35 protein-coding genes are annotated in these 42210 nt (G+C 58.3%); 19 read left to right on the plus strand and 16 right to left on the minus strand.

The window, feature by feature from the left end; genetic code table 11:
• The first annotated feature begins 235 nt into the window (after positions 1-235).
• Positions 236-649, plus strand: a complete 414-nt coding sequence (locus Ga0074115_RS17275) for a helix-turn-helix domain-containing protein (RefSeq protein ID WP_408642717.1) — start codon at positions 236-238, stop codon at positions 647-649.
• 256 nt (positions 650-905) lie between these two features.
• Here Ga0074115_RS17275 and Ga0074115_RS12550 read toward each other — a convergent pair whose 3' ends face one another.
• Positions 906-1358, minus strand: a complete 453-nt coding sequence (locus tag Ga0074115_RS12550; protein WP_005964364.1) for a bacteriohemerythrin — start codon at positions 1356-1358, stop codon at positions 906-908.
• Between the two features lie 502 nt (positions 1359-1860).
• On the opposite strand from Ga0074115_RS12550, the gene Ga0074115_RS12555 reads away from it, so the two are divergent.
• Both Ga0074115_RS12555 and Ga0074115_RS16340 read left to right on the plus strand, forming a co-directional pair.
• Positions 1861-2466, plus strand: coding sequence for an NUDIX domain-containing protein (locus Ga0074115_RS12555; RefSeq protein ID WP_057955928.1), 606 nt, complete (start codon positions 1861-1863; stop codon positions 2464-2466).
• Between the two features lie 171 nt (positions 2467-2637).
• Positions 2638-2775, plus strand: a complete 138-nt coding sequence (locus Ga0074115_RS16340) for a hypothetical protein (RefSeq protein WP_157292774.1) — start codon at positions 2638-2640, stop codon at positions 2773-2775.
• Here the strand turns inward: Ga0074115_RS16340 and Ga0074115_RS12560 are convergent.
• The 9 genes from Ga0074115_RS12560 to Ga0074115_RS12600 all read right to left on the minus strand — a co-directional run bounded on the left by Ga0074115_RS12560 (position 2772) and on the right by Ga0074115_RS12600 (position 11451).
• On the minus strand, positions 2772-3506 hold the full coding sequence (locus Ga0074115_RS12560) for a hypothetical protein (RefSeq protein WP_057955926.1): 735 nt from the start codon (positions 3504-3506) through the stop codon (positions 2772-2774). The genes Ga0074115_RS16340 and Ga0074115_RS12560 overlap by 4 nt on opposite strands.
• A gap of 53 nt (positions 3507-3559) precedes the next feature.
• The gene (locus Ga0074115_RS12565) at positions 3560-4096 is read right to left on the minus strand and encodes a DUF7931 domain-containing protein (protein ID WP_057955925.1); all 537 of its coding nucleotides are present in this window, start codon (positions 4094-4096) and stop codon (positions 3560-3562) included.
• Between the two features lie 12 nt (positions 4097-4108).
• Complete coding sequence (locus Ga0074115_RS12570; RefSeq protein ID WP_006474104.1) at positions 4109-4546, minus strand: GNAT family N-acetyltransferase; 438 nt, start codon at positions 4544-4546, stop codon at positions 4109-4111.
• Positions 4539-5711 carry a cupin domain-containing protein gene (locus Ga0074115_RS12575; protein WP_057955924.1) on the minus strand — a complete coding sequence of 391 codons (1173 nt, stop codon included), beginning with the start codon at positions 5709-5711 and terminating at the stop codon, positions 4539-4541. The genes Ga0074115_RS12570 and Ga0074115_RS12575 overlap by 8 nt, the downstream gene beginning before the upstream one ends.
• A gap of 325 nt (positions 5712-6036) precedes the next feature.
• A complete protein-coding gene (gene purB, locus Ga0074115_RS12580) occupies positions 6037-7404 on the minus strand; it encodes an adenylosuccinate lyase (protein WP_060528581.1) in 1368 nt (455 codons plus the stop codon).
• A 322-nt stretch (positions 7405-7726) separates the two neighbouring features.
• Positions 7727-8563, minus strand: a complete 837-nt coding sequence (locus Ga0074115_RS12585; protein ID WP_057955922.1) for a squalene/phytoene synthase family protein — start codon at positions 8561-8563, stop codon at positions 7727-7729.
• Positions 8551-9204: an HAD family hydrolase gene (locus tag Ga0074115_RS12590; protein ID WP_057955921.1), complete on the minus strand. Its 654-nt coding sequence runs from the start codon at positions 9202-9204 to the stop codon at positions 8551-8553. Before Ga0074115_RS12590 ends, Ga0074115_RS12585 begins: the two co-directional genes overlap by 13 nt.
• A complete protein-coding gene (gene ubiG, locus Ga0074115_RS12595) occupies positions 9201-9914 on the minus strand; it encodes a bifunctional 2-polyprenyl-6-hydroxyphenol methylase/3-demethylubiquinol 3-O-methyltransferase UbiG (RefSeq protein ID WP_057955920.1) in 714 nt (237 codons plus the stop codon). The genes Ga0074115_RS12590 and ubiG overlap by 4 nt, the downstream gene beginning before the upstream one ends.
• 217 nt (positions 9915-10131) lie before the next feature.
• Positions 10132-11451 carry a TRZ/ATZ family hydrolase gene (locus Ga0074115_RS12600; RefSeq protein WP_057955919.1) on the minus strand — a complete coding sequence of 440 codons (1320 nt, stop codon included), beginning with the start codon at positions 11449-11451 and terminating at the stop codon, positions 10132-10134.
• A 65-nt stretch (positions 11452-11516) separates the two neighbouring features.
• Between Ga0074115_RS12600 and mtnA the strand changes: the two genes are divergently transcribed.
• From mtnA to Ga0074115_RS12655, 11 genes are all read left to right on the plus strand, one after another.
• A complete protein-coding gene (mtnA, locus tag Ga0074115_RS12605; RefSeq protein ID WP_057955927.1) occupies positions 11517-12581 on the plus strand; it encodes an S-methyl-5-thioribose-1-phosphate isomerase in 1065 nt (354 codons plus the stop codon).
• 130 nt (positions 12582-12711) lie between these two features.
• The gene (gene gyrA, locus Ga0074115_RS12610) at positions 12712-15297 is read left to right on the plus strand and encodes a DNA gyrase subunit A (RefSeq protein WP_057955918.1); all 2586 of its coding nucleotides are present in this window, start codon (positions 12712-12714) and stop codon (positions 15295-15297) included.
• A gap of 98 nt (positions 15298-15395) precedes the next feature.
• A complete protein-coding gene (gene serC, locus Ga0074115_RS12615) occupies positions 15396-16478 on the plus strand; it encodes a 3-phosphoserine/phosphohydroxythreonine transaminase (protein ID WP_057955917.1) in 1083 nt (360 codons plus the stop codon).
• A 135-nt stretch (positions 16479-16613) separates the two neighbouring features.
• Positions 16614-17795, plus strand: a complete 1182-nt coding sequence (locus tag Ga0074115_RS12620; protein WP_057955916.1) for a phosphoglycerate dehydrogenase — start codon at positions 16614-16616, stop codon at positions 17793-17795.
• Between the two features lie 17 nt (positions 17796-17812).
• A complete protein-coding gene (gene pheA, locus Ga0074115_RS12625; protein ID WP_057955915.1) occupies positions 17813-18910 on the plus strand; it encodes a prephenate dehydratase in 1098 nt (365 codons plus the stop codon).
• A gap of 54 nt (positions 18911-18964) precedes the next feature.
• Complete coding sequence (gene hisC, locus Ga0074115_RS12630) at positions 18965-20071, plus strand: histidinol-phosphate transaminase (protein ID WP_057955914.1); 1107 nt, start codon at positions 18965-18967, stop codon at positions 20069-20071.
• The gene (locus Ga0074115_RS12635; RefSeq protein WP_057955913.1) at positions 20068-20934 is read left to right on the plus strand and encodes a prephenate dehydrogenase; all 867 of its coding nucleotides are present in this window, start codon (positions 20068-20070) and stop codon (positions 20932-20934) included. Before hisC ends, Ga0074115_RS12635 begins: the two co-directional genes overlap by 4 nt.
• A 144-nt stretch (positions 20935-21078) precedes the next feature.
• The gene (gene aroA / locus Ga0074115_RS12640) at positions 21079-22404 is read left to right on the plus strand and encodes a 3-phosphoshikimate 1-carboxyvinyltransferase (RefSeq protein ID WP_057955912.1); all 1326 of its coding nucleotides are present in this window, start codon (positions 21079-21081) and stop codon (positions 22402-22404) included.
• On the plus strand, positions 22401-23063 hold the full coding sequence (gene cmk, locus Ga0074115_RS12645; protein ID WP_057955911.1) for a (d)CMP kinase: 663 nt from the start codon (positions 22401-22403) through the stop codon (positions 23061-23063). Before aroA ends, cmk begins: the two co-directional genes overlap by 4 nt.
• Positions 23064-23206: 143 nt before the next feature.
• Positions 23207-24883 carry a 30S ribosomal protein S1 gene (rpsA, locus tag Ga0074115_RS12650; protein WP_006474112.1) on the plus strand — a complete coding sequence of 559 codons (1677 nt, stop codon included), beginning with the start codon at positions 23207-23209 and terminating at the stop codon, positions 24881-24883.
• A 69-nt stretch (positions 24884-24952) separates the two neighbouring features.
• Entirely contained in the window at positions 24953-25279 is a 327-nt protein-coding gene (locus Ga0074115_RS12655) for an integration host factor subunit beta (RefSeq protein ID WP_005963820.1), read from the plus strand.
• Positions 25280-25431: 152 nt separating this feature from the next.
• On the opposite strand, the gene Ga0074115_RS12660 is transcribed toward Ga0074115_RS12655, so the two are convergent.
• Both Ga0074115_RS12660 and Ga0074115_RS12665 read right to left on the minus strand, forming a co-directional pair.
• Complete coding sequence (locus tag Ga0074115_RS12660; RefSeq protein WP_060528582.1) at positions 25432-28881, minus strand: hybrid sensor histidine kinase/response regulator; 3450 nt, start codon at positions 28879-28881, stop codon at positions 25432-25434.
• A 40-nt stretch (positions 28882-28921) separates the two neighbouring features.
• Positions 28922-30652 (minus strand): ATP-binding SpoIIE family protein phosphatase, encoded by a 1731-nt coding sequence (locus Ga0074115_RS12665; RefSeq protein WP_232433090.1) that lies wholly within the window; start codon positions 30650-30652, stop codon positions 28922-28924.
• Positions 30653-30838: 186 nt separating this feature from the next.
• On the opposite strand from Ga0074115_RS12665, the gene Ga0074115_RS12670 reads away from it, so the two are divergent.
• The 4 genes from Ga0074115_RS12670 to Ga0074115_RS12685 are packed head-to-tail and all read left to right on the plus strand — an operon-like array spanning position 30839 to position 34429.
• Positions 30839-31957 carry an MlaE family ABC transporter permease gene (locus Ga0074115_RS12670; RefSeq protein WP_232433091.1) on the plus strand — a complete coding sequence of 373 codons (1119 nt, stop codon included), beginning with the start codon at positions 30839-30841 and terminating at the stop codon, positions 31955-31957.
• Positions 31957-32742 (plus strand): ABC transporter ATP-binding protein, encoded by a 786-nt coding sequence (locus tag Ga0074115_RS12675; RefSeq protein ID WP_057957346.1) that lies wholly within the window; start codon positions 31957-31959, stop codon positions 32740-32742. The genes Ga0074115_RS12670 and Ga0074115_RS12675 overlap by 1 nt, the downstream gene beginning before the upstream one ends.
• 32 nt (positions 32743-32774) lie before the next feature.
• Complete coding sequence (locus Ga0074115_RS12680) at positions 32775-33818, plus strand: MlaD family protein (RefSeq protein ID WP_060528585.1); 1044 nt, start codon at positions 32775-32777, stop codon at positions 33816-33818.
• A 23-nt stretch (positions 33819-33841) separates the two neighbouring features.
• Positions 33842-34429 carry a PqiC family protein gene (locus Ga0074115_RS12685; protein ID WP_157292776.1) on the plus strand — a complete coding sequence of 196 codons (588 nt, stop codon included), beginning with the start codon at positions 33842-33844 and terminating at the stop codon, positions 34427-34429.
• Between the two features lie 42 nt (positions 34430-34471).
• Here the strand turns inward: Ga0074115_RS12685 and Ga0074115_RS12690 are convergent, their stop codons facing one another.
• Both Ga0074115_RS12690 and mfd read right to left on the minus strand, forming a co-directional pair.
• Positions 34472-35293, minus strand: coding sequence for a CsiV family protein (locus Ga0074115_RS12690; RefSeq protein ID WP_057957205.1), 822 nt, complete (start codon positions 35291-35293; stop codon positions 34472-34474).
• An 84-nt stretch (positions 35294-35377) separates the two neighbouring features.
• On the minus strand, positions 35378-38851 hold the full coding sequence (gene mfd / locus Ga0074115_RS12695) for a transcription-repair coupling factor (protein ID WP_057957204.1): 3474 nt from the start codon (positions 38849-38851) through the stop codon (positions 35378-35380).
• Positions 38852-39166: 315 nt separating this feature from the next.
• Between mfd and Ga0074115_RS12700 the strand changes: the two genes are divergently transcribed.
• A complete protein-coding gene (locus Ga0074115_RS12700; RefSeq protein ID WP_232433092.1) occupies positions 39167-40738 on the plus strand; it encodes a multiheme c-type cytochrome in 1572 nt (523 codons plus the stop codon).
• 111 nt (positions 40739-40849) lie between these two features.
• Here the strand turns inward: Ga0074115_RS12700 and Ga0074115_RS12705 are convergent, their stop codons facing one another.
• Together Ga0074115_RS12705 and Ga0074115_RS12710 are read right to left on the minus strand one after the other, a co-directional pair.
• Positions 40850-41203, minus strand: coding sequence for a hypothetical protein (locus Ga0074115_RS12705; protein WP_057957314.1), 354 nt, complete (start codon positions 41201-41203; stop codon positions 40850-40852).
• 267 nt (positions 41204-41470) lie between these two features.
• A complete protein-coding gene (locus Ga0074115_RS12710; protein ID WP_057957313.1) occupies positions 41471-42049 on the minus strand; it encodes a tetratricopeptide repeat protein in 579 nt (192 codons plus the stop codon).
• Between the last annotated feature and the right edge of the window lie 161 nt (positions 42050-42210).

Below are 42210 nucleotides of genomic sequence, written 5' to 3' on the forward strand. Positions count from 1 at the left end.
ACTTCGCTGATTAAGAGTTTCTTCCGCATGTCAGATACAAAGTATATTTTGGCAAGTTCAAAAATAGACTGCCAATACTTTCGGAACGATTAATAATAGGAACAGCAGTATATATTTTAGGCTCATATCGCAGATTGTGTGGGTAACTTGATTGGTTACCGTCATGATCATCTGTTGAACCACTGGAAGCGACTTCCTCAATGAAGCCTACTGACCTATTCACCGCGCCGATGGATTGTCTGCTCCCTGGGAGGTTCAGAATGTCGAGTTTGATCCTGATAAGAGTCGAATCGACTTCAAGGTATGCTTCAAGCGTGGAAGCTGCTTCACCTGCCCGTCTTGCGGGGCGAAGGCCGGGCAGTCCACGCCACCAAGCCGAGAATGTGGTGCCACCTCAACTTTTTTTAGTACGAAGCCTACATTCATACCGACCTGCCACGAGTGCGCTGCAAGCAGTGCGCTAAGACAACACAGGTCGTCCTCAGACAAGGTTTACTCAGAACTGTTCGAGGCGCTGGTGATCACTCTGTGCAGACAGATGCCAGTCAATGCTGTTGCCACACACCTCAATGTCAGTGATGACACGATCTGGCGCATGCTCCACCACTTGTGGACGATGCCCGTGAGCAGGAGGATTTCAGCAAGGTGAAGGCCGTCGGTGTTGATGAGACTGCCTTCCCAAGGCCATATGGTGATGTCATGATCGTCATTTTCGGGCCTGATAGTCGGCTAAACTAGATTCACCCTTACTGTAATGTCATTAACTAAGCGTTAGCCGACTGCATTTGTTAATGTTAGTAGAAACTATTTCTAAGCACAGAGGACAGATTATGCGTGTCCAGCAAGTCTCTGTAACGGACATGAAACAGCAGGTAACAAAGCTCATTTCAATCCATCAGGGGCTTCTAGCCAAAAAATTTCTTTAGTCGTTTACCAAGCCAGCCGCCCTTCTTCTCTTGCCTAATAGTACCCTGAACGACAGAAACGTAGTCTTTGTCATCGGTCTTGATGTGGTTGATCAGCCAGGTGCGTAGCATGGCGGATACTTCCGTGGCAGCAGCAGGATCACCTTGCTCGAATCGGGAGTGAAACCCGGACAGGCGTTTGATGAAAAGTTGATGAATACGCTGATGCCCGGTCAAGAATTCATAACCAGCCTGTTCTTGAAGGCTCTCTTCAAAGGCGAAGTGGGTCTCAGTATAATCAATGAGTTCCTGGAATACGTCGCTGATCTCGTCTCGATCCCAAGACTCAATAGCTGCTTGCAAGCGGTTGATATAGTCGACGATTCGCTGGTGTTGCTGATCGATTACGTTAATGCCCGTGTCGAGCGATTTATCCCATTCCAGATAGGCCATATCTTCATACCTTTGCGGTTACTGCAACGTAGCCGGTTAAATGATAATCAATCGGGTGGGGAAATCTGGGAGATTGGTCCAGTATCACGCAATAAACCGGCCGCAATTTTTGCGGTCGGTTCGGGGCGAAGGTCGGTTTGCTGTTAACTGGACTCTTTGCAGAGCTCCACTTCAGCCTCGATAAGCATCTCTACAATAATTTCGACCTCATTGGGATTGGTCTCTGAGATTTCCCGGAATTCCTCGCAGGTCAGGGAGAGCATGTCTTTCATAGTGCACCTCGACTAGTAAATAATTAAATACTTATATAGTACTGATTGCCGGATCAGTCAATGCCTTTTTTCATTCTTTTATTGTGTTTTATGATTGCCCCTTCAGTTTGGGAAGCTGATTGGTAGATGATTGGGATCTAAATTCATGGCGGCGCGACTGGTGCTCTGTTTTTCAAAGGCGGATGCTGCTTGACACCCTTTTTACTGGCACCAAGGAGACTCTATCGTTTATGAAATATGGTTATCGAATAGTGGACTCAGAACGGGTCTACGATGGCTTTTTAAAACTCAATCGCTATCGTCTCAAACATGAGCTCTACGAAGGGGGTGAGAGCCGTGAGTTGGTGCGTGAGCGAGTCGAACAGCTCAGAGCATCGATGGTATTGCTCTACGACCCCCACCGCGATCAAATGATTCTGGTCGAGCAGTTCCGCATCGGCGCCTTGGGAGCGGTAAAGCCACCTTGGGTGCTGGAAGTTATCGGTGGTTATGTCGGGGAGGCAGAGAGTTCGGCAGAGGTGGCCAGGCGTGAGGCGATGGAGGAGGCCAACTGCCAGGTTGGGCGGCTCGAGCATATCACCCAATTCATGGTGAACCCCGGTCTCTCGGTGGACCGGATCGATCTCTACTGTGGAGAAGTGGATGCCTCAGCCGCGGGTGGGGTGCATGGACTTAAGCATGAGGGTGAGGATATCCGGGTGGTGGTGATGGATGCTGATCAGGCGCTTGCCGAGCTCTATGGCGGACGGGCCAACTCCACCAGTATCATCATTGCCCTGCAGTGGTTTCAACTGAACCGGGAACAGCTGCGGCAACGCTGGTTTGCAGAGGGCTAGGTAGTCTGTCGGATTTAATCGGTGGAGCCAGTAAAATATGAATATGCGAACAATAATGGATCGAAATCGCGACTTTCCGAAAGCGTTTTCTGAAGGAATTAGAAGGGTTGTTTGTGCAGATGCTGGTGGTTGCTAAGGTCACGGGGTTGTTCAAGTGAGGCGTCGCGCATCATGCTTTCCTCAGAGGGCTTCGTACAAGCCTACAATGCACAGGCTGCAGTCGATATCGATTCTTACCTGATCGAGGAAAACCATATCAGCCAACAGCCCAACGACAAGCAGAAGATCACGCCAGTCCTCGACTCCTAGGGCAGCAGCTCAACCTTCAGCAAGAATGCCTGCTCTCTGCGTGACCGGGTAGATCCTCGCAGGTCGCCACTCCGAGCCGATTCACCCACGTTGTGCCCCGAACTGCCAATCGCACTCCACAGGCCTGGTTCAATCTCAATCACGCTGACCAGGCGCAGGCCGACGGAACCCCCGCTGAGCCCTGCTGGCTGCGAATCCCATGCGCTGATCTCGACCCGGATCTTATCGCCCACCACTCGAGGGGTGAGCATAAGGCCACGTTGAAACTGTTGGTAGTCTGCCTGGTGGGAAAATCCAAACAGAGGACCAACCACTGTCAACGCGCCACCCCGATCCAGCCTCCGGCGCTCCTGTTGGCTGATATAGACCTGATGCCCATCCAGCGTTTGCAGCTGCAGTGGCGGGCTCCAGCGGGAGTGGGTGCGATAGCTGTGAGTATGCTGGTTGCCGGCAGGATTGACGTTGCTTAGCTGGAGCAGGAGTCGTCTTGCAGGCCGGTCAAGCTCTCCGATCAGTCTGATAAGCTCCGCCCGCCGTGCAGTCTCTGCCTTGAGCAGCAGACCAGTGCCTGCCGGGCTGATCAGTGCGTCCTGTCCGAGCAGAGGTGCAAGCATCGGGATCAGTGTCTGTGCCGGTTGGTGCATCAGCGGCACAAACTCAATCGCGGGCTCGGCCAGTCCGCTCAACGGGGAGAAAAGCGCCAGGAATAGTAGTATCCATCGCCGGGTCATCAGGATTGTCTGCCTTTAACTTGTTCAGTCACAGGCAGTATAGCGATTAGATCTTAAAGATAGAGTCGCAACAGTTCCCGGTCCGGTTCACCGCTCTCCCACGCCTCGTTGAAGCGCTCAGCCAGCTGTGCGACCCGCAGGCGGTCATTGAAATCACAGCGGCCCTCGTAGTAGCTGGCCATCTTGCGGTGGATGTAGCCATATTCGTCCGCTAGCAGAAAGTTTTCCAGTGCCTTGATGAGCGGTTCCCCTGGCCGGCGGATCTCGATGCTGGAGGTGAGGCGTTGAGCCAGATGAACCAGTCGATGGCCTTTGCGGCGGATCGTGCGATTGTTCTGCAGCAGGATGCGGATCTGAGAGAAGCGGCTACGCAACGAGAGCTCTTTGATCGCCACAACAAAGTCGCTCTGGTCGTAGAGCAGGTGATCCAGGTCGTGACTGAAGATATCGATGGTGCGATGCGCCTGAGTCGCCATGTTCAAGGCAAACTGTGCGAATTCGTCTACCGAGGTGAGTGAGATTAGGCCACTCTCTGCGCCGAGCTGATAGGCGTCTGCTGTCGGTGTGGTTTCCGGTGCCAGTATGATCATTCTTCTTCCTTATTAATCTTCCTTATCAAGCCGCATGCTCAAATGGGGAATGCCCGCATCCATGAAAATCTCTCCCTCTGGGTGAAAGCCGAATCGTCGATAAAAAGCGACTGCGTGGGTTTGGGCGTGCAGAAAGCAGGCTGGAAAACCCTGTTGTTCGGCGAGTTGCAGCAGCTCTCTAAGCATTGCGCTGCCGACTCCCTGATTGCGCCAGGACCGCAACACCGACATGCGGCCGATCTGCCCGTTGGGAAGTAGCCGCGCACAGCCGATGGGCTGACCGTCCGGGGTTTCTGCCAGCAGATGCAGTGCCGTCTCGTCGAGACCGTCCCACTCTAGTTCGGGCGGCACCTGTTGCTCCTTGATGAAGACCGTCTCGCGGAGCTGTTTGAGTGCCTCCGCACTCGCCGGCCAATCGGCCTGCCGCAGTTGAAACTGGGTGCTACTCATTGTCGAAGATGAGGTGGTTGCCATTGTAGAGATCACACACAAGCTGCAGGCAGTCGGGCTGTTCCAGCCAGTTCTCCAGATAGCCGAAGTGGAGCAAGCGATGATGGGTGAGGATGGCGAGAAAGTCCCCTGATTCAGAGGGGAGTTGATACTCTTCGCCATTCACGAACAGGCTGTCCTGGCCTTGGCTGCCGCGACTGAACAGTATGCGCGAGTATGCGTTGCGATGGATCGTCGACGCCTGTCGAAAGCGTTCGTGGAAGGTGGCGGGGGAGAGCGGTGTCTGGCGGGGTTCCAGTTGCAGGTTTGGTTTGCTTTCGCTGATGAAACGGCCGAACCAGCGTCGTTTAAACTCGTCATCTGTCTGCAGCATCCGCTGCAAATTGGCGCTGACCTTCTCCACAACAGTTGGCAGGATCTCACCGCTGGCCTGTTGTGGCGTCATGGGAAGATCCCGATAGCGCCCTTCAGCGGCGAGCTGCTCGCCCAGTGCCTCGCACCAGGCGTTGGCCATCTCGCGGTAGGCAGGGGCGCGGAATCCCACCGAGCAGCTGATGCAGTCGTCACCCTCGGCTACCCCCCAGTGGGCAACATTGGGCGGCAGATAGAGCAAATCACCGGGCTCCAGCAGCCACTCTTCCTCCGCCTTAAAATCGGGCAGGATGCGTAGGTCGAGACCGGGGATAAAATCCTCCTCCGAAACCGGCTGGTAGTGGATCTTCCAGCGCCGCCGTCCCTTGGCCTGATAGAGGAACACATCGTAGTCATCGATGTGGGGGCCGACCGAGCCCTGATCCGCGGCATAGCTGACCATCACATCGTCAAGACGCCAGTCGGGGATGAAGTGGAAGTAGTCGAGCAGACTCGCAACTGGTGGCAGATGCTTGTCCACATCCTGCACCAGCAGGGTCCAGTGGCTCTCCGGTAGCTCGGCAAAGGTCGCCTCAGTGAATGGGCCGAAGCGTGCCTCCCAAGGGGTCTTACCCCGTTCCAGCACCAGGCGGGATTCCACATCCGCCTCGCAGGCGAGACCGGCTAGCTCATCTGCATCCAGGCCACACTTAAACTTGGGTAGGGCCTGGCGCAGCAGCAACGGCTTCTGTTGCCAATAGCTTTTCAGGAAGCTTTTCGGAGTGATCTCGTTGGGGAAGTTGAGCTGCTGCATGGGACAAATCCTGCCTGAGAAGGATGGGATTATAGACCCAGGTTAGGGATCGATCAGCAGGAAGTGAATTCTGATTTTGCCCTGGGATGTGATCTAGGCCCGACTGCAGGAAAAAGAAAACCCGGCATACCAGGCTGGGGGGCGGTAGGCCGGGTTTGAATGCAGACGGACCGAGCGACTCGTATTGCGGACACGAGCGGGAGGACAAGCCAATCGGCTACCGTCTGCAGAGATATTATGAACTAAATTCTCCAAATGAAACCGTGCTTTGGTTCACAAAGTCCAAGCAATCCTTGATCAAGGTCCTGGGTCTCTATGATGGCAGTCAAATACGTTTTGCCTGCTCGGTCGCATTTCCGATATAGCCCTGCGGGGTCAGCTGTTTCAGAGATGCCTTGGCCGCATCGGGGATCTCCAGGCCATCGATGAAGCTAGCCAGCTGCGTTGGGGTGATGCGTTGGCCGCGGGTCAGCTCCTTCAGCTTCTCGTAGGGTTTTTCCACCCCGTAGCGGCGCATCACGGTCTGGATCGGCTCCGCCAGCACCTCCCAGTTGCCCTCCAGGTCGGCCAGCATCGCCTCGCCGTTCGCCTCCAGCTTGCTGATACCGCGCAGGATCGATTGCAACGCAATGCTGGTGTGGGCAAAGCCGACGCCGAGGTTGCGAAGCACCGTGGAGTCGGTCAGATCCCGCTGCCAGCGGGAGATCGGTAATTTGGCGGTGAGATGGCCGAACAGGGCGTTGGCGATGCCCAGATTGCCCTCACCATTCTCGAAGTCGATCGGGTTGACCTTGTGCGGCATGGTGGAGGAGCCCACCTCGCCGGCGATGGTCTTCTGCTTGAAGTAGCCCAGCGAGATGTAGCTCCAGATATCGCGGCAGAAATCGATCAGGATGGTGTTGAAGCGTGCCACCGCATCGAACAGTTCAGCCATGTAGTCGTGGGGTTCGATCTGGATGGTGTAGGGGTTCCAGTCGAGGCCCAGTGACTCGATAAAACGCTGCGCAAAGCCGGGCCAATCGACCTCTGGATAGGCGGAGAGGTGGGCGTTGTAGTTACCCACCGCGCCGTTGATCTTGCCCAGCAGCTGCAAGCTGGCGATCTGTTCCCGCTGACGCTGCAACCGGTAGACCACATTGGCCATCTCCTTGCCCATCGTTGAGGGGGAGGCGGGCTGGCCGTGGGTGCGGCAGAGCATCGGTGTCTCGGCCAAGGCGTGGGCCAGGGCGCGGACCGCCTCGATCACCTCATCGATCTGTGGCAGCAATACTTGGCCGCGCCCCTCGCGCAGCATCAGCGCGTGAGAGAGGTTGTTGATATCCTCCGAGGTGCAGGCAAAGTGGATGAACTCACTGATCGCTTCCAGCTCGTCATTGCCGGCGATCTTCTCCTTCAGAAAGTACTCCACCGCCTTTACATCGTGGTTGGTGGTGCGCTCGATATTCTTGATTCGCTGGGCATCCGCCTCATCAAACTTCAGCACGATGTTATTGAGGATGTTGTCGGCATGTTTACCGAGCGGCGGTACCTCGCGGACCTCATCCGCCGCCGCCAGCGCCTGCAGCCAGCGCACCTCCACTAGCACCCGGTGACGGATAAGGCCATATTCACTGAAGATAGGACGCAGCGCATCGGTCTTGCTGCCGTAACGCCCGTCCACCGGAGAGACTGCGGTCAATGTGGAGAGTTGCATGGTTTTCTGCCTGCCTGATCTGAAAAAAGGGCGAGTATACCCAATCCATTGGGGAGGCGGGAAATCGCCGCTCGCTTTCGTCCAGACTTAATCAGAGGCTCCTTAGTCGTTAATAATGGGGCTGATCTGATTGCTGCAACTTGGGATGCCGCATGGGTTGGAGTCGTCAGGGCGATCGAATGATTTTCTGTCAACAGAGATGACTTTCATGGAGTTCTGACGGCAGAGTTTGTTGATCAAGAAATAGTTTGGCCGTGCGGTCAGGCCATTTTCTCTTGATGAGGCCCTCAATATTGCGGAGCAAACTTCCACATAAAGCCACTCAGAATCTCAACCACCCAGCGATCACGGTATGCCAAAGTATTTCAAGCGGAGAGAGTTCCGGCCGCCGCTGCAGGATCTTGGCCCCCTCCTGTGCTAACAGTCGTTGGTGTCGATGGGCCAGAGCATAGAGATTAAGGCCCGGCCGTAGCGCCGGCAGCGGGTGTCTTTCGAGATGTTGTGTGGTGCTCTGGCGCCACTGCTCGGCTGTTTCCAGCGCCTCATCAATAAAGGCAGCTGTTTCTTGGGCATATTTCTGTAGCAGTAACTTATCAGGTGTCAGCTTGTATTGTTGCAGGGGCTCGTGAGCCAGCAGGTATCTGCCTTGGCGCAACTCCCAGCCCAGATTGTGGATGGTCCCCACCAGCCAGCAGTAGGCTCCGATCTGGCGGGCGGACTCGATCTTATCTTCAGGAGTCTGCAGGCTCCTCGCCAGCAGTTCGCAGAAGCTGCCATCCAGCTGCCGGGCATGCTGTTGCAGCTCAGCCCAGTCTGAAGACGGGGTGCCCGCCAGTTGCCGCTTCATCGCTGTCGCCATCTGATCGAACAGTGCGAGTGGAAGTTTCTCATCAGATACAAGCGGAATCAGGGCCTGTGCCAGGGGGTGTCGGGCATGGCCCCGGCAGGCGTTAGCGGTCTCGCTTCGCCACCACTCGAGACGCGCCTGCGCCACTCCAGCATCACTGCACTCCCGCGCGATGCGCAGCAGTTCCTCACGCCAGGCGAACAGCAGTCCGATCTGCTCGCGTCCGTTACGTGGTGAAAAGCGAATCGCGTAGTAGTTGGCAGAACCGGGTGGGACGAGCCGCCGCAGGTGCTCTGCGACTATTCGATCCAATCCAGGATCTCCAGCGGATGGCGGATCAGGCCGTCAGCGTGCCAGCTCTCTGGCCGGTCATCCTCGGTGAGATAGCCGAACAGTGCGGCGAGGGTGAGGGTGCCGGCGTTGCGGCCCGCTTCGATGTCGCGCTCGGCATCGCCCACATAGAGCGACTCAAACGGCTCCACGCCTACCTGTTGGCAGGCGTGGTAAATCGGCGCTGGATGGGGTTTAGGGTGTGCCGCAGTATCGCCGCTGACAATGCAGGCGGCTTGTTCCCCCCAGGCGAGCTGGCGCATCAGCGGTTCGGTCAGCCAGGCCGGTTTATTGGTGACTATGCCCCAGGGGATGTGGCGTTCCTGCAGCGCATCCAGCAAGGGCTCCATGCCGTCGAACAGGCGGGTATGCACTGCGATGTTGGCCAGGTAGTCGTCGAGAAAGGCCCGCCGCAGCGCTTCGTAGCGGGCATTGCCGGGTGCCAGCCCAAAGCCGACCCTGATCATCGCCTGGCTGCCGTGGGAGACTGCCGGGCGCACCTGCGCGAACGGCATCGGCGGTAGGCCCTCGCCGGCGCGTACCCGATTGAGGGCCTGGTGCAGATCGGGGGCAGTGTCGGCGAAGGTCCCGTCCAGGTCGAACAGGACACAGCGGATCGTCATGCGTCAGCCCTGACCGTGTGGACCATGTAGTTGACATCCACATCACTGCCCAGTGAGTAGTGCTGGTTCAGCGGGTTGTAGCTCAGGCCAGTGATGTCGCAGGTCTCCAGTCCGGCGGCGCGGATCCAGCGGTCCAGCTCCGCCGGTTTGATGAACTTGGCGAAGTCGTGGGTGCCCTTGGGCAGCAGCCGCAGCAGATATTCTGCGCCGACGATGGCAAACAGATAGGATTTCGGATTGCGATTGAGGGTGGAGAAGAAGACGTGGCCGCTGGGTTTGACCAGTCGCGCGCAGGCGTTGATCACCGAGGCGGGGTCGGGCACATGCTCCAGCATCTCCATGCAGGTCACCACATCGAAAGCCGCCGGGCGCTCCTCGGCCAGCCGTTCCACCGGGATGCGCTCGTAGTTGACCTTCAGTCCCGATTCGAACAGATGCAGTCGTGCGACCTGCAGTGGCGCCTCACCCATATCGATGCCGGTTACTTGGGCGTCGCGCTCCGCCATGCTCTCGGCCAGAATGCCGCCGCCGCAACCCACATCCAGTACCTCCTTGCCGGCCAGATGGGCGATCTGGTCGATATAGCCGAGGCGCAGTGGATTGATCTCATGCAGTGGTTTGAACTCGCTGTGGGGGTCCCACCAGCGGGAGGCGAGCGCCTCGAACTTGCTGATTTCGGCGTGATCGACGTTGATGGATTCCTGGCTCATTGTTGCTGCGACCGGGGTAGCGGATGGAACAAACGATTATAGCGCGTCATGGAGTCTCTGAATAAGTCTGGACGCAGTCGATTGTGATTCAGAATATTCAGATTCAAGGCGCAAATCGCACCTAAAGCTTACGTTCCTCGCCTACATGGATGTAGGTGAGGAAAAAGCTGGGCATTCTGGGCGCAAGATACGAGTTCATGACTTGTTCAGAGGCTCCTCAGCCCTCGGCAATCCTCTCCCGCCAGCTGGCGGCCCGGCTGATCAGCTCACCACTGTCGAGGGTGGTGAGGCAGCCGTTGTGCACCAGCTGGCGCCCGGCGACCCAGACCTGGCTGACCTGCTCACGCCCGGCAGCGTAGACAATCTGCGAGATTGGATGGTAGACCGGCTGGGTGTTGAGGCGATTCAGATCCACGGCTGCCAGGTCGGCCGATTTGCCGACCTCTAGGGAGCCGATTTCCTGCTCCAGCCCCAGTGCCCGGGCGCCGTTGATGGTGGCCATCGAGAGTGCCTGGGCGGCGGGTAGGGTGGCGGCATCTCCGGCTACCCCTTTGGCCAGCAGGGCGGCGCTGCGCATCTCGCTGAACATGTCGAGATCGTTGTTGCTGGCAGCGCCATCGGTGCCCAGCGCCAGGTTGACGCCGGCCTCCAGCAGCTTCGCCACCGGGCAGAAGCCGCTGGCGAGCTTCAGATTCGACTCCGGGCAGTGGATTACATGGCCGCCACTCTCGGCGAAGCGGCTGATCTCCCCCTCTTCCAGGTGGATCATGTGCACCGCCTGCAGGGTAGGGGAGAGCAGGCCCAGTCGCTGCAGCCGCGCCATCGGCCGGTCGTTATGCTGCTGCAATCCTTGCACGATCTCGTCGTTGGTCTCGTGCAGATGAATGTGCACCGGGATCTCCAACTCGTCGGACAATACTTGGATGCGCTCCAGTGGCGCATCGGAGACAGAGTAGGGGGCATGGGGGGCGAAAGCGGTTTTGATCAGGCCGTTGCTGCGGAACTGGTCGTGTACCTCCAGCCCCTTGTGCAGATACTCTTCCCAGTCTGCGGCCCAAACCGACGGAAAATCGATGGTGATCAGGCCGACCATCGCGCGCATGCCGGCGGCGTGAGCGGCGCGGGCGGTGACATCCGGGAAGAAGTACATGTCGTTGAAGCAGGTAGTACCGCCGCACAGCATCTCCGCCATTGCCAACTGGCTGCCGTCGTGGACAAATTCCTCGCTCACCCAGCGCTGCTCCGCCGGCCAGATGTGCTGGTTGAGCCAGCTCATTAGTGGCAAGTCATCGGCCAGTCCGCGCAGCAGCGACATAGCGAGATGGGTGTGAGCGTTGACCAGACCGGGGATCAGCGCCTGCCCCGGTAGCTCCAGACGGTTCTCTGCCTGATATCGGGATGCGGCCTGATCCGCCGGCAGGAGCCCGATGATCCGCCCGCCATCGATGGCAAGCGCGTGGTTTTCCAACACTTCGCCTTCGGGAATCACCGGGATGATCCACTCGGCCTGGATCAGAGTGTCGATCTGTTGCTGCATAGCGCTTGCCTTTTTTTATCGCTTTGTTCTAAATGGCCGCCAAATTTGCCACGAGATTCGATCAGATGGAAGCCGACCACATTGCCCTGAACCCCTCGCCTGACAACGCCATTGCCTGGCACGCCAAGCAGCTCTGGCTGCTCGACCAACGCAAACTGCCGGCCAGCGCCGAGTATCTGGAACTGAGGAGTGCCGAGGCCACTGCTGATGCGATCCGCGAGATGGTGGTGCGGGGCGCGCCGGCGATCGGCATCACCGCCGCCTACGGGGTGGTGCTGGCAGCCCGTACCGCCTACGCGGCAGCCGGCTCCGGCTGGAAGAGCGCGATCCAGCTCGACCTGGGACGGCTGCGGGATTCTCGTCCCACTGCGGTGAACCTGTTCTGGGCGCTGGACCGCATGCGGGGGCTGATCGACAGCCTGGACGATGAGGCCGACCCTGAGCCGCAGCTGCTGCAGGAGGCTGAGCAGATCCACGCCGAGGATGTGGCGGCGAACCGGTGCATGGGGGAGCTGGGGGCGGCGCTGATCGACGGCCCCACTGGTGTCATCACCCACTGCAACGCCGGGGCGCTGGCTACAGGCGGCTACGGCACTGCGCTGGGGGTGATCCGCAACGCTCACGCCGCGGGGCGTATCAATAAGGTCTATGCTGACGAGACCCGTCCCTGGCTGCAGGGGGCAAGGTTGACCGCCTGGGAACTGTTGGCGGACGCGATCCCGGTGACCCTGCTGGCGGATGGTGCCGCGGCCAACCGGATGGCCCAGGGGGGCGTCGGCTGGATTATCGTCGGCTCTGACCGGATCGCCGCCAACGGTGATGTGGCCAACAAGATCGGCACCTTCAGTCTGGCAGTGGTAGCCAAGTACCACGGCGTGAAGGTGATGGTGGTGGCCCCCACTTCTACCATCGACATGCAGGTCGCTTCTGGCAAGGAGATCCCAATCGAGGTGCGTGGCGGCGATGAGCTGCTCTGCTGCGGTGCGCAGCGTATTGCCGCCGAGGGTGCGGAGGTGTGGAATCCGGTGTTTGACGTGACACCGGCGGAGCTGGTCGATGCCATCGTCACCGAGAAGGGTGTTGTGCTCTCGCCAAATGTAGAAAAGATGCGACAGCTGATGGAATCTTGAGCTCAGAGCGCCAGGAAACTGTTTTCAGGCGCTTTTTGTACAACAAAGGGGGGCGGGGCTATGTTACAATCCGGCAATTTTAACGCCTCCTGAATCCTCAGAGACGTGAGCGGAACAGAAACCAGCGCTTATGAGCGAATTCGCCAAAGAAGTCCTGCCGGTCAATCTCGAAGACGAGATGCGTCAGTCCTACCTCGACTACGCGATGAGCGTAATCGTAGGGCGGGCGCTGCCGGATGTTCGTGACGGACTCAAGCCGGTCCATCGTCGTGTGCTCTATGCGATGAGCGTGCTCGGCAACGATTGGAACAAGCCCTATAAAAAGTCGGCCCGCGTGGTCGGCGACGTGATCGGTAAATATCACCCCCATGGCGATACTGCGGTCTACGACACTATCGTGCGTATGGCCCAGCCTTTCTCCATGCGCTACATGCTGGTGGATGGTCAGGGCAACTTTGGCTCGGTGGATGGCGATGCGCCTGCCGCGATGCGTTACACCGAAGTGCGCATGGCGAAGATCGCCCACAGCATGCTCGATGACCTCGACAAAGAGACCGTCGATTTCGTCCCCAACTACGACAACAGCGAACATGAGCCGGCGGTACTGCCGGCGCGCATCCCCAATCTGCTGATCAACGGCTCCACCGGTATTGCGGTGGGCATGGCGACCAACATCCCGCCGCACAACCTGGGCGAGGTGATCGATGCCTGTATTGCGTTGGTGGACAATGAGGCGATCAGCATGAGCGAGCTGATGCAGTATCTGCCGGGGCCTGACTTTCCCACCGCCGCTATTATCAACGGCGCCCACGGTATCAAAGAGGCTTATCGGACCGGCCGCGGCCGCATCTATATGCGCGCCCGCACCGAGATCGAAAGCCTCGACAGTAGTAGCAGACAGCGCATCATCGTTCACGAGCTGCCCTATCAGGTGAACAAGGCGCGTCTGCTGGAAAAGATCGCCGAGCTGGTCAAAGAGAAGAAGATCGAGGGTATCACCGAACTGCGCGATGAGTCCGACAAAGATGGCATGCGCATGGTCATCGAGCTGCGCCGCGGCGAAGTGGCGGAGGTGGTGCTTAATAACCTGTTCCAGCAGACGGCGATGCAGAACGTCTTCGGTATCAATATGGTGGCCCTGGTGGACGGCCAGCCGCGGCTGCTCAATCTGAAGCAGATGCTGGAGTATTTCATCCGCCACCGCCGCGAGGTGGTGACTCGCCGTACCCTGTTCGAGTTGCGCAAGGCGCGGGATCGGGCCCATGTGCTGGAGGGTCTGGCGGTTGCTTTGGCGAATATCGACGAGGTGATTGCGCTGATCAAGGCGGCCTCCAGTCCGGCTGAGGCGAAGCTCGCGCTGCTGGCGCGGCACTGGCAGTCGGGCACGGTGGAGGCGATGCTCCAGCGCGCCGGCGCCGACAGCACCCGTCCGGAGGGTCTGGCGCTGGAGTTTGGGCTCTCTAAACAGGGTTACCGTCTCACGGAGATCCAGGCGCAGGCGATTCTGGATCTGCGTTTGCACCGCTTGACCGGTCTTGAGCAAGACAAAATCATCAAGGAGTACGAGGAGTTACTCGAAAAGATTGCGAATCTGCTCGATATTCTCTCCAGTTCTTTCCGGCTGATGGAGGTGATTCGCGACGAGCTGCTGGCGATTCGTGAGCAGTACAACGACCCGCGCCGTACCCAGATTATCCAGGACCGACTCGACCTCACTCTGGAGGATCTGATCACCGAAGAGGATGTGGTGGTGACGCTTTCGCATAAGGGCTATGCCAAGGCTCAACCGATCAGCGTCTATCAGGCGCAGCGGCGCGGTGGCAAGGGCAAGTCGGCGACTGCCACCAAGGACGAGGATTTTGTCGACAAGCTGTTTGTCGCCAGCACCCACGACACCATTCTCTGCTTTTCCAGTCACGGTAAGGTCTACTGGCTGAAAGTCTATGAGCTGCCCCAGGCCGGCCGCGGCGCACGCGGCAAGCCGATGGTCAACCTGCTGCCGCTGGGCGAAGAGGAGCGGATCAACGCGATCCTGCCGGTGCGTGAGTTCCCCGAAGACCGCTACGTGTTCATGGCGACCCGTTCCGGCATCGTCAAAAAGACCCCGCTGGAGGCCTTTTCGCGGCCCCGCGCCAGTGGCATCATCGCGGTCGATCTAAGACCTGACGATCGGCTGATCGGGGTCGAGATCACCGATGGTGATCAGCATGTGATGCTGTTTGCCAGCTCCGGCAAGGCGGTGCGTTTCCATGAGTCCCATGTGCGGCCGATGGGGCGTACCGCGTGCGGTGTACGTGGTATCAAGTTCGCCCCGGAGCAGCAGTTGGTCTCGCTGATTGTCGGTGATCAGGGTGATATCCTGACGGTGACTGAAAACGGCTTCGGCAAGCGTACCCCGGTGGCTCAGTACCCGGTACATGGCCGCGGTGGCATGGGCGTGATCTCGGTGCAGACCTCCGAGCGCAATGGCCCGGTGGTGGGTGCTGTGCAGGTCCAGGAAGATGACGAGATCATGATGATCACCAATGGCGGTACCCTGGTGCGAACTCCGGTGAGGGATGTCTCGCAGATGGGGCGCAACACCCAGGGCGTCACCATGATCCGCCTCGGCAAGGCGGAGCGGCTGATCGGCATTGAGCGAATTGAAAATCTGGAAGAGGAACAGGATGCCGGGGGAGAGGTGTCGGATGGCGCTTCCGATGAGTCGGTAGATTGATCTCCTCCGGTGGCCGGAGACCGGTCATTGATTCAGTATGGCCTCGCCCATAGAGGCTTATTAAAGTCTTAAATTAAACAAGATGTTGAGAGGAAAAGATGTCACGAGTCTTCAATTTTAGCGCCGGTCCGGCGGCGCTGCCTGAGGCAGTTCTAAAACGGGCAGGTGAAGAGCTGCTCGATTGGCACGGTGCGGGCATGTCGGTGATGGAGATGAGCCATCGCGGCAAGGAGTTCATGTCGATCGCGGCGCAGGCCGAGGCGGATCTGCGCGAGCTGCTGGCGGTGCCTGACAACTACAAGGTGTTGTTCCTGCAGGGCGGTGCCTCCAGCCAGTTCGGCATGGTGCCGATGAATCTGACCCGTGATAACAAAAAGGTTGATTACCTGATCACCGGTTCCTGGTCGAAGAAGGCAGTGGCTGAGGCGAAACGCTATGCTGAGGTCAATCTCGCTGCGGACACCAGCGACAGCAAGTTCACCATCGCGCCTGGGCAGGACGAGCTGAAACTCAGTGGCGATGCCGCCTATGTCCACTACACTCCCAACGAGACCATCCATGGTGTCGAGTTCCCCTATGTGCTGGAGACCGGAGATGTGCCGCTGGTGGCAGACTTCTCTTCCACCATCCTGTCGCGCCCCATCGACGTCTCGAAGTACGGCATCATCTACGCCGGTGCGCAGAAGAATATCGGCCCTGCCGGTCTGACTATCGTCATCGTGCGCGATGACCTGATCGGCAACGCTAGCGATGGCACGCCGACCATGTTCAATTACGCCACCCATGCCAAATCGGGCTCGATGTATAACACCCCCCCCACCTATAGCTGGTATCTGGCAGGCTTGGTGTTTAAGTGGCTTAAAGAGAAGGGCGGGCTGAGCGCCATGGCGGAGATCAACCAGCGCAAGGCGCAGGCGCTCTACGCTGCCATCGACGGTTCTGACTTCTACGCCAATCCGGTGGATCCGAGCTGCCGCTCCTGGATGAATGTGCCTTTCACCCTGGCTGACGCTGAACTGGACACCAAGTTCCTGGAGGGTGCTAGCGCTGCGGGCCTCAAAACCCTCAAGGGCCACCGCTCGGTGGGTGGTATGCGCGCCAGCATCTACAATGCCATGTCGGAAGAGGGCGTGCAGGCCCTGATCGACTACATGGCTGAGTTCGAACGAGTAAACGGATAAAAATGCAGAGATCGCGGAGACGCAAAGGTCGCAGAGATACATTTAATATTTATTTCTAACTTTCTGAAATAAATGATCTTTGCGTTCCCTGTGTCTCAGCGACCTCCGCGTTGATCGCACCAAGGTTGAAGTAAAATGTACAAGATCCTGACCCTGAACAATATCTCGGTGGCTGGCCTGGATCGCCTGCCGCGCGACAATTACGAAGTGGCCTCAGAGGTCGCGCACCCCGATGCGATTCTGCTGCGCTCCTACAAGATGCACGATATGGAGATCCCGAAGACGGTGCAGGCGATCGGCCGCGCCGGTGCCGGCGTCAACAACATCCCGGTCGACAAGATGACCGCCAAGGGCATCTCGGTGTTCAATGCCCCGGGCGCCAACGCCAACGCGGTAAAAGAGCTGGTGGTCGCCGGTATGCTGCTGGCGGCGCGCAACATCAGCCAGTCGTGGAGGTTCGCCACCGGGCTCGAAGGGGACGACGCGGTAATCTCCAAAAATGTGGAGTCGGGCAAGAAGAACTTCGTCGGATTCGAGCTGCCTGGGCGCACCATGGGCGTGATCGGCCTGGGCGCCATCGGCGTCAAGGTGGCCAACGTCTGCCGCGCCTTGGGCATGAATGTTATCGGCTACGATCCCACTATCACGGTACAGAGCGCCTGGAAGCTGGAGGCCGATGTGGAGCAGGCGCTGAGTGTCGACGATCTGCTATCCAAGGCGGACTTTGTCACCTTCCATGTGCCGCTTAACGATGCCACCGCCAACATGATCAACGCTGATCGCCTGAAGCTGATGAAAAAGGGCTCGGTGCTGCTCAATTTTGCGCGCAACGGCATCATCGATGACGAGGCGGCGGTGGCTGCCCTCGATGAAGGCCAGCTCTACGCCTATATCTGTGATTTCCCCAGCAACCTGCTGAAGGATCACCCGCGGGTGATTACCTTGCCGCATCTCGGCGCCTCCACCAAAGAGGCGGAGGATAACTGCGCGATCATGGTGGCGGATCAGGTGCGGGAGTATCTCGAGGACGGCAACATCACCAACTCGGTCAACTTCCCCGAGATCAACCTGCCACGCAACGGTGGTTTTCGCTTGGTGGTGGTCAACAGCAATGTGCCGAACATGGTGGGGCAGATCTCTACCGATCTGGGTAACGCCGGTCTGAACATCGTCGATATGCTCAACAAGTCCCGCGATAATATCGCCGTCACCCTGCTGGATATCGACCGTGAGCCGCCAAAGAGCGTGGTCGATGAGCTGGCCGCCATCGAGGGCGTGTTGTCGGTGCGTTGTCTCGGTTGCCCAGATAAAGACTGAGCTGGCGCTGCTGGGTAATGAATGAAGCAGTGAGTGACGATCAGAAACTGGCGGCGATCCGCGATCGCATCGATGCGATCGATGAGGAGATCCTGCGCCTGTTTAATGCCCGTGCAAAGGCGGCCCAGGAGGTTGCCCGGATCAAGCTGGCGGCCGATCCCCAGGCACAGTTCTACCGTCCGGAGCGGGAGGCCCAAGTGTTGCGCCGGATCAAGGAACGCAATAGCGGGCCGCTCGACCCAGAGGAGGTGGCGCGGCTGTTTCGTGAGATCATGTCCGCCTGCCTGGCGCTGGAGCAGCCCCTTCAGGTCGCCTTTCTCGGCCCTGAGGGCACCTTTACCCAGGCGGCGGCGCTGAAGCATTTTGGCCACTCGGTGCAGTGTCTGCCGATGGGCTCGATCGGCGATGTCTTCAGCGAGGTGGAGTCCGGGGCCTGCCACTATGGCGTGGTGCCGGTGGAGAACTCCACCGAGGGCGTGATCAGCCACACCCTCGACAGCTTTGTCAGCTCACCGCTTTTGATCTGTGGCGAAGTAACCCTGCGCATCAACCACCACCTGCTCTCGTCTGAGTCTGGGCTACAGCAGATCAGGACTGTCTACTCCCACCAGCAGTCGCTGGCCCAGTGTCGTGGCTGGCTCGATCGCCATCTGCCCCAGGCGGAGCGGGTTGCGGTGGGCAGCAACGCAGAGGCGGCGCGCATGGCCTCCCAGCATGCGGGGGTTGCTGCGATCGCCGGTGAGACCGCGGCGGAGATCTATGGACTACCGCAACTGGTGAGCAACATTGAGGATGAAGCGGGCAATACCACCCGTTTTCTGGTGATTGGTAAAAAAGATGCCGGCGCCAGCGGCGACGACAAGACCAGTCTGCTGCTCTCGACCCAGAACCGGGCTGGCGGGCTGCATGGGTTGCTGTCGCCCTTTGCCGAGCACAGCATCAGCATGACCCGTATCGAGTCGCGTCCCTCCCGGCGCGGCATCTGGGACTATGTCTTCTTTGTTGATATCAACGGCCATCGCAGTGATCCGGCAGTGGCCGAGGCGCTGCGGCAACTGGAGCAGCAGGCGTCGCTGTTTCGTGTGCTCGGCTCCTACCCGAAGGCGGTGCTTTGATCCAGGCGCTTTCTGCGCCTAATCCGGGACCATCCGTAGCGAAACCAGGCTTCCATGTCAGATAATCGTTTTATTCAACTGTGCAGTGCGGGCATTGCCCAGCTCAAGCCCTACCTGCCGGGCAAGCCGATCTCGGAGCTGGAGCGGGAGCTGGGGATCAGCGGCTCGATCAAGCTCGCCTCCAACGAAAATCCGCTCGGTGCCAGTCCCAGGGTGGCCGAGGCAATCGGCGCGCTGATGAGCGAGATTGCCCGCTACCCGGATGGCAGCGGTTTCGAGCTGAGTCAGGCGCTGGTGGCGAAGCACGATTGCGATCCCGACTGCATCACCCTGGGCAACGGCTCCAATGACGTGCTCGACATGATTGCGCGGGTGTTTCTTGGACCTGGGTGCGAGTCGCTCTTCTCCCAATACGCCTTTGCGGTCTATCCGATCAGCAGTCAGGCGGTGGGGGCCGAACTGGTGATCGCTCCGGCGAAGGATTACGGGCACGATCTGCAGGCGATGCGCGAGCGGCTTAGCGAACGGACCCGGGTGGTTTGGATCGCCAATCCCAACAATCCCACCGGCACCTGGCTGAAGCGTGGTGAGCTGAAGTCTTTCATCGCCGATCTGCCAGAGCAGGTGATTGTGGTGGTGGACGAGGCCTATATCGAGTATGTGGATCAGCCCGACTACCCCGATGCCTCCCTGTGGCTCGACGAGTTTCCCAACCTGATCGTCACCCGCACCTTCTCCAAGGCCTACGGACTCGCTTCGCTGCGGGTCGGTTATGCGCTCTCTCACCCGGATCTGGCCGGTCTGCTCAATCGGGTGCGCCAACCGTTCAATGTGAATGCGATGGCCCAGGCCGGGGCGCTGGCGGCCTTGGGGGATCAGGCGTTCATTCGGCGCTCGGTGGAGAGCAACCGGCAGGGTATGGCGCAGCTGACCGCAGGTTTCCAGCGACTGGGGCTGAAATATATCCCCTCGGTAGGTAACTTTGTCACCCTCAGGCTCGACCGGCCGGCAGCGGAAATCGACCAGGCGCTGCTGCGCGAGGGCTGCATCACCCGCCCAGTCGCCAACTATGGTTTGCCTGAGCATCTGCGCGTAAGTGTCGGACTGGCAGAGGAAAACAGTCGTTTTCTCGATGCTCTTAAAGAGGTGCTGAAGCGGTGATTCGCAAGCTGGCAATCATTGGCGTTGGTCTGATCGGCGGCTCCATGGCCCGCGCCCTGCGGGATGAAGGGGTGGTGCAGGAGATCGTCGGCTGTGGCCGTAACCGGGAGAATCTGGAGAAGGCCGTCGAACTGGGGGTGATCGACCACTACAGCCACGATGTGGCGGTGGCGGTGCGCGGTGCCGATCTGGTCTTGCTCGCCGTGCCGCTGGGGGCGATGGCGGATACATTGCGCGCGATGAAAGGCCATCTGGCAGAGGATGCAGTGGTCACCGATGCGGGCAGCGTTAAGGGCAGCGTGGTGCGGGATGCCGTCGAGGTGTTCGGCGAGGTGCCGCCGTTCTTCGTGCCGGGCCATCCGATTGCCGGCACCGAGCGCAGCGGGGTGGAGGCCTCTTTTGCGGAGCTCTACCGCAACCGTCGGGTGATCCTGACCCCTTTGGAGACCACCGATCAAGGTGCGCTGGAACGGGTCGAATGGGCCTGGCAAAAGTGCGGCGCGGTGGTCACAAAGATGGCGGTGGAACACCACGATGAGGTGCTGGCCGCGACCAGTCATCTGCCCCATATGCTCGCCTTTAGCCTGGTTGACTCACTGGCGCGGATGAAGGAGAACGATGAGATCTTCCGCTACGCGGCGGGGGGATTTCGTGACTTCACTCGCATCGCCTCCAGCAACCCGGTGATGTGGCGCGACATCTGCATCGCCAATCAGGATGCCCTGGGTGGGATGCTGAAACGCTTTGCCGATGAGTTGCACGAGATGGCGGCGGTGCTTGAGGCGGGGGACAGCGAGACGCTGGAGCAGATCTTCGCCCGGGCCAAAGCGGCCAGGGATCGCTATATCGACCGGGCCGAGTAATGTAACCCCACCATAGTGCACTGGCCAGCACATAGGCCTGCTGTAGGTCGGGCTTTAGCCCGACCTGTCCGTCTAAAGACGGACCGACAAGGGGCTGTTTGAATGCTGGGCTGTGGAATATGAATTTTCTGTGAGATCAGTCTGTTGAGTAAACAATCTAATGTCATCTTTAAGGTCAGTCCAGGCGGCAGGCTGAATGGCCGGCTGCGCGTGCCGGGGGACAAGTCGATCTCCCATCGCTCGATCATGCTCGGTTCCCTGGCCGAGGGCGTGACCGAGGTGACGGGCTTTCTCGAGGGTGAGGACAGCCTTGCTACCCTCAATGCCTTCCGCGCCATGGGCGTCGAGATCGAAGGCCCCGAGGCGGGGCGGGTGGTGATCCACGGGGTCGGCATGCAGGGCCTCAAGCCGCCGAGCGCACCGCTCGATCTAGGCAACTCGGGGACCTCGATGCGGCTGCTCTCCGGGCTGATGGCAGGGCAGGGGTTCGATGTCACTCTGGTCGGCGACAGCTCCCTGTCGGGTCGGCCGATGCAGCGGGTCACCGATCCGCTGGGGCAGATGGGGGCGCAGATCGATACCGATGAGGGCGGCACCGCACCGCTGAGTATTCACGGTGGCAGGCAGTTAACGGGTATCGACTACAAGCTGCCGATGGCCAGCGCCCAGGTAAAATCGTCGGTGCTGCTGGCCGGGCTCTATGCGCAAGGGGAGACCTGCACTACTGAGCCTGCGCCGACCCGGGATCACACCGAGCGCATGCTGGAGGGGTTCGGCTATGCGATCCGCCGTGATGGCCCGCGCACATGCCTCTCGGGGGGCGGTTCTCTACGCGCCTGCAGCATCGATGTGCCGGCGGATATCTCTTCAGCAACCTTCTTCATGGTCGGCGCCTGCATTGCCGAGGGTTCAGATGTGACCCTGGAGCATGTCGGCATCAACCCCACCCGCGATGGAGTGATCAACATCCTGCGGCTGATGGGGGCCGATATCGAGGTGCTCAATCCACGTACCGTGGGCGGCGAGCCAGTAGCCGATATCCGCGTGCGCGCCAGTCGTTTGAAGGGGATTCACATTCCAGAAGAGCAGGTGCCGCTGGCGATCGATGAGTTTCCGGCGCTGTTTGTCGCTGCCGCATGTGCCGAGGGGGAGACGGTACTGACCGGTGCCGAGGAGTTGCGGGTCAAGGAGAGCGACCGCATCCAGGTGATGGCCGACGGCCTGGTGACTTTGGGGATCGATGCTCAAGCGACCCCGGATGGGATTGTCATTCAAGGTGGCTCGCTTAGGGGGGGGCGGGTCGACAGCCACGGCGATCACCGCATCGCGATGTCGTTTGCGATGGCTGCCCTGCGCGCTTCGGGCGAGATCGAGATCGATGACTGCGACAACGTCAACACCTCCTTCCCAGGTTTTGTCGAACTGGTGAGCGGGGCGGGGTTGTCGATTCGCAGTGAGGAGGCGGCATGATCCCGGTTATCACCGTCGATGGCCCCTCCGGATCCGGCAAGGGAACCATCGCACAGCGGGTGGCGCAGAGTCTCGGTTGGCACTTTCTCGATAGTGGCGCGATCTACCGGGCGCTGGGCCTCTACGCGGAGCAGCAGGGGGTTGGATCGGAGGAGGTCGATGCGTTGGCTGCGTTGGCTAGGACGATGCCACTCAACTTCAGGCAGGACGAGGTGCTGCTCGATGGCAAAGAGATCTCCGCTCTGATTCGTACCGAGGCGGTCGGCAACGCTGCCTCGAAAGTTGCTGCGATTCCCGAGGTGCGCGAGGCGCTACTGGAATGGCAGCGTGAGTTTGCCCGCGCCCCCGGTCTGGTGGCCGATGGGAGGGACATGGGGACGGTGGTTTTTCCCAATGCTGAGGTGAAAATCTTTCTTACAGCGAGCCCGGAGGAACGTGCTCTGAGGCGCTATAAACAGTTGAAAGAAAAGGGGTTGAGTGCTAATCTTGCCGGCCTCACGGTGGAGATCAGGGAGCGCGATGAGCGCGATTGTAACCGCGCCGTTGCGCCGCTTAAGGCGGCGTTTGACGCGCTGGAGTTGGACTCCACCGAGATGGATGTCGACGCAGTCTACGCGAGCGTCATGGCGCGGGTAAGGAGTCGCTTACCCGGCCTTTGATTGCGTGGGCTGAGTCGGGAAATGGCGGTGATTTGCCGCTAAATTCGATAAATGCCGGTGATGCCGGCTTGTGTTTAACTTCTGAACCTGGCGATTCTTACAGGGTCGCCGTTGCAGCCCTCGTGTTGCAGGAAATCCAACCCATGACCGAAAGTTTTGCAGAACTGTTTGAAGAGAGTCTCTCCAACACCCAACTCCGTCCCGGCGCTATCATTATCGGCACCGTTCTGGACATCAACTCCGAAGCCGTAATCGTCAATGCTGGCCTCAAATCGGAAGGTGTCATCCCCCGTGTCCAATTCCTCAACGCCAATGGCGAGATCGAGGTTGAGGTGGGTGATCAGGTGGAAGTTGCGCTGGATGCCGTAGAGGATGGCTTTGGAGCGACTCGTCTCTCCCGTGAAAAAGCCAAGCGCGACCAGGCCTGGAAGTTTCTGGAGAAGGCGTTCGAGGCAGAAGATACTGTCAACGGCCGCATCAATGGCAAGGTCAAGGGTGGCTTCACCGTTGAGCTTGGCGATATCCGCGCGTTCCTGCCGGGCTCGCTGGTGGATGTGCGTCCGGTTCGTGATACCGCCTATCTAGAAGGCAAGGATCTCGAGTTCAAGGTAATCAAGCTGGATCGCCGTCGCAACAACGTGGTCGTCTCGCGCCGTGCTGTGGTTGAACAGGAGTACAGCGCAGAGCGTGAAAAGCTGCTGGAGAACCTGCAGGAGGGCCAGGAGCTCAAAGGTGTGGTCAAAAACCTTACCGACTACGGTGCCTTCGTCGACCTGGGCGGTATCGATGGTCTGCTGCACATCACTGACATGGCCTGGAAGCGGGTTAAGCACCCCTCCGACGTGGTTCAGATCGGTGACGAGATTACTGTCAAGGTGTTGAAGTTCGATCGCGAGCGCAATCGCGTTTCCCTCGGTCTGAAGCAGATGGGTGATGATCCGTGGGTCGCACTGGCGCGTCGCTATCCTGAGAGCACCCGTCTGTTTGGCAAGGTCACCAACATCGCCGACTACGGCTGCTTCGTGGAGATCGAAGAGGGTGTTGAGGGTCTGGTGCATGTCTCCGAAATGGACTGGACCAACAAGAACATCCATCCTTCCAAAGTGGTCACCTTGGGTGACGAGGTGGAGGTCATGGTGCTGGATATTGACGAGGAGCGCCGCCGTGTCTCTCTCGGTATCAAACAGTGCAAATCGAATCCCTGGGATGAGTTTGCCGTTACCCACAACAAGAACGATCACGTCTCCGGCAAGATCAAGTCGATTACCGATTTCGGTATCTTCATCGGTCTGGATGGCGGTATCGATGGCCTGGTCCATCTCTCTGACATCTCCTGGGATGATGCCGGCGAGGATGCGATCCGCAACTTCAAGAAGGGTGATGAGGTTGAGACGGTTGTCCTCTCTGTCGATCCGGAGCGTGAGCGTATCTCCCTCGGCATCAAGCAGCTGGCGAAGGATCCCTTCTCCACCTATGTTGCTACCAACAGCAAGGGTAGCATCGTCCATGGTGTGGTCGGTGCGGTTGATGCCAAGGGTGCAGTGATTGATCTGGCTGACGGCGTGGAGGGTTATCTGCGCGCCTCTGAGCTTTCGCGTGATCGGGTGGAGGATGCCCGTACCCTGCTGAAAGAGGGCCAGGAGATCGAAGCCAAGTTTATCGGTGTGGATCGCAAGAATCGTACTATCTCTCTCTCCATCAAGGCGAAGGATGCGGCCGAAGAGGCTGAAGCCATCAAGGGTTATGCTCGTGATGCGGCCACCGCCGTTCCGACGCTGGGCGACCTTCTGAAGGAGCAGATGGAAAATCAGGGCGATTAATTCTGCCTCTTCAGGGAATAATAGGGGCCGGGTAACCGGCCCCTTATTGACTTCGGGTAGCTGAAAATAATGACTAAATCCGAGTTGATCGAAATTATTGCCAAAGATCAGAGTCACTTGGCGTATCGTGATATCGAGCTTGCCATCAAGTGCATGATCGAGCAGATGAGTCAGGCTCTCTCCTCCGGGGAGCGGATAGAGATTCGTGGGTTTGGTAGTTTCTCTCTTCACTACCGTCCACCCAGGATGGGCCGTAATCCAAAAACGGGCATGACCGTCGCCCTGTCTGGCAAATATGTCCCCCATTTTAAACCCGGCAAGGAGTTGCGCGAACGCGTTAACAGAGTTGCCACCGAAGTCAGTGATCCCTCGCTGGCGAGCGGTAACAATCCATAATAAAAGCAGAGCATGGAGCGAGTGTCACGAGCTCGAATGGCCTGAGACTACTGACTTATCTTGTCGATCCGATCTTTACCCTCATCGCAGGCAAGTGCCTCTGAATCCAGGCTCCTTCCTGGCTTTGCGGCTTTGATTGAAGGGAGGGAAAATCAACGATATTCCGCCAGGGCGTCGCTTACCAGCTGAATCTCCTGTTGCAGCTGATCCTGATACCCTTCAAATTGCTGGAAGGCGCTCTCTAGAGCGCAGGCCTCCATCAGGCTGCCTAGCTTGGCAAGCCGTCGTGCACTGACATTGTTGCCCGCTGATTTGATGCTGTGGGCGATCCTCCTTATCTCCTGCTGGTCGCTATCTGCCAGGGCCTGTGGCAGCAGGCTGATGAGTTCATCCAGACTGATGAAGAAAGCATCAAGCAGTTCACCGAATTCATCCCCTAAAAGCTGTTGCATCTGTTCCAGGCCGTTTTGATCGATCACTTCGAGGCTTTCGAGCATACTCGTCGGAACCGCGAATTCTGGTGCCTCGTAGTGCATCTCTGCTTCAGCTGCCGAGGGGCTTTCCGGGTTGAGCCATTTACCCAGCAGTTTCGCCAACTGTTCTCGTTCAAAGGGTTTTGAGATGAAGTCATCCATGCCTGCTTCCAGGCAGTGCTTGCGGTCTGATGCCATGTTGTTTGCGGTCATGGCGATGATCGGTGTGTGGGTACCGGTATCTCTCTCTCTCTGGCGGATTGCCCGGGTGGTCTCAAGCCCATCCATCTCAGGCATCTGACAGTCCATCAGGACGATATCGAATGAATCCTCCGCCAGTCGCTCCAGGGCGATGCGGCCGTTATCAGCAATCTCTACCGTGCATCCCATCTTTGACAGCACAGAGCTGGCCACCTTTTGGTTGGGTAGCAGATCTTCGACAAGAAGGATTTTTGCATCGATGTGCTCTGTTTGATTGGAAGGTTGGGTGTGCCCCTCTATGACATGGTATTGGGTGATGATCTCCTGTTCTTTATGCTGCAGGGTGTTGGAGACGACACCCTCGATTGCTTCATGCAGGATCTGATGGGGCACAGGTTTGATCAAATAGGCGTCGAAGCCGACCTCCTCAAAATGTTTTGCATCGCCACGGTTGCCTGAGGAGGTGAGCAGGATCATCGGTGTCTCTTTGTAGGCCGTCATCTGGCGGAGTCTCAGAGCGATCTGTTCGCCGTTTATGCCAGGTAGGTTGAAATCGAGCAGGAAGATGTCAAAAGGCTTGTTCGCTGACGCCATCTCTGTTGCGAGGGTGAGCGCTTCGTCACCGCTAGTGACAGTATGGATCTGCATCCCGCAGCTGCGCAGCTGATCTCTGAAAATACGCTGATTGAGCAGGTTGTCATCCAGGATCAGACACTTCAGCCGGCTGAGATCTGCGTGTCCGAGGGGCTCCCTGGGTTGGCTCAATCCGAGCGGTATCTCCAGCCAGAAGGTGGAGCCTTCGCCCTGTGTGCTGGAGACACCGATGGATCCGCCCATCAACTCCACCAGTTGTTTGCTAATGGCCAGACCTAGGCCGGTGCCGCCATATTTTCGTGTGGTAGAGCTGTCGGCCTGGGTAAACGATTTGAACAACCGCTGTTGTTGTGCTTCAGGGATGCCAATGCCGGTGTCGATTACTGAGATGCGGAATCTGGATGTGCCATCCGTTGCCTTGGTGGTTTCGACATTGATGGCGATGTGTCCCTGCTGGGTGAATTTGATGGCATTGCCGGCCAGATTGGTGATGATCTGGCGGATGCGTCCGGCATCGCCCATCACCTGCCGTGGCAGTTCTGGCGGGTAGCTGATGATCAGCTCCAGTCCTTTGCTGGAGGCGTTGGCGCTGAGCAGCCTGACTGCATCATAGATGGTGCGCTCCAGGTCGAAGGAGATTGCTTCCAGTTCAATCTTGCCCGCCTCCGCCTTGGAGAAGTCGAGGATGTCGTTGATGATCCCAAGTAGCGAGTTGCCAGATTGGGTGATTACCTCCAGAAACTCTTGCTGCTCATCATCGAGTTTGGTGCCGGCGAGCAACTCCGCCATGCCCAATACGCCATTCATGGGGGTTCTGATCTCATGGCTCATCATGGCCAGGAACTCAGACTTGGCCTTGGCGGCGCTCTCGGCCTTCTCCTTCGCCTCAAACAGTTCACGCTCGACCTGTTTGCGATCGCTAATGTCGCGCATCACCATGGAGAAGTAGTGTTGCCCACTCTTGGTGGCCTCATGCAGCACGATTAGTTGGTCAACTGTCATCATCCTGCCATCGATGGAGATGAGCTGGGTTTCGCCGCTCCAGGTACGGTTCATGTAGGCCGAAGGCACACCCTCGTTGAGCAGCTGATCGATCTCCGAAGCGGGGAAGATCCCGGCAAGGTTCTTGTCGGCGAGATCGTCGTCCAGGCTGTACCCCATGATCTCCCGACCGGCCCGGTTCATGAATAGGATGTCGCCCTCCAGATTGAAGATGGCAACAAAGTCGGTGGTATTCTGAATGATGTCGATGAGCCGTTGTTGACGCTCTCTGGCGGTGACTTCCTCAGTTCGATCCAACAGGAATGACGAAACCCCGCTGACTGAGCCATCTGCACGCTTGATCGGCGCGTTGTGCCACTCACAGTTGTGCCGGGTGCCGTCCCGCGCTGTGATATCGAAGAGAAACGTACCGCTATGGTTAGGGTCGAGCAATAAGCGCCAACTCTGCGGTGGCTCCGTCTCTTTCGGCTCCTCGTCAAACAGTTTGGGCTTGTTGGGGTTCTCATCCTGCGGTTTGGCAAGCAGCTCGGAGATATGTTTGTGCAGTGCCTGATCCCGACTGTAACCGCTCAGTCGCTCCGCACTCGGATTCCAGGCGATCACCCGGCCATCAAGCGACCATTCGATGGCAGGCAGCGGTGTGTGTTTGAAATGGCTCTCGAGTCGCTCTTCAGATTCGCGCAGCGCCTGCTCCCGGAAATTGGAGGCAGCGGCCAGGGTGATATTGTTGAGAATGACCTGGTTCTGCTGTTTTGCGGCTTTCAACAGGATGCCGAGCATCAGCAGGATCAGCACAACCGGGACGGTGTCAGGCATGGATGGCTCGGTCATGAAATAGACAAGGAGTGGCAGCAGTGCCAGCAGTAAAAAGCCGATGGAGCTTGTCATGGATGCTGCCTGAGAGGAGATGGCGACCGCTGAGACACCAATCAGGATGCAGCTGATGATCATCAGGCTGAAAAAATTGTCAGTTGGATCGATGAATATCACTAGACTGCCCCAAGCGAGGCCGGCAGCCCAACTGGCGGCGATAAAACTGGCTCGACCTGCTTTGACTTTGCCTCTCAAGTGGCGGGTCCGGAAATAGTGCATTCTGAGCAGATAGCGTATCCCTGTGATGCCGAACAGAACCAACAGCCAGATCCTCAATTGGGTGGCGTGTTCCGGAGCCCAGAGGATCCAGCTGGTCAACAAGCTGGCAATCAGGGCGCTGAGCAGAGAGGAAGCCAGATTGGTGTAGAGCAGGTCATTCGTCTGTTGCTGGATCGAGAGAGCGAGTTCAGCGTAGTTCTGGCGGTCAGTGTCGCTGCTGCCTGTCTTAAGTGAGTTCATACTTCAGGGCTACCGCTCATGGTGGTTGGCAGACGCCCGCTTATTCATTGGTCCAGGCATAGATCGCTTCGGCTCTGTTGCCTGGCTCTAGGTAAGAGAACGATTCACACAGGCTGGAGAGAAGCTGGATGCCCCGGCCGCTGAACAACGGTTTCTCCCCTTGTGCGCTGGTTGCGTTGGCAAAATCAAAGCCTGGGCCGCTGTCTTCGATCTGTATGACGATCCATCCGCCGTTAGCCTGGGGGTGGATCCTCAGTCCAATGTGTACCGAGCCTTCGTTGAGTTGGCTGAGCATCCGATCGCGCTCCTCGAAGTAGCGGGTAAAGCCATCCGGCCCCTCTTTGAGGCTCGAATCGAGGCCGAGTACGCCGTGGTCCAGGGCGTTGATGAAGAGCTCGGTGAGGATGGTGAAGAGCACCTGATTGTGTGTGCGGATCCCCACCATCTCCTGGATATAGTTGATCAGCAGCGGCACCGGGTCCGCCTTGCGCAGTTGCATGCCGCGCAGGGTGATATGGAACTCGACGCTATCGGAGTCGTGATCGAGCAGGCTGTTGGGGTCGACATGTGTCTGCTCGGCGAGCAGTTGATCGACCCGCCAGGAGGGCAGCAGCTCGGGCAACAGCGGCAGCTCCACCATGGTGATGTCATCATCCTGCGGGGCATCGCTGCAGAAGCGGTCGAGCGCCGAGGAGACATTGTCGAGAATAAACGCCTGCTCGCCACTCTGCTCGATGGCGGTGATAAGTCTCTCGGAGCCGAAGTATTCACCTGTCGGATCGCGCGCCTCAGAGACGCCATCGGTGGTGAGCAGCACCCGGTCGCTCAGCCCGACCCGGATATGCTGGGCATCCTCCTGAAAATTGGAGTCGGGTATGATCCCGAGGGGCATACTGCGGGATTCCAGGCGGTTCTTGATACGGCGCGTATTGCCATCGATGACGAACAGATCAGGCATGCCGCAGTTGAAGACCGTGATGTAGTCGAGCGAGGCGCTGATCTTGACGAACTGTGCGGCCAGAAACATGCCGGTCGGCAGCATCTTGTGGAGCTTGCTGTTGATGCCCTGCAGGATCTGCGGCGGCGAGAAGCCCTTGGCGGTCATCGAGCGGAACACCTCAGAGGTCGGTAGGGCGCCGAGTGCGGCGGCCAGCCCGTGACCGGTGAAATCCCCCAGCAGCACATGCAGATCGTGGGAGGGCGAATAGGCAGTCAGCATGATGTCACCGCTGAAGATGCTGGCGGGCTTGTGCAGATGCGAGATCTGATCGAGTACCACATTGCCCGCCAACACTGCACCGCTGAAGACCTGCTCGGCAATCTCTTCGTCCATCTGCATGCGGTTGTAGAGCATGCGGATATCCTGATGCAGGTTCTGGATGCGTTCCATCGACTGGATCTTGGCGGAGAGCACGGTGTGGTTGTAGGGTTTGGTGAGAAAGTCGTCACCGCCAACCTCGATACAGCGGGCCAGCGCCTTGTCGTCGGTCATCGCTGTGAGGAACAGTACCGGGATGAATTTGTCGGCAGTCTCCGATTTGATGATCTCGGTAGCGGCATAGCCGTCCATCACCGGCATCATCACATCCATCAACACGATATCGATGCTGTGTTGGCGGAACTTCTCGACGGCATCGGCACCATCGACCGCCTGGATGACCTGGTAGCCCAGTTTTTTCAGCAGGGCATTCAGAATGACCCGGTTGGAGAGTTCATCGTCGGCGACCAGTGCGGTGCCACGGAGTTTTAGATTGGGAGCGTCTGCTTTCACGGTCTCTATCATCTCTGTCGGGCCGGCTTGATGCTGGTTTTAGTGATTGTTTTTTTATTCCCAAAAGGCTAGCGGCCATCCTCAAGGAAACTTGATCCTTGACGCCTGCGCTCCAGGGTTTGATGATCGGGGCGGTTGTGGAACAGCATTTCAGGGGGGAGTGTGGAGGCGCGTGAGCCGGCATCGTTGAGAATCGATCCTGCGGATGAGACAACGCTGAAGATCTCGTTCGTCGGCGCCTGGCTTGGTGATGGGCGTCCGCTGGATGGTAACGGCTTGATTGAGCAGATCAGGGCGGCCGGCAGCTCGCTGACTCGGATTGAATTCGATTCAAGTGCACTCTCAGGCTGGGATAGCGGATTTGTCACCCTGTTGCTGAGACTCTCGGAGTGGGCCGGCTCCGAATCAGTCGCATTCGATGATGAGGGGGTGCCGGGCGGCGCCAGGCGTCTGCTGAGGCTTGCCCAAGCGGTACCAGAGCGTGAGGGTGCGCGCCGCGAGCCAAAACGCCGAACCCTGCTCTCTGTGTTGGGGGGATGGGCGATCGCCTTTTTCACCGACCTGGCGGCGTTTGTCACCTTTATCGGTGAGTGGCTGTTGGCGCTACTGCGTTTCTTTACCGGCCGGGCCCGCTTCCGCTGGGTTGATTTTGGCCACTTTCTGCAATCGGCGGGGGTTGAGGCGCTGCCCATCGTTAGCCTGATCAGTCTGCTGGTGGGAACGGTGCTGGCGTTTGTTGGTGCGGTGCAGCTGCAGATGTTTGGTGCGCAGATCTATGTCGCCAATCTGGTTGGCTTGGGTATGGTGCGCGAGATGGGGGCGATGATGACCGCCATCATCATGGCTGGTCGCACCGGCTCTGCCTATGCTGCCCAGCTCGGCTCGATGCAGGTCAACGAGGAGGTGGATGCGCTGCGCACCTTTGGCATCTCACCGATGGAGTATCTGGTGCTGCCACGCAGCCTGTCGTTGATTCTGATGCTGCCACTGCTCTGCATCTGGTCCGATGTGCTGGGGATCGTCGGTGGCCTGATCGTTGCCGCCGCACTGCTCGATATCAGTCTGCTGCACTATCTGCAGCAGACCCAGGAAGCGATTAATCTGATGGATGTGCTGACCGGGATGATCAAGGGCCTGATCTTCGCGGTGGTGATTGCGCTCTCCGGCTGTTTACGCGGGCTGCAGAGTGAGCGCAACTCAGCCGCGGTGGGTGAGGCTACGACCTCAGCGATGGTTACGGCGATCCTGCTGATCGTAGTCTGGGATGCCATCACCACCATCATTTACAATCGCTTGGGGATCTGATGGATAGACTGGATCGGCTGGCAGCCGGAGGATCGATCGAGTCCCACCTGGTGGTGGAGGGTTTGACCATGGCCTATGGGGATTTCGTGATCCAGCGGGATCTCGATTTCCGCATTCGGCACGGTGACATCTTCATCATCATGGGGGGAAGTGGTTGTGGCAAGAGCACCCTGCTGCGCCACCTGATTGGCCTGAAAGAGCCGGCAGCCGGGCGGATTCTGATCAACGGTGAATCGTTCTGGACCCTGCACCCGGAGGAGCGCGACCAGCTGATGCGCAGCGCCGGAGTGCTCTACCAGAACGGCGGCCTGTGGAGCTCCATGACCCTGGCGGAGAACATCGCTCTGCCGCTGCAGGAGTACACTCGGCTGTCGGCGGCGGAGATCCGCGATCTGGTCTCCTACAAATTGGCGCTGGTGGGGTTGAAGGGGTTTGAGGAGTACTACCCCTCGGAGATCAGTGGCGGCATGCAGAAGCGGGCAGGGCTGGCGCGGGCGATGGCGCTCGATCCGGAGATCCTCTACTTTGACGAACCCTCCGCTGGCCTCGATCCGGTCAGCGCACGCATGCTCGACGACCTGATCCTGGAGCTGAGCGAGAGCCTGGGGGCGACGGTGGTGGTGGTAACCCACGAACTGGCGAGCATCTTCGCCATCGGCAACAATTCCATCTTTCTCGACCCCGACAGCAAGACCATGATCGCCTGGGGCCACCCCAAGTATCTGCTGCAGGAGACAGAAGACCCACGGGTGAAATGTTTTCTGACCCGCGGTGAAGCGGGCTGACCCGATTTGATAAGCACAAGGAACGAGAAACCATGATGAACCGGCCCAATCCGACTCTGATCGGCCTGTTTGTTCTGAGCGCATTGGCACTCGGCATCGTCGCGATAATGTTTGTTGGTGGCCGTGGATTTTCCGAGCAGAGTGTACGTTTTATTCTCTATTTTGAAGGTAATGTGAAGGGGCTGAATGTGGGAGCGCCGGTGACCTTCCGCGGCGTGCATATTGGTCAGGTCGAGAGTGTCTCGGTGCTGTTTGATGAACAGAGCCTGCGAGTGGATATCCCGGTTGTGATCAGCGTCGATATGAATAAGGTCGGCATAAGCCGAAAGATAGTGCCGGAAAAGGATGGCAAGCTGGTAGAAGAGCTGATCAAAAAAGGATTGCGCGCCAGCCTTACCCTGCAGAGCCTAGTGACCGGCCAATTGCAGGTGGAGCTGGGGTTTCATCCCGATAGCAGGGTGCGATTGATGAATCGCCAGAGTGACTACCGTGAACTGCCGACCATCGTCACCGGGATGGAGAAGATCGCCAGAACCCTGGAAGACTTGCCCCTGGAGGAGATTACGCAGACCGCCATTAGCATCCTCAACAGCATCGAAAAGATCGTTAATGGTGCCGATTTTCCGGCCATGGCACAGCAAGTGGCTGCGTTGGTCGGACGGCTCGAACGCCTCAGTGAGCAACTGGAGGAGCAGACTCCTGAACTGATGGAGAGCAGTCTGCAGATGACAGTTGAGATCCGGCAGGCAGTCGCCGAACTGAGACAACAAACGGGGCCGCTGCTGAAAGAGTGGACCCAGGTGGCCCAGGACTCACGCCAACTGGTGGCCCAGGCCGATGGCAGCCTGCAGAGGGCGCTGGCGAGCTGGGACAAGACCATGGCCTCGGGAGATGCAGCATTCGTCAAGGCCAGCGACAGCTTTGAGTCTGCGGAAAAGTTGGTGAAGAGTGCGGAACCATTGAACGGCGAGATCAAGCGGGCGCTGCAGGAGCTCTCCGCTGCCGCCCATTCGATCAGCATCTGGGCCGACTACCTTGAGCGCCATCCGGAGGCGCTGATCAGAGGAAAGCAGTAATGAACAGAGTAGAGAGGAGAAGGGTGACAGGAGTAGCACTGATTGTATTGGCGCTGTTGACCGGCTGCAGCACCACATCCCAGTCGAGCCGCTTCTACCTGATGTCTCCCCTGCAGGAGACGCTGGAACAGAGTCGGATGATCACCACACAGCCGTTGTTGGGGATCAGCAGCGTAGGGCTGGCCGACTATCTTGACCGACCCCAGATCCTGGTTCGCAACGGCCCGCATCGGCTGGAGCTGAATGAGTTCGATCGCTGGGCAGGCCCGCTGCAGGAGAATCTGCGCAGCGTATTGAGTCGCTCACTGGAACAGCATTTCGGTGTAGAGCAGGTGATAGTCGCCCCCTGGCATGATGCACTGCGCCCCGCCTATGAGCTGTCGTTGCAGATCGATCAGCTCGATGCCACCCAGGCAGGCGATCTCACATTGAGGGGGCGCTGGACCCTCTATGCACCGGCCGGGAGACGGCTGGTGGCGCTGGGCAGGATCAGCCTGCGTGAGGCGATCGCAGGCGCAGATGCGGAGGCGATTGTGGCGGCTACTGCGGTGGTGGTAGCGCGTCTTGGAGATCGTCTAGCCAAGCAGATTTCACCCCATCTCAAGCCATAGTCAGAGAGAAGCCGGCCCCACAATTGCGGGGCCTGTTGGCGCCTACTGCCCAGACTCGGTTGTCGGTGACGTGGCTGGCGAAGTCGGGGCCGCTTCGGCAGGAGCGCTTTGCGGTGTTGGCTCAGCAACCTCAACAGCCGTCTCCTCTGCCGGCTCTTCAGCTTTTGGTAGCTGATAGCGGCTGGCGGTGAACAGGATGCCGAGCAGCGGGTGATCAAGATAGTGCAGCTCGCCACTGCGCATGCGGCGTTTTGCCCGCATCCGGTAGCTGCGAAAGTCGCCGCCTGCAGTGTCGGTGGCTTTACTTAAAGGCCATTTGCGTAGCAGCAGATCAGCCTCCAGATGGAGGTAGCGTTTGACCCCCACCCTGAGAGTGCCCTCCAGCCAGGTTGGCGCAGCGTTCTGTGCCTCCTGAAGGCTGCCATCTCTATTATCAAAGTGGATAAGCAGAGTCTGTGCCTCAGCGGGTTCGACCACCTGCTGGCGCCAGGCGCCATGCAGCAGTGGCCGGTAGTTACGGGAGCGTTGTAGCCGTGCCACCTCAGCAGAGAGTTGCAGCTCACTGGCAGGCAGTGGCTGATAGGCGACAGGCGGCTCGACCTGCTTTGGGCTGGCTTCATCTTCCACAGACGGCTCAGGCTGGGGGCCAAGATCGATCGGCAGGGCGTTCAGCACGGATGGTCGCTCGCCATCGTTGGGCCAGTACTCTGTTGAACCTGCGCCTGCAGCGGTGCGCTCGAAGATGATGATCTCAAACTGGTACCAGGGCGGCGCTTCGCTTTGCGGCTGCTCTTCGGCCCAGGCTAGATTGGTGGCGAGGCAGAGCCACGCCAGCAGAGATCGAATAAATGGGGCGGTCTTCACGCTGGATAGTGCCTCTCTCTGAATCGGTTTTGTTCTAGTAGATAGGAGCGCGGCGAGCGTCGTTCCTGCGGTTGCCGGCATTGTCTAACCCATCAGGGTATCGATCAACCGTCCGATGCGCTCGACCCGGCTGGCCGGGTCGCTTAGGTCATCGAAGAAGCGCAGTTTGTCCGCCCCATCCAGTTTATACATCGAGGGTCGACTCTGGATCAGGCGGATTAGCTGGGCAGGGTCGATCTTCGGCTCGCTGTCGAACAGGATTCGGGCACCCTGAGGTCCGCCCTCGATCTTACGGATGCCGAGTGTATGCACGCGCAGCTTCAGGGCGGTGATCTCGAACAGGTTCTTCGCCGCCTCCGGCAGCAGGCCGAAGCGGTCGATCATCTCCACCTGCAGCTCGCGCAGCTCATCCTGGTTGGTGGCGCTGGCGATGCGTTTGTAGAGCACCAGACGGCTGTGCACGTCGGGCAGGTAGTCGTCGGGCAGCAGCGCCGGGATCTGCAGCTCGATCTCGGTGCCGTGGTCGAGGGGGCGGTCAAGCTCCGGTTGCCTGCCGGCCTTGAGTGCCTGCACCGCCCGTTCCAGCAACTCGGTGTAGAGGGTGAAGCCGATCTCCTGGATCTGTCCGCTCTGCCCCTCCCCCAACAGCTCGCCGGCGCCGCGGATCTCCAGGTCGTGGGTGGCAAGGGTGAAACCCGCTCCCAGATCCTCCAGTGACTCGATCGCCTCCAGTCGCTTCCTGGCATCGGCGGTGAGGGTGCGGGGTGGCGGTGTCAGCAGATAGGCGTAGGCGCGGTGGTGGGAGCGCCCAACCCGACCGCGGATCTGGTGCAGTTGGGCCAGCCCCAGCTTGTCGGCACGGTTGATGATCATGGTGTTGGCGGTCGGCACGTCGATGCCACTCTCGACGATGGTGGTGCAGACCAGCAGGTTGAAGCGCTGATGGTAGAAGTCGCGCATGATGCCTTCCAGCTCGCGCTCGCGCATCTGGCCGTGGGCCACCTGCAGGCGCACTCCGGGCAGCAGCTCTTCGAGACGCTGCGCCATATTCTCGATGGTGCTGACCTCGTTATGCAGAAAGTAGATCTGCCCGCCGCGCTTCAGCTCACGCTGACAGGCTTCCTGGATCAGCGCGTCGTTCCACTGGCTGATGAAGGTCTTAACCGGATGGCGCAGCGCCGGCGGGGTGGCGATCACAGATAGGTCGCGCATCCCCGACATCGCCATGTTGAGAGTGCGTGGGATCGGGGTGGCAGTGAGGGTGAGTAGGTCGACCTCGCTGCGCAGCGCCTTGAACCGCTCCTTGTGGCGTACCCCGAAGCGGTGTTCCTCGTCGATGATAACCAAGCCCAGATCCTTGAAGCTGATGCTATCTGAGAGCAGTTTGTGGGTGCCAATTACGATGTCGATGGTGCCGTCGGCCAGGCCGTCGATCACCTTCTGCTGCTGCTTGCCAGTGCGGAAGCGCGACAGGCTTTCGACCCGCACCGGCCAGTCGGCGAAACGGTCGGCGAAGTTCTGATAGTGCTGCTGGGCGAGCAGGGTAGTGGGCACCAGTACCGCGACCTGCTTGTTGCCTTGGGTCGCCATGAAGGTGGCGCGCATTGCCACCTCGGTCTTGCCGAAGCCGACATCGCCGCACACCACCCGGTCCATCGGCTGAGGTGATGCCATATCGGCCAGCACCGATTCGATGGTCTGCTGCTGGTCCGGGGTCTCTTCGAACTCGAAGGAGGCAGCAAAGGCCTGATACTCGGCATCGGGCTCGGGGAAGGCGACACCCTGACGAGCGGCGCGGCGAGCGTAGATCTCCAGCAGCTCCGCCGCCACGTCGCGCACCTGTTTGGCGGCGCGCTTCTTGACCTTCTCCCACTGGTCGCTGCCGAGCCGGTGCAGCGGTGCGTTCTCCGGTGAGGCGCCGGCGTAGCGACTGATCAGGTGCAGTGAGGCGACCGGCACGTAGAGTTTGTCCCCCTTGGCATACTCCAGGGTGAGAAACTCGGTGGTCATGCCGCCGACCTCCAGGGTCTGCAGACCGAGGTAGCGGCCGACGCCATGCTCTTCGTGGACCACCGGCGCGCCGACGTGCAGCTCGGTGAGGTTGCGCACGATCTGGTCCGGGTCTTGGCTGACCTTGCGCCGCCGCCGCTCCTGACGCACTCGCTCGCCGTAGAGCTGGGCCTCGGTGATCAGGGCAATATCGTCTAGCAGCAGCCCCTGTTCGAGAGGCGCGACGGTGAGGCCGATCGGGATGTCGCCGGCGAGGAAGCTATGCCAATTCTCGACCAGCTGGGCGCTGATGCCAAAATCCTTCAGGGTCGACAGCAGGATCTCACGGCGGCCGGCGCTCTCGGCGATAAACAACACCCGGCGGCTGTGGCCGGCGAGAAACGCCTGCAGCGCTGCGGCGGGGCGCTGCGCCCGGGCCTGGATTGCCAGCGGCGGCAACAGTTGGCTGTCGAAGTTGATGGGCGCGCTATAGCCTTTGCTGCGCTGGGCGATCTCGTTCGACTGGTAGCGGATAGAGGCACCCTGTTTGAGTGCGGTGGAGAGTTCGTCCGGGCTGAGGTAGAGCTGTTGGGGTGGTAGCAGAGGACGCTCGATGTCGTGGCGGTGCTCTTCGAAGCGTTCCTCTACCTGTTGGAAAAAGGCCTCGGCCTGCTCCCGCACCCCTGCATCGATCATTAGCAGGCGCTTTTCTGGCAGATAGTCGAAGAGCGTGGCGGTCTGTTCGAAAAACAGCGGCAGGTAGTACTCCAGCCCGCCGGGCAGCCGGCCTTCGCTGACCTCCTGGTAGATCAGGCTGCGTTGCAGATCGCCCTCGAACTGATTGCGGTAGTTGCGGCGGAACAGGGTGGTGCCAGCCTCGTCGAGGGGGAACTCGCGGGCCGGCAGCATGTGGATCTTGTCGATCTTCTCCAGCGAGCGCTGGCTCTCCGGATCGAAGGTGCGGATGGTCTCTACCTCGTCATCGAACAGGTCGATGCGGAAGGGCTGTTCACTGCCCATCGGGAACACATCCAGCAGCGAGCCGCGTACCGCGAACTCGCCATGTCCCAGCACTTGGGAGACGCACTGGTAGCCACTGCGCTCCAGACGCCTGCGGGTCTGGTCCAGATTGAGTTCCTGACCGATGTCGACAATCAAGGCGTGGTGTTCGAGGAAGGATGGCGGTGGCAGACGCTGCATCAGGGTGCTGGCCGGCAGCACCAGAATCGCCCGCTGGGTGCGCGGCAGTTGGTAGAACGTCAGCAGACGTTGCGAGATCAACTCCGGCAACGGCGAGAAGACGTCGTAGGGGAGGGTCTCCCAGTCGGGTAGGGCGATCACCGGCAGGCCCTGCTCTTCGAGGAAGAACCCCAGCGCGCTTTCCAGCCGGTTGGCGCTCTGGACCTCATCGGTGACCACCAGCGTCAATCCCTCAAAGGCCTCTGCGCTGCGGGCGATTGCGAGCGCTATGCTGCTGTCACGCAACCCGCCCCACTGCAGACGTTCTGTGTCACCTTCAGGAAATGGGGGCTGGAAGGGGGAGTGAGGTCTGAGCTGTGCTGAGGTCATCAGAATTCCGCGCGATAAACAGGCGACGGAATTGTCGCATAAAGCGGCGTTTAAGGTTAGGAGGGTTCGGGGTCGTATTAAGGTAAACCCCTACAAGCATTCTTGATTACGATCAAGGTGACTCCACGAACAGGATGTGAGCATTCGCCTCGCGAAAGCTGAAGAATAAGAAGGAAATTCGTGCAGTTTGCGAAGCCATGCTGTCCCTGTCTAGTTGTACCTGTAGGGTTGGTGGGGGAGAACACTCCCAGCCTTTATCACTCTTTCCTGTCCGGGTTAATGATGTATTCCGAGTCGACTATCGCTTGTAGAAGTGTGTCGGTACTGGAAGGTTCAATCATTTTTCTGCTTCTGGTTGGTAACACGGATTGGATTGCAACGCTTTCGTTTTCCCTGATCAGGTTGTCGGTACCCTTACCGGCGTTCAACATTGCTGAGGAGATGAAAGCGATGAGAAAATGGTGGCTACTGGGGATTGGTGCCGCACTGCTGCTTACCCACGGGTTTGCAGTCGCGTCGGTCAAAGCCCCTCCGAAAGAGATGTCTACGGAAACCAAGGCGTGCGTTAAGTGCCATAAAAAGAATAACCCTGGCCTGATTCAGGCATGGGGTGCCAGCAAACACTATGGTGCCAATGTCGGTTGTTACGAGTGTCATGCGGCGGATGCCAAAGACCCGGATGCCTATATCCATGACGACAAGAAGGTGAAGAAACATATCTCGATTATCGTTTCACCTAAAGACTGTGCGAACTGTCATGAGGCTGAAGCGGCAGAGATGAAGAAATCTCACCATGCGGATGCCGGTAAGATTATGGGTTCTCTGGATAACCTGCTCGCAGAGGTCATTGAAGGCGATAGCGGCTTCATTACCGAAGGGTTCCCTGAGGGTAACTCGGCAGCGGCAGTTAATGGTTGCTGGCAGTGCCACGGATCTCAGGTGAAGGTACTGAAGGATGGTCAACTGGATCCAGCGACTTGGCCGAACACTGGTATTGGTCGAATCAATCCGGATGGCTCCAAGGGTAGCTGCGCAGCTTGTCACTCTCGCCACCAGTTTTCTGCAGCACAGGCGCGTCAGCCTGAGAACTGCGGCAAGTGTCACATGGGGCCAGATCATCCTCAGATCGAGATCTACAACGAGTCCAAGCACGGTATCGCCTATCGCGCAGACCGCGAGAAGATGAACATGGACAACGCCAAGTGGGTCGTGGGTGAGGACTACTACGTAGCACCGACCTGTGCTACCTGCCACATGAGTGCAACCAGAAAGCAGGGCATTACCCATGACGTGGGCGATCGTTTGAGCTGGAACAACCGTCCTCCTGTCTCCAAGAAGCAGGGTTGGGTTAAAGGCACCGTGGGATGGGAAGATCGTCGCGACAAGATGAAAGATGTCTGTAACGCTTGCCATGAAGAGAGTTGGACAGAGAACTGGTACACCCAGTATGACGGTCTGGTCGATCTCTATAACCGCAAGTATGGCGAGCCTGGGTTGAAGCTGATGAAGGCTGCCAAGCCGCTGATCAAAGGCCCCAAGTTCTCGAACAAGATCGACTTTATCTGGTTTGAGCTATGGCATCATGAGGGACGTCGTGCACGTATGGCGGCTTCCATGCAGGGTCCGGATATCACTCACTGGGAAGGTACTTATGATCTGGGTAAGAATTTCTACACCGAGCTGGTTCCTGAGCTGAAAGAGCTGATCGAGCATGGCAAGCACGGTAGTGCAGCCGACAAGAAGGCAGCAGAAAATCTGGCGAAGGTTCTGGATGAGGTGCTGAATATGGAAGAGCACAAGTGGTTCCTTGGCAAGATGGATCCGGCCAAGGCCAAGGCTCGTAAGGCACGTCAGGAAGAGTTTAAAAACCGTTACAAGGAGCACTAAGTAACGTTTTTAAACGACTGTCTTTTTAGACGGAAAACCCTCCACCCCTTGCGGGGCGGAGGGTTTTTTCTGGGTTGTGATTGTGATGAAGTCATGCGCAACGCCTGATAATCAGTCCGGCACCTCCCACCCAAGAACCTTGCCTTCATCAAACCATACATAGCTGTGTAACTTGGAGCTTGGATGGTAGTACCAGCTGGTGAATATCTGTTGTTCAATTCGAGCCGGCTTGCCTAGCAGTTTCTGGATATCGTCGCTGCTCATCTCTCTCTTGATTCGTCGCCAGAGAATAGGGTCCTTCCAGCGATCTTTGGCGTTTGTCTCCTCCAATAATTGCTCAAGTGCGGTAACCCGATTTTCCAGATCAGTGATTCGCTGCCCCAGGCGCATCTCATCTGCAAGCGCGGAGTTGCAGATCAACATAGAGGCAACCAGTGGTGTAAGCAGTATTCTCAATGACTTCATGCGCCAACCTCTCTCCTTGTCAAGAAGAGATGCGTTGCATGAGATTCTTGAGAAGTTACGAAAGTTCTTCATGGCAACCTTTGGAATTTAGAGTCAGTTAGATTGGGAAGGGAGCTTTGGAACCCACTGAATGAGGCCCTATAATCAATCGGTTATGGGGCGCGGAGTGGGTATAATAGCAGTTTCTCTAGCAAACAACGGAACCTTGCTACAGGCAGGGTTCAGAGGGAACGAAACAGTTCTCGTAGGTGTTGGATCTGTCCGTTATCACTTGGGATCAATGGGGGGATGTGTGGTGTCTGCTGGTTTTCCGTGATTTGCCCCCATCAGCTTCTTTCCCTTGTGGAGCTGATCCATGTTCAGGGCGTCGATTTTTTGTTGAATGACGATTTTGTATTCTTTAGCAATCTTCTGGTTGGGATCTAGCGCCAATGCTTGGTTCAGCATTGCTTTTGCGTATTCGAAGGCGCCTGAATGCTCATAGAGGAAGGCCAGGGTAATAAACAGTTTTGGATCTTCAGGGGAGAGGGTGATTGCGCTCTGCATGGTGCGGATTCCATTACTGTAATCCTGTTTCAATAGATAGACCCCCATCAGCTTACGGTGCGCCTCTAGTGATTCTGGATTGTTCTCGATGACATTTTGCAGAATTGATGCGGACTGATCCAGTAGCTCTGCTCTCTTCGGGGAGTCGATATCCAAAGGAAGCGCCTGGGAATAGAGCTTCATCGCTGCATGGATGCCAGTGTTTTCCTGGGTGTTATCAGCGGAAGCCGCTGCTGTTTGAGAGAGCGTCAGGGTCAGTGCAAATACTGTGTGTGCAATGATTCCGTAGATTGTTTTCATTACTTTCCTCCTCAGTTGGGAATTGGTTTTTTAACTTTGTTTTAATATCAGAATCGAGTTTATTCTATTAATCGTTCCGAAAGTATTGGCAGTCTATTTTTGAACTTGCCAAAATATACTTTGTATCTGACATGCGGAAGAAACTCTTAATCAGCGAAGTG

It is taken from the genome of endosymbiont of Ridgeia piscesae (genome assembly GCF_001443665.1).
In the GTDB taxonomy this organism is placed as follows: domain Bacteria; phylum Pseudomonadota; class Gammaproteobacteria; order Chromatiales; family Chromatiaceae; genus Endoriftia; species Endoriftia persephonae.

What these genes read in the sequence shown, in the direction of transcription:
- Ga0074115_RS12550 (WP_005964364.1), bottom strand. Translation starts at nt 1,358, where the DNA reads ATGGCCTATCTGGAATGGGATAAATCGCTCGACACGGGCATTAACGTA.
- Ga0074115_RS12555 (WP_057955928.1), top strand. Translation starts at nt 1,861, where the DNA reads ATGAAATATGGTTATCGAATAGTGGACTCAGAACGGGTCTACGATGGC.
- Ga0074115_RS16340 (WP_157292774.1), top strand. Translation starts at nt 2,638, where the DNA reads ATGCTTTCCTCAGAGGGCTTCGTACAAGCCTACAATGCACAGGCTGCA.
- Ga0074115_RS12560 (WP_057955926.1), bottom strand. Translation starts at nt 3,506, where the DNA reads ATGACCCGGCGATGGATACTACTATTCCTGGCGCTTTTCTCCCCGTTG.
- Ga0074115_RS12565 (WP_057955925.1), bottom strand. Translation starts at nt 4,096, where the DNA reads ATGATCATACTGGCACCGGAAACCACACCGACAGCAGACGCCTATCAG.
- Ga0074115_RS12570 (WP_006474104.1), bottom strand. Translation starts at nt 4,546, where the DNA reads ATGAGTAGCACCCAGTTTCAACTGCGGCAGGCCGATTGGCCGGCGAGT.
- Ga0074115_RS12575 (WP_057955924.1), bottom strand. Translation starts at nt 5,711, where the DNA reads ATGCAGCAGCTCAACTTCCCCAACGAGATCACTCCGAAAAGCTTCCTG.
- purB (WP_060528581.1), bottom strand. Translation starts at nt 7,404, where the DNA reads ATGCAACTCTCCACATTGACCGCAGTCTCTCCGGTGGACGGGCGTTAC.
- Ga0074115_RS12590 (WP_057955921.1), bottom strand. Translation starts at nt 9,204, where the DNA reads ATGACGATCCGCTGTGTCCTGTTCGACCTGGACGGGACCTTCGCCGAC.
- ubiG (WP_057955920.1), bottom strand. Translation starts at nt 9,914, where the DNA reads ATGAGCCAGGAATCCATCAACGTCGATCACGCCGAAATCAGCAAGTTC.
- Ga0074115_RS12600 (WP_057955919.1), bottom strand. Translation starts at nt 11,451, where the DNA reads ATGCAGCAACAGATCGACACTCTGATCCAGGCCGAGTGGATCATCCCG.
- mtnA (WP_057955927.1), top strand. Translation starts at nt 11,517, where the DNA reads ATGGAAGCCGACCACATTGCCCTGAACCCCTCGCCTGACAACGCCATT.
- gyrA (WP_057955918.1), top strand. Translation starts at nt 12,712, where the DNA reads ATGAGCGAATTCGCCAAAGAAGTCCTGCCGGTCAATCTCGAAGACGAG.
- serC (WP_057955917.1), top strand. Translation starts at nt 15,396, where the DNA reads ATGTCACGAGTCTTCAATTTTAGCGCCGGTCCGGCGGCGCTGCCTGAG.
- Ga0074115_RS12620 (WP_057955916.1), top strand. Translation starts at nt 16,614, where the DNA reads ATGTACAAGATCCTGACCCTGAACAATATCTCGGTGGCTGGCCTGGAT.
- pheA (WP_057955915.1), top strand. Translation starts at nt 17,813, where the DNA reads ATGAATGAAGCAGTGAGTGACGATCAGAAACTGGCGGCGATCCGCGAT.
- hisC (WP_057955914.1), top strand. Translation starts at nt 18,965, where the DNA reads ATGTCAGATAATCGTTTTATTCAACTGTGCAGTGCGGGCATTGCCCAG.
- cmk (WP_057955911.1), top strand. Translation starts at nt 22,401, where the DNA reads ATGATCCCGGTTATCACCGTCGATGGCCCCTCCGGATCCGGCAAGGGA.
- rpsA (WP_006474112.1), top strand. Translation starts at nt 23,207, where the DNA reads ATGACCGAAAGTTTTGCAGAACTGTTTGAAGAGAGTCTCTCCAACACC.
- Ga0074115_RS12655 (WP_005963820.1), top strand. Translation starts at nt 24,953, where the DNA reads ATGACTAAATCCGAGTTGATCGAAATTATTGCCAAAGATCAGAGTCAC.
- Ga0074115_RS12660 (WP_060528582.1), bottom strand. Translation starts at nt 28,881, where the DNA reads ATGAACTCACTTAAGACAGGCAGCAGCGACACTGACCGCCAGAACTAC.
- Ga0074115_RS12675 (WP_057957346.1), top strand. Translation starts at nt 31,957, where the DNA reads ATGGATAGACTGGATCGGCTGGCAGCCGGAGGATCGATCGAGTCCCAC.
- Ga0074115_RS12680 (WP_060528585.1), top strand. Translation starts at nt 32,775, where the DNA reads ATGATGAACCGGCCCAATCCGACTCTGATCGGCCTGTTTGTTCTGAGC.
- mfd (WP_057957204.1), bottom strand. Translation starts at nt 38,851, where the DNA reads ATGACCTCAGCACAGCTCAGACCTCACTCCCCCTTCCAGCCCCCATTT.
- Ga0074115_RS12705 (WP_057957314.1), bottom strand. Translation starts at nt 41,203, where the DNA reads ATGAAGTCATTGAGAATACTGCTTACACCACTGGTTGCCTCTATGTTG.
- Ga0074115_RS12710 (WP_057957313.1), bottom strand. Translation starts at nt 42,049, where the DNA reads ATGAAAACAATCTACGGAATCATTGCACACACAGTATTTGCACTGACC.